Here is a 57,671-nt window from a genome sequence, read left to right as displayed (position 1 = left end):
TCGAATCGAGCAGGGTTATCTCTGCACCTCACCGGTGGTCCGCATCCGAAGACAGGACGATGACTATTTTCTCACTTATAAATCCAAAGGACTGATGAGCCGTGAGGAATATAATCTTCCGCTCACCGCAGAAGCTTATGAACACCTGAAACCCAAGGCAGATGGAATCCTCATCACAAAAGACCGCTACGTGATCCCGGAAAAAGGCGGACTTTTTATCGAACTGGATATCTTTCACGGAGAATATGAGGGCGTTCTTCTGGCTGAAGTGGAATTTCCCACAGAGGAAGCAGCCAATGCCTACACCGCGCCGGAATGGTTCGGTGAAGATGTGACTTATTCTACAAAATATCATAACAGCACTATGAGCCAGGGCTGGTAAATGCGATCGCTGTTTGCAGATGCTGCCAGCTCTCAATACCATTGCTGTCACTCCGTGGCCTGTATCTGAAATCACACTTGTATTTCTCATTTGCAGTGCTATAATTAGTGATGCAGGCAGATATAGTTCATTGGTAGAACATCAGCTTCCCAAGCTGAGGAGGCGGGTTCGATTCCCGTTATCTGCTTTCATTGCCAAAGAAGGCACGCGAGTCAGGCGTGTCTTTTTTTATAAATGATTTTAAGGAGGATTTTATTATGAAGATCGGATTTATCGGATGTGGAAATATGGGTTCTGCCATGATCGGCGGTATTCTCCGTCAGGGGATTTTTTCCAAAGAGGACATCATTGTTTCCAACCTTACCCCCGAGGGAAAAGCACGCAGTGAAAAAAATCTCGGCGTTGTCACCACTCTGGATAACAAGGAGGTCGTCAGATCTGCAAAAACTGTTGTTCTTGCCGTAAAGCCTCAGTTTTATGAGGAGGTTCTGGACGAAGTCCACGACAGCCTTACTGAAGAACACACCATTATCGGCATTGCCCCAGGCAAAACCCTTGCATGGCTGGAAGAAAAGGCCGGTCTTCCTCTGAAAGTTGTCCGTTTTATGCCTAATACCCCGGCGCAGGTCGGTGAGGGAATGACTGCTGTATGTGCCAATGAACGGGTTTCACAGGAGGAACTTGCTGAGATTCTTAAGATCACAGACAGCTTCGGATGTACGGAAGTGATCCCGGAACGTCTGATGGATGCGGCCGGTGCTGTAGGTGGCTGTGCACCGGCTTATGTGTTTATGTTCATCGAAGCTATGGCTGATGCCGCTGTCAGCCAGGGAATGCCTCGTAAACAGGCCTACAAGTTCGCTTCCCAGACTGTTCTTGGCAGTGCAAAAATGGTTCTGGAAACCGGACGTCATCCGGGAGACCTGAAAGACATGGTCTGCTCCCCTGCCGGAACTACCATCGAGGGTGTACGTACCCTGGAGAAGAATGGTTTCCGCAGTGCTGTGTTTGAAGCGCTTACTGCTGCTGCTGAGAAGGGTAAAAAATTATAATTTTTTGAAAGCATCTAACGGTCAGGCAGCCAAATATCCTCCGCCTGATCTGATCAGATTCAGCATTGTTACTGACATGAAAAAACTCCGTGTCATTCTGCCGTCATGCAGACTTCACGGAGTTTTTCTGTCTTATGTCAGCTATAGGATCTGATGGGATCTGCAATGCAGCTTCTATTTGCATGCAGGATCATCTCAGCTGTTTTTCTGTCTGCTCATGACTTTACAGAAGTTCGATCAGCGCATCAATATCCTCCATCTTCGTTCCCCAGCTTGTGGCAAAACGGATCACTGTATGATCTTCATCATATTTCTCCCAGAAATCAAACTGAACTTTTTTGCCCAGTTCTTCTTTCTTTTTATTTTCCAGAACTACAAACTGCTGGTTTGTGGGAGAATCCAGATATAACTGATAGCCTTTTTCCTGAAGGGCTTTTTTCAGTTTCATGGCTGTCTCGATGGCATTTTTGCTGATCTTTGTATACAGATCATCGGTAAACAGCGTATCAAACTGAATTCCCAGAAGACGTCCCTTTGCAAGAAGGGCACCCTGCTGTTTTACCATGGTCATGAAATGCTTCGGAGCTTTTTTCGTAAAAACGACTGCCTCTCCGCAAAGTGCGCCTACCTTGGTTCCACCGATATAGAATACATCGGTATATCTGGCGATATCTTCCAGTGTCACATCTGTCTCCGGGCTTACCAGGCCGTAGCCAAGTCTTGCTCCGTCCAGAAACAGTGGAAGATCGTATTTATGGCATACCTCGGAGATTTCTTCCAGTTCCTTCTTTGTATAAAGGGTTCCGTACTCGGTCGGATGGGAAATATAGACCATTCCCGGAAATACCATATGCTCATGGTTCGCATCCCCATAAAAGGTTTCCACATAGTCCGTGATGCTCTCTGCGCTGATCTTTCCATTTTTTTCCGGAAGTGTCAGCACTTTGTGGCCTGTGTATTCAATCGCACCTGCTTCATGACAGCCTACATGACCTGTCTGTGCCGCAAGGACTCCCTCATAACGGTTCAGGACAGATGCGATGATCGTTGCATTGGTCTGGGTTCCTCCCACCAGGAAATACACCTCTGCATCCGGACAGCTGCAGGCTTTCCGGATCTTTTCTTTGGCAGAATCGCAGTATTTATCCGTGCCGTAACCGGAAAGCTTCTCCATATTGGTTTCCAGAAGTTTCTGCAGGATCGCCGGATGAGCGCCCTCGCAGTAATCATTTACAAAATATAACATCTCACATGCTCTCCTCATCTGTATTTTTTGCAATCTTTTTTAAGTATAAATCCCGGAAAATGTTTCTGTCAACCGGCATTGCTCTGTATACTTCTGAAGCTTTTTCACTTTTCTTTTACTGCGTTCTTTGCATATTCCGTCTGCACCAGTTCTTCATACTCTGCACGTTCGCCTAGCTCTCCTGCATCTTCCAAGATATCCTGCAGAAGCTCAAAGCTGTCTTTCTTAAAGATCAGATTTTCTTTCCAGGTGTCCTGATCATAGTACCGCTTCACAATGGTAGTGATCGTGTCGATATCTGTTTCTTTAAACTGGGGTGCGATCACTTCTGCGATCTCCTCCGGCGTATGACTCTGCACATAGTCCATACCTTTCTGAAGTGCATTTGTGAATTTCTGGATGATCTCCGGGTTTTCTTTCATGTAACTTGTTTTTACACTGTAAGATGTGTAAGGCACATACCCGGATGCTTCCCCAAGCGATGCCACCACATGGCCTGCGCCTTCTTTTTCCAGAATTGTGGCAGATGGCTCAAACTCTACGGTATACGCCGCAGAATCATCCCCTGTAAAAGCCGCCGCCGTGGAACCGAAATCAATACTCTGGTCAATGGTCAGATCTTTCTGCGGGTCAATGCCGTTTTTCTTCAGGATATATTCAAATACCATTTCCGGCATGCCGCCTGCCATCACTGCTACCATGTAAATAATCATCTGATATCTGTTTTGCGGTAGTTTCTGCTGATAGATCCGGCAGATATTCTTTGGTAAGCTGCAAGATTTTTTCTTTTGACTTTACAATATGGTATGGCTTCAATGGATTATCTGTGGATTCAAGAATCCCAAGTTTCTTCATTAGCTCAATATATGGAAGAATACTCTGCTTTGTTTTCTTGAATCCAAGGTCAGTAATATGCTCTGACAGATATTTTGCAGAAGTAAACCCACGTTCATCCTCAGCAATCAGTTTCATCACAATCGCAATCATGGTATTTTCTCTTCGATTCATTTCATCAGCAGGACTGTAACTAATCAGATTAGACAAGCCGTATTTCAGTATAATTTCCGGCATCCCGTCTTCGTCCACTACGATTTTTTCAATCAGAAGTTCAATATCTCTTCGGTCAAGGTTGCCTCCTGCAATGATTTTATCTACCACCTCAAGAGCATTTTTTAGTTTATCCTTTACATCAGGCGTTTCTATGGCAGTTTCATTCAGTTCTTTTATCTGCATTTCCAGACCATGAATCTGAGCAAATAAGTCTTTCTGCATAGAATCATACGTTTCATTGATTAAGTCTTCATTTCCAGCAGCGACAGCCAGATCTTTTACTTTTTGGGTAAGCAGAACTTTCAGTTGACTTTTTCGCTCATTGATAGTTGTGTGCAGTTCCTGCCGTTTTTCCGCTATTGTTTTTTTCTCTGCTTCAAAATCCTTTAAATCATAGGTAGAAATAACTTCACAGAGAGCATTTCGACACATCTTGATATAAGTCAGAACATCTTCCATCAGATCATCTTCTTCAATTAAATGTGCCTTGGAGCAATAACGTCTGCCTTTGGTGTTATAAGTGGTACAGATGTAATATTTCCGTTCCTTGCTGGAAGTTTTGCGTTTAATTGGTGTAAGGCGGCTGCCACAGTCTTTACAGAACAGGCAACTGCCAAAAGGATTCGGAATCTCTGAGCCAAGCCACTGCCCCCGGCTTCCCCGATAATTGGTACGGTTACGTTTTTCCTTTAATTCCTGTACCAACGCAAAGGTAGCCTTATCAATAATTGCCGGGTGATGATTCTCAAAAATACATTGTTCTTCCTTTGGCACACGTTTATCTTTTCCATGAACCGTATTTCTTGCACGTTTTTTCAAACGAAAAGTACCAATGTAAAAATCATTATCCAGTATTTCTTTTATCATAGCATCAGACCATTTAGAAGCTACCTGTCTTTTAGACAGTCTGCCTTCTTCTATTTCACGTTCACGCTGTATCATAGAGGGAGTGGGTGCGCCCTGTTCGGTCAGATACGTGGCAATCTTGCGGTAGCCGGAACCGGAAAGATATAAGTCATAAATTTGTTTAATATATTCTGCTTCTTTTGGTACGATTTCCAGAACAGTCTTATCTTTTTCATTGCGGCGATAGCCAAACGGCGGTCTTGTAATCAGTGTTCCCTCTTTCTGTCTGGCTCCTATGGCACGCTTGATTTTTTTACTGGTGTCTTTGACATATCGTTCATTAAACCATGTCTTAATACCAATCGTATCGTCACTAGAATCCATAGAATCATAATTATCGTCAATCACAACTAGATGCTTGCCACGTTCCTGAAATTCATCCAGAAGCAGCAGAACCTTTGCATTATGTCTGCCAAGACGTGAAAAATCTTTGACATAGACAGTATCAATATCTTTGCCCAGATCAGCCATCATCTGTTGAAATCCCGGTCTGTCAAAGATATAGCCGGAAATGCCATCATCTTCATACCAGCAGTCAATAACCACACCATGATCTGCTGCGTATTGATTGATAATCAGTTTCTGATTTTCTATGGAAACATAATTCCTTTTATCATCGTCTCTTGAGAGACGAACATATCCTGCATTCATAGATATTTCCTTTCTGAAATGTAAATATAATTCTTAAGCACTATGTAATTATATTATATATATAAAACAAAAAAATGTATATAATAAAATATTAGAATAAAAAGATATGTAGTGCCAGCTACTATTGTTTGAGCGCGAAAGCATGTAGAACTTAAATAACAATTTCTGAATTTTTCTTTGCCCATGACGTAAAATCATAGTATAATATTATACAAATTATTTTAACCCCATATAAGAAAGGAATTCAAAAATCATGGCTGAAATGAAAATCCCAATAGATTTAGATAATAGAATAAGCAACGCCGTTGATTTCTTTTGGACTACGCGAACTGGACAAAAGAGTAAACAAGATAATTCTGCTGTTCATGATCAAGGTAACCGTGGTGCCGTAACAGGTGGTAAACAGCTAGACGGCTTCGTGGATTTAATATCAGAAATACTTATTATGAATGGTGTTCCAAAAACAAGTATTTTCACAAGTTCCAACCTGGAACTTCCAGGCTTCTATCGTCCCAACAAAAAATGGGATTTGCTTGTTGTTGATAATAACGAATTGGTTATCGCCATTGAATTCAAAAGTCAGGTCGGACCATCTTTTGGTAATAATTTCAATAATCGCACAGAAGAAGCTATGGGAAGTGCATTAGATATTTGGACAGCTTATCGAGAAGGTGTATTTGGATCTCAGAATGCACCTTGGCTTGGTTATTTTATGGTTCTTGAAGATTGTAAAAAATCAACTGATCCAGTAAATGTGCGTTCACCACATTTTCAAGTTTTAGATGAGTTTATTGACGCTTCTTACAAGGATAGGTATCAAATATTTTGCAATAAGCTTTTATTAGAAAGACAATATAGTGCTGCTTGCTTTATGACAACAAGTAAAGGCGAGAATACTAATTCTTATGCGTGCCCTAACTACAAATTGTCGTATATTGCTTTCATCAGATCAATGCTTGGTGCGGTATTGACTCATTTTTAGGCGGTGACATTTATGACGATTCAAAAATTATATCGTGGTGACGCAAGAAAACTATCAATGATTGCTGATAACAGTGTGCATTTGGTGCTAACGTCGCCACCGTACTTTAATTTAAAAAACTATCAATGCGGTAAAAATCAATTAGGTATGATAAATGATTACCAACGTTTTGTAGATGAATTAGAAAAAGTTTGGAAAGAGTGTTTTAGAATATTAGTTCCGGGCGGCAGAATTGTTTGTGTTGTTGGTGATGTGTGCCTTTCTCGAAAAAAATATGGACGCCATGTCGTTATGCCGTTACATTCAGATATTGCAGTTACTTGTCGCAAGGTTGGCTTTGACAATCTTAACCCCATTTTATGGCACAAAATTTCTAATGCTAAATTTGAAGCAAATACAAAGAGTTCAATCTTAGGTAAGCCATACGAACCTAACGCTATCATAAAAAATGATATGGAATATATCTTGATGGAGAGAAAGCCTGGCGGCTATCGCAAACCTACTACGCAGCAACGAGAAGAAAGTAAAATTGGTAAGGAAGATTTCCAAAATTGGTTCAGTCAAATATGGGAAATGCCTGGTGCTTCAACACGTAACGGACACCCTGCCCCTTTCCCACTTGAACTTGCAACCAGATTAGTTAAAATGTTTTCATTTGTCGGAGACATTGTTGTTGATCCCTTTTGTGGAAGCGGAACATCAATGGTTGCTGCTATGCAGAATAATAGAAATTCTATCGGGATTGAAACAGAACAATTATATTGCGAACAGATTATGAATCGTCTTGATCGCGAACGTTCAGTTGTATTTCCTGCCGAAATTTCATTTGTCGATTTAGGCAATCAGGATTAAAAAATGGGTACTACAAAAACATCTACCTTTCAATTATACTGATGATTTTACGTATAACATCAGATTGGAAAACGCCGGTTAAATCACACATTATCCCAGTGATTTTTAACCAATGCTTTGATTCCGTCATGAATATTGGTGTTTGAATCTCCATCCAGGAATGTGACAACCCGAAACCCAATATCCGTATATTTCTTACGTTCAGCTTCAAATTCTTCCTGTGAAGAAAAATCGGTACGCCAGAGATAATACGTTGGCTTCCGCAAGCTTATCACATCCTTTTTCTTTTAAATTTTCTATAACTATCATATAAAAAGTGGACAGTTTTCGTGTCTGTCCACTTAAAAATGATTTTATAGTTCACGATTTGAATGGTTTAACTGTCCTCGTTTTGCCAGTTCCAGTATTTCTGGTGGGATACTATTTATCAGCTTCTGGAGATTTTCATAATCAGCTCTGAGTCTGGCATCGTCCATTTTCTTTCGTATACTATTGGTGGTTGCTTCTTTTACCTGTCTGGTTAAATCTTGATTCTGTTTTTGCAATGTTGCCTTATCTGATTTTAAGGAACTGATTGTCTTATCATATTTCCGAACCTGCGTCTGAAAGTTCTCTATTGCAGGAAAAAATTTCTGCAATAGTTCCACAGCTTTATCTGTATTTTTACCAGCATTAAAAATATTTGTACTTTCCAACAGATCAGTGATTTGCTTAGCCTGTCGGGTAAGATGTGCTGCTTCTTTAAAAAGTCGTGGTGGGATATGTTCACGTCCGGTCATGCTGGCAGATTCTCCACGTTCCAGATCTGGATACTTTTCCGCCATATGTTTCCAAAACTCATCTTGCCACCAAGTCAGTTTTTTCTTATTTCCAAGAATCTCCTTTGCACAAAGTCTTCCGTCCTGAGTTATCGGGACAAAAGAAAGGTGCATATGTGGAGTTTTCTCATCCATATGCACCACAGCCGAAAGGATTGTCTTTGCATCCTGATACTTTTCTATAAATTCCAAAGCGGTTTGAAAATATGCTCTGATTTCACTCTTTTTCTTACCTTTGAAAAATTCTGGTGTAGCAGTAATCAAGACTTCAACAACGCGTACACTGTCTTTGCGTGTCCGGCATCCATATTCTTCAATCAGTCGATTCGATTCTGCCCGGTACTTTCCGTCTGGTTTAATCAAGTGATAATTCAGATTTTTTCGACTGTTATCTATGTCCGGATTACTGGCATATTTTTCTTTTTTTCGTTCATTGTGTGCTTCAATACTACTGATCTCAGGTCCTTTGTATTTTGCAAATCTCAAAATACCGTATTGTGCTTTCTGCATTTGTACATCTTCCTTTCCGAAAAACAGGCTAACTGTCATACTGTTTCGACAGCCAGCCTGAAAATATATAATGTGCAACTTATATTGAATTACTACGTACATACGTACCAGATTTAATTTGTCCATTCTTTCGGTACGTACGTACACTGAGAAGCATCCATAAAGCCATCTGTATAGGACGGCTTTGTAATAACCTCTACTCCTGTAAATCCCCATACTCGTCGCCCGGCAGAATTTTTTATTGTATTGCAATGTACCAGATTGTATTTAGTCTGAACGGCAACGATAGCATCTGAGAAACTTCGATTTTTTAATGCGACCATGGAATTTTCTTCACACCAGAGACAATAGCTCTCATATAGTTCCTTGGAACTTACACTTGCCTCTGCCTGAAAGCAAATATACCCCTCTGATTCTAAAAACTCTAGTACATTGTTATTGTCCCGTTTCACATTTTCACGATTTGCCCTGATGCGGGGACTTTCTGTAAATTTAAAATTCTGACGGACTAACCGTTGTAACCCTTCAAATGCCCAGAGAAAAATGCTTTCGGCTTCATTCTTCATTTTTTCTGCCAAATAGGGATCATCTACACGATCAACAGGTTTCTCCTTTGTTGTCAGCACTAATTGTCTTCGGTAAAATCCATCACTGCGGTCATACAATGCCTGTAAATTTCCATTGCTGAATGCAAGCAGTCTGGAAAAAAGCCAGCCCTGGTAACTTTGCTTTCCTTTACGTTCCAAGTCCATTTTCCCCTGAGCAGTAACAATGGACTTCACATAACTTGTCTGTTTCAGGGCTTCCATTCGCATATCATCATCTACGCACAACAAAATGTGCTCAAGGTCGGCTCTGGCAAAGCGGTTTTCAGAAATTTTTCCGATACTTCCGTCTTTCATATTTGAGCCTAACAAGCTGTTCAGAACAGCACCAATCTGTGATTTTCCCTCGCCACCATTACCTTTTATAATCATCATGCGTTGTCCCTTGTTGCTTGGAATCAGGCAATACCCAATAAACTCCTGCAAAGTTGGAATATCTTCCTGGTAGAGCAGTTGTTCTAAAAATGACAGCCATGTGACAGCTTCGGGCGCATCTGGATTATAGTTGACCGGAAGACGCATTCGCACAATATCCGGTTTTTCAGGTATAAATGAGCCATCTATATATAGCGTTCCATTTGCAAGATGGATTTTATTGGCTTCTGGTGGAAAATCTTCTACATAAGCTGCCAGTTTCATGACTTCCAGAATATTTGTTACTTTGCGTGGAACGTTGTTGATGGCATAATGTTTCAGACTTTCAAATATTTCCCCACGAAGGTGCAGATCATCTGTGATCCGCCCTTCTGGAGTAAAAAATGCATTGTTGGCAAAGAGTATTTTACGCGTATGGAGAAATTCCTCACAAAAGGCTGCTTCATTGATATTGGTTCCGTCAAACCAAACTGGATAGTTACTAAGCTGCTTCTTCTGCATATGCATCCTCCTCATCACGAGTCCCTAAAAGATATTTCAAATCTTCCAGATAGCCGGTTTCTTTCATGAATTTTACAACTTCAAAGCATTCCTCTTCATCTGCAAAGGTCAGATAATCTGCTAGATATTCAATATAACTCAGACTTTCACATGCTTCTTCAAATCGTTCGTCCATAGGTAAATCTGGTCGTTCTGGTGCATACAATGCTTTCCATTTTTCCAAACGATGAAGATATTCGCAAACCATTTTCTGACATTCACATAATTCTTTCTGTCTGTTCTTTGTTTCCATGTACTCTGGCTTTTTCAGAGCTGTTATTACTGGCGGATTATCTGGTGTAATACCAAAATCTACAGCAATTTTTTTGGCGGCTTCATAGTTATTCAGTTCGAATAGATTTGCAACAAACTGAATCACATCTCCGGTAGCACCACAACCAAAGCAGTAGTAATAAGTGGTATTCAGTTTCATACTTGGATGATGGTCATTATGAAATGGACAACAGATCATGTTGTTTCTTCCAATTTTCATGCCATAATATTCTGCAGCCTGTCCGACTGTTACAATTTCTTTTATTGTTTCAAATAATCTCATTCTATTTTCCTCCTGATTTAAGTTTGAATTTAAAGTTGTGCCGTTTTATCCAGTTCCTTTCCCGACAGGCAACCCTTCTCGGCGCTGTGTCGTCTCTTTGTGAGCGCTCTTTTCTGATCAGAAAATCGTGGCGGTTTATAAAGTTCCGGAACGGTCATTTAGTTTTCGAGGTTCTGTCTGATCGATCATGTTGACAGTTTAGTATGAAAAAATCGCACCCCTGATTTATTCACGTACAATGAAAATCAAGAATACGATTTGATAAAAAATTGCAAATTTGCACAGGCACAGATATAATGGAAGTAGTTTAGGAGGTGACGAAACAATGGGAAAATCTGATTTTATAGAAGATGAAACAAGTCTTGCATACCGATTGAGTAATTTGCGGAAAGACCATGATTTAAGCCAAAAACAGTTGGCTGATCAGCTTCATGTGACTCATTCACAAATCAGTCGTATTGAGAGCGGTGAAACAAAAAATCCTAATATAAGCATTGTAATAGATGCCGCCAGGTTTTTTCATGTTTCTACTGATTATCTGCTTGGAATCACTCAGATTACTTCACCCAAAAGTTATGATATATCGGAACTTGGACTGTCGGAAGAAGCGGTAACGAGACTGATTACCAGAAGAATAGATGTAGATATTTTAAACCGATTATTGGAACATGAACATTTTCCAAAATTATGTATTATGATTCGGAATTATTTTGATGATACCATTGCTGAGGGTATAATGGCACGAAATAAGGTCATTGATTTGGCTGTTGATCAACTGACTGATCTGATGACTGCAGAACCCTCAAAAAGAAAAGAGATTATAAAAGATAAGCAGTTTTTAAGCTCACAGAGATTAGGAGCAAATGAAGCAGATATTGAAAAAATCAAGATTCAATTTATGGCAATAGTACGTGATATTAAATCTGGTATGCAGAAAAAAGAACCAACAAAAGCGGTTGCTACAGCCGAAGCCGTACAGATGATCCGGAATGCATTGCCCGATAAGCCGGTTTCTGATATCACAAGTACTGACTTAGCAAATGCAGTAGCTTTTTATATGGGACAGACAACCGATCTGAATGACGAAGGACTTGCAATGGTACAGAATTTGGCAAAATATATCTGTGATAATAGTGTACCAGAGAATAGCTAACAGAAGTATGGATATACCTTTCTTCAAATGTGGCATCGTCTGAATAGCCGCATTGTCATGCTAATATTCAGACTTAGTTCTGTCCTTTCAGGTGACTCCATTATGGAGTATCTTTCAGCACAGAATGCCGGGAGTTGAAGATAATCAGAAGGATATAGAAGTTCTTCCCGGCAGCCACAATTTCATAAAGGTATAACACACTAGACTTTCCTGACGGAAAATCGTGTGCCAACAGGGATGCTACTCGCCCCTATTGGATGACCCAGAGTAATACTTAATGAGATAAATGATAATTTATAAAAAAGATAGCAATTACAAAGGAGGTATTTTGTATGCAATGCTCTTATGGTTCTATATGGCGTAAATGGGATTTTCACGTTCACACCCCATATTCCATTTTAAATAATAATTATGGATTTAATCCATTTGAATTGACTGAAAGTGATTTAGAAACAGAATTTGATGAATATGTAAAAAAACTTTTCACATTAGCTGTTGAAAATAATGTTGCTGCAATCGGAATTACAGATTATTTTATGTTAGAAGGATACAAACGCATAAAAGAAAAGTATCTTTCTTCTCCTTCTAAAATGCTCCAATGTTTTCCAGATGATGAGCTACGCCGTAAAATAGAAAAAATTTTTATTTTTCCTAATATTGAGCTACGTTTAGAAAATTTTGTTGGTCGAAATGCAAATTCGGTGAATTATCATGTTATTTTTTCTAATGATATAACAATACAAGATATCGAAGAAAATTTTTTACATCAATTGACTTTTAACTATGATAGTGGAAATACGCGATCATTAACCCTTTCAAATATAAAAGAATTAGGAAGTCAAATAAAGAACAATAATAATGATTCTGGTTCCGACTTATTAGTAGGCCTAAATCATGTAACTGTAAATTATGCTGATATACAAAAAGTACTTGAGAATAATCCTACATTTAGGAATAAATATCTTATTACTGTGCCTGTTGATGAAGATTTGTCCCAGATTAGTTGGAATGGACGTGATTATTCTACTAGAAGAAATATATATAAACAATGTCATTGTTTGCTTACATCTAATGAAAAAACAATAAAATGGGCATTGGCATCCGGCAGAGAAGATGCTCAAATTAAAGAATTTGGCTCAATTAAACCTTGTATATGGGGCTCAGATGCACATGAGTATCAGAAAATGTTTAAGCCTGCTGAGGACCGACATTGTTGGGTGAAATCTGAACTGACTTTTGAAGGACTACTGCAAGTTGTTTATGAACCATCCGAACGAGTTTGTATTCAAAATGAACAACCTGATATTGGAGATATTCACCAAATAATTGATTCGGTAAGATTTGAAAATGAAGCTTTTCAAGAAGCTCCTATATATTTTAATAGTTCATTAACATGCATAATTGGTGGAAAATCTACTGGAAAATCAATGTTACTACGTCAAATGGCAAGAGCCATTGATAATGATTATGCTCTACAACAAGAAGGACGTTTACCGCATAACACATTTCCCAGCGTTAAGACCACCGTCACATGGAAAGATGGTACAAGTAATGGAAGAAAAATAGTCTATATCCCTCAAACTTTTTTGAACAGTACTATTGATAATCCAGAAGAGATGACTGCTATCAATAAAATTATTTTTGATGTATTGTTACAAGAACCAGATATTAAAAAAGCTTATGAAAATTTAAAAGCAGATACTGACAAAATTCAAAAGAAAGTCCAATTATTAATTGATGAATTAATTGCTGATAAAACGAAATTGACGGATTTAAATGAATTGATAAAGAAAGACGGTTCTTCATCGACCTACAATTCAACTATTCAGCAATTAGAATCAGAGAGAGAGGTACTGGCACAAAAAGTAAATGTTACTCCGGAAGAAATTAATCGTTTTAACGAAGTGGAAAAAAATATTGAGTCTATTGTTTTAAAAAATGAAAAACTACACTATGAATTAGAAAATCAAAAAAAGATTTTTAAGGTATCTGTTGTAGTTCCTGGATATTTTTCTTGTCTAGATGGATTATCGATAGAACATGATTTTTCTAAGGATTTTCCAGTTACTGAAAATACTTTAAATTCTGCATTGACTGCTTTAAATCAAGAAATTTTGCCTAAATGGGAAACTATTATCAATTTAAATTGTAAGAATTTGCAATCATCCATTAGTCAAAATAATCATAATTTAAACTTATTAAAAGAAGAATATGAATCTTTAAAGGAAAAAGTTGCTCAAAGTGAACAGCTCGGAAAATTAACAACTCGCATTAATGCTGAACGTAAATTATTACAATCTGCAATCGAACGTGAGACACAAAAAGAAGATCTTCTCAAAAGTATTAATCAAATAAAAGAAAAAATTATTGCATCTCAATCAGATTATTTGGATATATATACTACTTTTGGTAAAATCATAAGATCCACAGGAACTTCAAGAAATACTTCTTTGATATTTGATGCCGAGATTGTTTGGAAACAAACAGAATTTATGGAATGTTTAGCTCGAATTTTTAACAACAAGAACTTTACACCTTTTAGAACTAAACATAACTATGATCTTACAGATTTAAAACCAGAGAACTATGGGAAGCAGTTCCTTTCAACTCTTTGGAATGCATGGGAAGAGCCAGAAAAATATGGTGGATTATCATTTAAAGCAGGAAACACACTAACCGATGTTTTATCTTATATTTTCAAAAATTGGTATAACATTCATTACATAGTAAAAAGCGGAAATGATTCTATTGAAAGTATGTCTCCTGGTAAAAAGGCGTTGGTTCTTCTTGAAATGTTAATCAGTCTTGAGGATAGCAAATGTCCAATATTAATTGATCAGCCAGAGGATGACTTAGATAATCGATCTATTTATAATGACCTCGTTCAATACATTAGACGAAAAAAGAAAGAACGTCAAATAATTATTGTTACTCATAATGCTAATGTTGTTTTAGGTGCTGACGCAGAAGAAATTATTATTGCAAATCAAGATGGGATTGGAACTGAAAATGCAGAAAAGAGATTTGAATATCGTAGTGGTGCGATAGAAAATGATGAGATATTAACCGATGATACTGGAGTTACATTAAAAGGTATTCTAAATCAAAATGGTATTCAAACTCAGATTTGCGATATTTTAGAGGGGGGACGTCCTGCTTTCAAGCTTCGCCAAAACAAATATGCAGGTATTCAACATGATTAATTAACCAACTATACAAAATAATCTGCTTTAAACATAAAATATAAATCATATCATATACTATGATTAAGGTAATTTCTGGTTGACTTTCTTAGTTATATCAGTCATTACTTTTCGTTATCTACTTCCAAAGACCGATTTTTTACTGTTTAAAAAGCAACTATTGCATATTTTTGACCGATATGAAAAGCAGAATTCAAATTTGAAGTTGAATAATCTTTTTGAATATATGGGATTTCCGAGTAACTGGAAAGAGATAACAAAATTTCGCAAAATATAAGTGGAGATATTAGCAAAAATATTTCCACTTATATTTAAAGCTATTCTATTTTCTGTGACTTCTTCGCACTATTCAATCCATCCACTGATTATTCCGGGACTCTCAGAGCCACCTGTCCGGACTTTGAGAGCCACCATGCCGGAGAATGGGAGCCATATATTCCGGTAATTCAGAGCCACCTTATTGGACTCTATTACATATATTTCCTTTATACTGTAAATACACACCTTTGGTGTGAATACAGATAAAGGAGGTCGTAAATTATGACCAAGTATCGTGAAATCCTACGCTTGAAAAGCTTAGGATTCAGTGAGAGGAACATCGCACAAAGTTGCGGTGTATCCAGAAACACAGTCGCCAAGGTTTTGAAAAAAGCAGCGGAAATCAATCTTTCATGGCCGCTGGATTTTGACATGACCGACAGTGCGCTAGAGGAGCTGATGTTTCCTAAAGATAAGTCGGCAACGAATAAACGTATGCCAAACTTTGACTACATCCGCAAAGAACTTCTGCGGAACGGCGTAAACAAAAAACTTCTCTGGGTAGAATACTGTGAGGAGTGCCGCATGAGCAGCGAAGAGCCTCTAATGTATTCTCAGTTCTGCTACTACATCCAGAAGGATGAAGAAAAACGCAGGGCTACCATGCATATCCCTAGAAAACCAGGTGAACAGATTGAAGTTGACTGGGCCGGTGACCCTGCTCACATCATTGATCCGGACACCGGAGAAATCACAAATGCATGGATATTTGTAGGTGTATTAACTTACAGTCAGTATGCTTTTGTAAAAGCATATATGAATGAGAAAACCGACAACTGGATCAAAGCTCATGTCCAGATGTTTGATTTCTTTGGCGGTGTCACACCTATGCTCGTTTCTGATAACTGCACAACCGCAGTGAATCATAAAAAGAGTGACTGGTACAACACTGCCTTAAACACAACTTATCATGAGATGGCAGAACATTACAATCTTGCCATCCTTCCGGCCAGAGTCCGGAAACCCAAAGATAAACCGAATGTAGAGGGATCGGTAGGAAAGATATCCACATGGATAACAGCAGCCCTTCGCAATGAACAGTTTTTCTCTCTTGCAGAATTGAATGCTTCAATCCGTGAAAAACTGGATGCCTACAACGCCCGTAAATTCCAGAAAAAGGAATGTAGCAGACTCAGTTTATTTCTTGGGGAAGAAATGCCATTACTGGCTCCGTTGCCTGCTACACCTTTTGAACTGGCTGAGTGGAAACAAGCCACCGTCCAGTTTAACTATCACATCGCAGTAGACAGAATGTTCTACTCCGTGCCTTATCAGTATATCAAAAATAAGGTTGATGTGCGTATAACAGATACAACGGTTGAAATATTTTATAATCACAATCGTATTGCCTCTCACAGACGACTCTATGGACGAAGCGGTCAGTATTCTACAGTGACAGAACATATGCCGCAGGAACACCAGAAATATCTGGAATGGAACGGTGACCGATTCCGTAAGTGGGCTGATTCGATTGGAATTAACACAAGTAAGGTTGTCGATGCAATACTTACCTCCGGCAGGATTGAACAGCAATCCTACAGAAGCTGCATGGGATTACTGAAACTGGCAGAAAAATATTCGCCAGAAAAACTGGAACAGGTCTGCGCTAAGGCGCTCTCTTATTCCGGTAAACCCAGCTATAAAAGTATCAAAAATCTATTGGCTGCAACAAAGGATGCACCTGATACCGAATCAGAATCATTTCAAGCAGTAAAACCACATGGCATAACCAGAGGAGCCAGATACTATGGAGGTAAAAAATCATGACAAATCAAAGTACAATCGATAAACTTATTGAAATGCGTCTGACTGCTATGGCAGATGCATTCCGCATCCAGATGGATGATCCTGCAATGAAGGAAGTTCCATTCGAAGATCGGTTCGGCATGCTTGTTGATGTCGAATACAGCAACCGCAAAAACAATCGTCTGAAAAGGCTGATCCGCCAGGCTGAGTTTGAACAGCCAGATGCCAGCATCGCAGCGATTGATTACCATTCTGGACGAAAGCTGAACAAAGCACTGATCAACCGTCTGGCAACCTGTGAATACATTACAGAATACCGAAACATCTTTATTACTGGAGCAACCGGAAGTGGTAAAACTTATATGGCCTGTGCCTTTGGCATGGAAGCATGCAAGCACTATTACTCAGTACGGTATGTACGGCTTCCTGATCTATTATTGGACTTACAGGCTGCCAGGGACAATGGAACTTTCTCAACTGTCCTGAAGAAATACACCAAGCCAATAGTACTGATCATTGATGAGTGGCTGCTTCTTAAACTGACAGAAGCTGAAGCCAGGAATCTTTTTGAACTGATACATAAACGACGAAAAAAATCTTCAACGATCTTTTGTTCTCAGTTCCGTGAAAGTGAATGGTACCAGCAAATCTGTGATGGTGAAAGTACTCTTGCCGATGCCATCATGGATCGTATATCGTATGATTCCTATAAGATCGATATTGAAAGTGTTGACCCATCTAAAGACCTCTCTATGAGAGAAGTATATGGACTGGATCCAGCAATGGCAAAGTAACTTAATAAACAAAATGGGGTGGCTCCGTTAGTCCGGACAGGTGGCTCTCGCCACACCGGACTGGCGGCTCTGCCGCACCGTAATATTCACATCCACCCAATTACATAAAATTACAATCGTCTCATAATTTACATTGATATATGTACGCCACCTTTTCGCCCGCCAAGAACTTTCTTTCCTTTCAGATCTTCCCACTTGAAATCCGGCATCTCTTCTCTTGCAACAAGAAAATTTCCCGCGCGTTGGGTCAGCTGGGCGAAGTTCACGGCCGGATCAGTTGCCCCTTCCTGACAGGCATAGATGGATGCTTCCGCTCCCATAAATCCAATATCCGCTTCCCCGGAGATCAGCGCAGTCAACACTTTATCTGCTCCGAATCCAGTTACCAGCGTAAGATCCAGACCTTCTTCTTCAAAATATCCTTCTTCGATTGCCACATACTGCGGCGCATAGAAAATCGAATGGGCTACTTCATTCAATGTAACTTTGGTAAGCTTCTCTTCTGTTCCATCCCTCTTTGCAGCAAATACTCCCGCCGGCAGTGCTGTCACAGCCAGGACAACAGCTGCCGCCAGTGAGATCCATTTTTTATTTTTCATGCAGATACTCCTTTAAGAAACTTCTGCTGTTAGGATATGCATAAAGGAATGAAAGGTTCAAAATTTCTTTTTATTATCGTCAAGTGGATATTCGCAATCCGCTTCGCTACTTGTTCAGTTTCTCAATAACACTGTCAAGCTCTTTTCTGGAAACTCCGGCAAACCCCATCAGAGCACGTAATGGCATGGAATCTGTCATAGCCATGGTCATCTCTTCGCTGACAGCCTCAGAAGCAGCTTCAGAACCAGCTTCCCCGGAAAGATACTTTTGGATCAGTTTTTTGGCTGCTTCTGCTGTTTCCGGATTTCGGAGCAAATCTCCAAGTGTGGTATTCATATGAACATGCATGGGAAGCCTCTGACTGCTGTTCAGATGAAGTGTCTCTGTGAGACGGATGTCTCTTGAAGAAGCTCCCACCAGTATCTCATAGTCTCCACTGGCAGCAAACCAGTCATGGAGTTCCGTATTGTACCATGCAAAGCTTCGTTTATTCAGTTCCATCGTAACTGTTTTTGTCTCACCTGGCTCCAGGAAAACCTTTTCAAAGCCCTTCAGCTCCTTTTCAGGACGGATGGCAGAGCCTGTCAGGTCTCTGATATAGAGCTGTACCACTTCTTTTCCGGCAGATTTTCCTGTATTTGTTACATCTGCGTAAACCATGACGGTGTCTTTTTCTGTAGGATTTTCCATGGATAACTTAAGATTACTGTAAGCAAATGTAGTATAAGAAAGACCATATCCAAATGGAAAAGCCACATCCATTTCTTTTGTATCATAGTAACGGTATCCTACAAATATTCCCTCACGATACTCCACCTTTTCTCCACCGCCAAAATTCAGATACGACGGATTGTCTGACAGCTTCAAAGGCATAGTCTCCGCAAGCTTGCCGCTTGGGTTTATTTTTCCATAGAGGATATTTGCTGCTGCAGCTCCGCCAGCCTGTCCACCAAGATATGTTTCCAGAAGTCCCTTAATCTCTCCAAGCCACGGCATTTCCACAGGAGAACCATTGTGAAGAACGATCACAGTATTGGGCTGTACTTTCAGGATTTCTGTTATAAGGCGGTTCTGACATTCTGGAAGTCTCATGTGGGAACGGTCATACCCTTCAGATTCAAAGCTTTCAGGAAGTCCTGCAAAGATCACGGCTTTGTCCGCCTCAGCAGCTGCTTTCACAGCCTCATCAGCAAGCGCCTTGTCATAAAAATCTCTGTCTGCCGGGAAGCCTTCTGCGTAAACTACCTGTGCATCACAGGGAACAGAATCCAGTACATTTGTTGTCTTAAAACAATTGATGTGTGAGCTGCCACCTCCCTGAAAACGGGGATTTCTGGCAAAGCCGCCAATAAATGCAGCTTTTTCAGAGGTTTTCAGCGGCAGGATGTGATTTTCATTTTTCAGAAGGACCATGGATTCTTCTGCAATATGCTGAGCCTCTTCATGATCCTTTTCCATGGTAAATTCCTGGGGCTTACGATGGTCTGCATATTCAAAAATAATACGGAGGATACGTTCTACAGCCTGATCCAGGATTTTCTCCTCCAACGCTCCATCTTTTACCGCCTTTACGATCATGGCGTCATTGTCTCCTCCGGAGGCCGGCATTTCAAGCTCAAGTCCTGCCTCAAGACCTTTTACACGGTCATTAACAGCTCCCCAGTCTGACATAACATAACCCTTAAATCCCCATTCTCCACGAAGCACATCTGTAAGAAGCCATTTGTTCTCGGACGCAAAAGTACCATTGATTTGATTATAGGAACACATAAAGGTGTACGGCTGTGCCTTTTTTACAGCTGTCTCAAAAGCCGGAAAATAAATTTCACGGAGTGTTCTCTCATCTACTTCTGAAGAACTGCTCATACGGCGATATTCCTGATTATTTGCCGCAAAATGCTTGATGGAGGTTCCCACATGCTGAGACTGTACGCCTTTTACAAAGGCGGCAGCGATCTCACCTGCAAGATATGGATCCTCAGAGTAATATTCAAAATTTCTTCCACAAAGAGGAGAACGTTTGATATTTACAGCAGGTCCCAGTACAACAGATACATCATTTGCCTGTGCCTCTCTTCCGATAGCTTTACCCATTTCTTCCATCAGCCCACGGTCAAAAGAGCAGGCACTTAAGACTGCAGGAGGAAAACAGACAGCCTTGATGCTGTCGTTTATTCCAAGATGGTCGCCTTTTTCATCCTGTTTGCGCAGCCCGTGAGGCCCGTCGCTGACCATCACCTTTGGAATTCCCAGATGTTCCACTTCTTTCAGATGCCAGAAATCAAGCCCTGAACACATGCCGGCTTTTTCCTCCAGCGTCATCTCACTTACGATTTTTTTTAGATCCCGTTCCATAAAAGCACCTCCAAATGTTTTTTCTTAATATGGACTATAACATCTTCTGATGGTAAAATATAATAAAATATTGCTAAAACTAATAAAATATTGCACTACAACCAGGAGATATCCACTATATGAAAAAAATTGACATCAGAGATATCCGTTCTGAAGAAATACTGGCAGTAAACCGAGGAGAGAACACCCTTTTTCAGCGGCGGGAAAATCTTTCAAAGCATACCTCCTATGCCAGAGAACGCATGCAGTATGATGCCATAAGAAGCGGCCAGGTGGAGCAGATCCTTTCTCTGCTGCAACAGAAGCCAGATGGAACCGAAGGGATCCTTTCAAAAGATCAGCTCCGTAACAGCAAAAATATGTTTATTGCCGGAATCACCCTTTTTACCAGGGCTGCTATTGACGGTGGTGTACCAGAGGAAACAGCCTATTCTTTAAGCGATGGATATATTCAGACAGTAGAAGAATGTACAAACAGCGTTTCCATAGAAAAGCTGTCCCAAAGGGCGGCAGCACGTTTTGCACAGGAAGTATACGATCCACGGAAGAGAATGGAAATGATACCGTATCTTGTCACATCACGAAACATATGTTAAAATATCCACCGAAACTGGTTCGAAAACCTCCCAGTATAAAAAACTAGGCAAAGTAAAAAAGAATTTCCGGCTGCACGTATACACAATCTGCAGTCTTTTTACGGATGCTTTTGTTTATTGGAGGTGATAAACAAAAGCATTTTTTTTGCTTTGACACAAGTTGGAAAGGAACAAAATGAACAAACGAAAAATCATCATTGACTGCGACCCGGGAATTGATGACAGCCTGGCCATCATGCTGTCTCTTACATCACCGGAAATCGAAGTACTTGGAATCACCATTGTCTGCGGAAATTCCCCCGTGGAAATGGGATTCGAAAACGCAAAAAAGATCCTGAAGCAGATGAACCGGCTAGATGTGCCGGTCTATATGGGGGAACCCAGACCTTTGAAGCGGGATTACGTAAACGCTCTGGATACTCATGGCGCTGACGGGCTCGGCGAAAGCTTTCTGCCCGAGGTCCCCGGATATCAGCAGGAAATCGGTGCTGTAGATTTTCTCTCCAAGGCGCTGATAAAAGAAAAAGTCTCCGTGATCGCCCTGGGTCCCATGACAAATCTTGCACGCCTGATCCAGAAAGCCCCGGCAGCTTTTGACCAGATCGAGGAACTGGTATCTATGGGCGGTTCTTTTAAAAGCCACGGAAACTGTTCCCCTGTTGCAGAGTATAACTACTGGTGCGATCCGGATGCTGCCGCACTGGTCTATGACACCCTTCACCAGAATGGAAAAATGATCCACATGATCGGTCTTGATGTGACAAGAAAGATCGTTCTCACTCCTACTCTTCTGGAATATATCTGTCGTCTGAATAAAGAGACCGGAGAATTTATCCGAAAGATCACGAAATTTTATTTTGACTTTCACTGGGAATGGGAGCATATCATTGGCTGTGTGATCAACGATCCACTGGCAGTGGCATACTTTCTGGATCCGGATATCTGCCAGGGTTTTGATTCCTATGTACAGATCGAAACCGAAGGAATCTCTCTTGGACAGTCCGTTGTGGATTTCATGGATTTTTACCGGAAAACACCAAATACAAAAGTACTGACCGAAGTAGACGTATATGCATTCTTCCAGCTGTTCCTCTCCAGGATCCTTGGTCTGGAACCGGAAAAACTGGATATTTTGCAGGATTTAATATAAGGAGTGACTGAATATGAAAACAGAAAAAATAAATGTACAGAAAATCTGCCTGATCGCGTTTGCCATCTGTATTAATTTTGTGGGCGGACAGATCGCTCTTTTCCTGAAGCTCCCCATCTATCTTGACAGTATCGGTACTGTGTTTATCGCTTCCATTCTTGGACCGTTTTATGGTATGCTTCCCAATCTGATCAGCGGCTTGTTAATGGGAATGACCGTAGATGTTTATTCTCTGTATTATGCTCCGGTGGGAATCGTTCTCGGTTTTGTGACCGGTCTTGTATACCGGAAATTTCAGCCGAAAAAATGGCAGATCTTTCCGGCGGCCATTGCGATCACCCTTCCGTCAACTCTGATCAGCTCCTGCATCACTGCATTTTTGTTCGGCGGGATCACCTCTTCCGGTTCCTCCATTCTTGTACAGCTTCTCGCAAAAACACCTCTTGGAATGGTCGGAAGCTGTTTTGCAGTCCAGTTTATCACCGATTACATTGACAGAATTCTCTGTCTTGCACTGGCAGCTGTCCTGATGGGAGCATTGCGAAAAAGTATGAAAGAGAGTTTTATCCGATGAAAATTTTAATTACAGGTACCAGCTCCGGGATCGGAAAGGGATGTGCAGAGTTTTTTCTGAAAAAAGGCCATGAAGTCTATGGCTTCGATAAAAATGCCGCCACGATCACTCAGCCCGGATATATCCATTTCTGCCTGGATATCCGGGATAAGGATTCCTACCCGGAACTCCCTCCTGTAGATATCCTGATCGACAATGCAGGAACCCAGGACGGAAATGACATTGACGTAAACTTAAAAGGAACCATTTCCATTACCGAACATTACGGAATCCATCCTGATATTTACTCTATTGTGATGATCGGCTCAGCAAGCGGACATACCGGCTCCGAATTCCCGGAATATGCAGCCAGCAAGGGTGGCGTTCTGGCCTATGCCAAAAATGTGGCAATGCGGATCGCGCCTTACCAGGCCACCTGCAACAGCCTGGATTTCGGCGGCGTCATGACAGAGCTGAACCGTCCGGTGATGGAGGACAAAAAACTCTGGGATCAGATCATGGATCTGACTCCGCTGAAGCGGTGGATGACTGTGGATGAAGCTGCAGAATGGATTTATTTTATGGCTGTAAAAAACCGCTTCTGTACAGGCCAGAATATTCTCATCGATGGCCTGGAAGCCGGAAACTGCAATTTTATCTGGCCGGATGAAACGTGAGATTTCTCTTAACACCGCCAGACGCTCCACAATATAAAAATCTCCTCTGCCGTCTATTCTGATCTGTGTTATAATAGACCTCATAATACTGGCGTTCCGGTCTATCACTATGCCAAGCAGGCAGATGCCATCTGTCCATAAACACAGGATACATTTCCGGAACGCTGTCAACAGGAGGAAATCGTTATGAATATTAAAGAAGAAATCCATTCATTATCAGAAGAAATGCTCACAAACCTTGGCAGACTGGTTGCCATCGACTCCCAGCTCGGCACACCTGCCGAAGGAAAGCCTTTCGGTGAAGGCCCTGCAAAAGCCCTGGAAGAAGGTCTCAAGATTGCCGATGAGCTTGGTTTTAAAACCGTAAACCTGGACAACTACTGTGGCTATGCAGAAATGGGTGAGGGCGATGAGATCGTTGGAATCGCCGGACATCTGGATATCGTGCCAGTGGGTGGTGACTGGACTTATGATCCATTTAAGCTTACCCGTGAAGGCGACCATGTATACGGACGTGGAACTACCGATGACAAAGGTCCGATTCTGGAAGCGCTCTACGCCATGAAGCTTCTCCGCGACCACGGTGTAAAACTGAACAAAAGAGTCCGCCTGATCATGGGCTGCAACGAAGAGACCGGTTCCAGATGTATGGCTCACTATAACCAGGTAGCCGAAGAGCTCTCCTGTGGTTTCACACCGGATGCCAATTTCCCATGTATCCACGGCGAAAAGGGACAGCTGGGTATGATGGCCTACTCCAAAAACACCAGGATCCTTTCCATGAACGGCGGTTTTGTTTCCAATGCAATGTGCGACACCTGCACAACTGTTATTCCCGCCGAAGATGATCTGAAAGAAAAGCTGGAAGCAGCACTTTCCCATACAAAGCTCCAGGAATACAAAGTAACTGAAGAAAATGGTGAGCTTACCATCTACGCCAAAGGTGTTCCGGCTCATGCCAGCACCCCGCACCTGGGAGTCAATGCTGCAGGTGTAACCTTTGAATGCCTGGCAGAGGCAGGATTTGAAGATGATTTTGTAAAATTCTATAACTCCCATATCGGCACTGCCTGTGACGGTTCCGGCATCGGTCTGAAATTTGCGGATGAATACGGAGATCTGACCCTGTGCAACGGAATCGTAAAAACAGAAAACGGCGTGATCTCCTGCACCATCGATATCCGTGTCCCGGTTACTCTTAAGGAAGCAGAGATCCGCAAAATGTGTGAGGACAAACTGGAGGATAAAAACGGACGTATTGAGATCAACAACGTTGTTGCCCCATTATTCTTCCCAAGAGAATCTCCACTGGTAAATGCCCTGTACAAAGCTTATACAGATGTAACCGGCGACACAGAGCACAAACCAATGGTCATCGGCGGCGGCACTTACGCAAAATCCCTCAAAAACATCATCGCCTTCGGACCTGAAAAAGAGGGAATCGACTACCGCATCCACGGAGCCGACGAATTTATCCTGGTTTCCGGTATGGAAGAAGCAGTCCTGATCTATATGGAAGCGATCAGAAATCTGCTTGCTATCTGAAAAATACTATAGAAAGATAGGAGAATTTTTATATGAAAGCACATAAATACTGGTCACTTGGAGCATTGCTCTGCATGACAGGTGCTTTTTACACAGGCTACAGAAAATTCATGAAAGCACACAAATATTTCTCTTTCGGCACACTGTTTTGTATGATCATGGCTATCTGGTCCGGTCACAAAATGATCACTCCCTCAAAAAGATCGCAGGAAAAAGAATGTCCTGCTGACAACAAATAACTGCAAATATGAAATTAAAATTGATCGCACTTGATATTGACGGTACACTTACCAACGATGAGAAAAAAATCACAGCAGATACCCTAAGCACACTTCTGAAATTTCAGGAACAGGGAATCCGGGTAATGCTGGCTTCTGCCAGACCTGTACCCGGACTTTATTCTGCTGCCAGTGAGCTGCGCCTTGGTGACCACCACGGCATCCTCATGGCCTACAACGGCGGAAAAGTCGTAGACGCCACAGACGGACAACTTCTTTCACAAACCCATATGGACCTTAATAAAACCCGGGAACTTCTCCGTTTTCTGGAAGCGCTTCCTGTCACTGTAATCCTGGACGACGGCGAACGCTTCTATGTGGAAGATGCTCATGGATATAAGGTGGAATACGAATGCTGGAACAATCAGATGGACTGCACAGAAGTCGATAACCTTGCAGATTTTCTGGATTTTTCCCCGGTAAAGCTTCTCCTATCTGTTGACCCGGATGAAATCCTGAACATTCAGGATATGATCCGCAGCCATCTTCCCGATGATCTCTGTGTTGTCCGCACGGCACCTTTTTATCTGGAAATCATTCCGGTTTCCATCAATAAGGGAAAAGCTCTTCTTGATGTGTGCAGCCGCCTTTGTATCGATCCGGCTGACACGGCAGCATTCGGTGATTCCGAAAATGACATCCCTATGCTCCGGGCTGCCGGCTGTGGTGTTGCCATGGGTAATGCGGAAGATGCGGTAAAGGCTGTCGCTGATAAGGTTACACTGTCCAATAATTCGGACGGTATCGCTCATGCACTTCGTGAACTGATAATGTAACAATTGTTTTCCTATTTCCATACTGGTATAATACGAAAAGACTTTTCAGTATCACGGAGGAAAAAATATCTATGGAACTTTTATTTCTGGCGCTGTTTGCAGCCAGTCTCATCGCATGTGTAGTCACCGGTGCTTCTGTTGTTTTTGCCCTGATATTCGGGTACATTCTGTTCTTTTCCTATGGACTGATCCATGGAAAAAGTGTAAAAGAGATGCTTCGTTTTTCCCGGAACGGAATTTTCACAGTAAAAAATGTTCTGCTGACTTTGTTACTGATCAGTATGCTCACAGCGATCTGGCGTGCCTGTGGTTCCATTGCCTATATCGTATATTATGCATCTGCCATCTGTACTCCTTCCGTGATGCTGCTGGCGTCTTTTCTTCTGTGCTGTCTGATCTCCTTCCTTACGGGAACCTCCTTTGGAAGCGCTGCCACCATCGGCGTAATCTGTATGACTATGGCCAACAGTATGGGTATTCCTCCCTTTCTTACCGGCGGCGCGATCCTGGCCGGGATTTTTTTCGGGGACCGGTGTTCTCCGGTTTCCACCAGTGCGCTTCTTGTCAGTGAACTGACAAAAACGGATCTTTTTTCCAATATCCGGAATATGACACGCAGTGCTCTGGTTCCCTTCATACTCAGTTGTGTTCTGTATGGAATTCTCGGCTTTTCCGTCCATACCAGCACGGCTGTCGATACCACCCGGAACCTGCTTGTGAATTACTATAATTTCACTCCTCTGATGCTGCTGCCGGTTATGATCGTGCTGGTACTTTCCCTTCTTCATGTGGATGTAAAAAAGACCATTGCCATCAGCGGACTGGTGGGAATGGCCATTGCGGTGAGTGTACAGCACTTTCCGGTGTCGGAACTTCCTGCTTTATGTTTCTCAGGATTTTCGCCTTCTGATGGGAAGATTGCGAAACTGATGAGCGGCGGCGGTTTTCTTTCCATGCTGCGGGTTTATCTGATCGTTGGAATTTCTTCCTGCTATTCCGGGATGGTTGAGGGAACCGGATTTCTGAACGGAATTGAAGCCCTGATGGAAAAACTGGGTTCCAGGATCACCCCTTATGGCACAACCTTACTGACTTCCATTGTCACTTCCGCCATCTCCTGCAACCAGACTCTTGCCATCATGCTCACCAGCCAGCTGTGCGGGGAAAACAATCCGGAAAAATCTTCTTTTGCCCTGGATCTGGAAAATACGGTGGTGGTCATAGCGCCCATGATCCCCTGGTCCATTGCAGGAGCCGTGCCGCTGGCTGCCATTGGTGCGCCAAACATCAGTATCGCAGTTGCCTTTTATCTGTATCTGCTGCCGCTGTGGGGACTGGCTGTGCATCTGTTCAGGTAGGGTCTGTTTTTACCGTCAGATCCTTCACCCAACGATACTTCTTATAATTCAGATACACAGCCGGGATCTTCACAAATTCATCCAGACTGATGATAAAGTAAACCGCAAGCACCGGAAGCTTCAGCACAAATGCGGCGATAAGGCCCAGTGGAACCATAATACACCACATGGAAATACAGTCACAGTACAGCCCGAACTTACTGTCTCCGCCTGCACAGAAAATTCCGCTGATGGTTACTCCGTTTACCGAACGTCCGATCATATAATAAGCACAGATCAGGAGCATTCCCTTAAGATATCCTTCCGCTGTAACGCTTAGGTTGGCCGCACGGAGAATCAGCGGACTGAATGCCAGAAGCACCAGTCCGGACATGATTCCGCCACCGTTTCCAAGTCCCATACAGAAACATCCGGCCAGGTTTTTGACAATGCTGGCAATGGAATTGGCGGCTACCGCATCACTTCCCAGATGTCCCATAATTACGGAATACATGGAAAATCCGGTTCCCCAGACGATCTCATTGCAGATCACCGGTGTTGTATATTTCCAGAAATCTCTCCTGAGAACGGGATCGTCTCTGCGGAGATATTTTGCCCGGAGTTTTACCTGATCTTTTCCCACAGTTTCCAGAACGCACCATGTAACTTCAATGATACGAGCCGTTACTGTTGCCAGTGCGGCTCCGGCAATCTCCATTCTTGGCATTCCGAATAATCCATAGATCAGCACTGCATTGATAAAAATATTTACTACCACACTTGTGGCGCTGATCATGCTGCTTTTTGCCGCTCTGCCGCTGTTTTTCAGGATGCAGAGATACATCTGTGAAATTCCGGTAAGCAGATAGGATACCGCGATCACACGAAGATACAGGGAACCGCCCCGGATCAGTACCGGATCATTGGTAAAGATCCTCATCAGCATTCCCGGGATCAGCAGCGCGGACAGAGTAAAGATCAGGGAGATTGCAGTCGTAACTTTCATCACAAAGGCAAAGATCCTCTCCACTGCCGGAATATCTCCCTTTCCCCAGTACTGGGCTGCGATAAGAGAAAGGCCGATGGTCATTGCTTCCAGAAGAAGGTTATGGATAAATGTTATCTGCCCTGCCAGAGATACTGCGGAAAGAGAATCCTGTGAGATCACTCCCAGCATCAGGGCATCGGATGCACTGACCAGAGCCAGCATAAACTGCTGAAAAGCGATGGGCATCACCAGGCTTATAAGCTTTCTGGTGAATGCCGGGTCTTTTTTATTTTTCATTTATTTTTGCCCATGCCTCCTCATCGAATTTCCGTTCTTTAAAGTAATATGGCTTGTCCGCATCCGTGATCTCGCGGATCACGCGGCAGGGATTTCCGGCTGCACATACATTGTCCGGAATGTCCTTTGTCACTACGCTTCCCGCGCCGATCACAACGTTATTTCCAATCTTTACACCCGGAAGAACGCAGCAGCTTCCGCCGATCCACACATTGTCCCCGATGGTGACAGGAATCCCGTACTCAAAAGCGGAATTACGGCTTTCCGGATGGATAGGATGTCCGGCTGTGTAAATACCTACATTGGGGCCAAACATTACGTTATCCCCGATGGTGATTTTTCCCACATCCAGCATCACGCAGTGGGTGTTGGCATAAAAATTCTCTCCGACTTCGATATGGCTTCCGTACTCACAGTGAAACGGCGGCTCAAAATATACGTTTTTCTTATGCTTCAGTCCTGTGCGTTCCAGATATTCCATACCCTTTTCCGGGTCAAAAGGCATGGCCTCATTGTACTTCCGGACGGCCTTTTTTGTTTCTTTCTGCTGCGCCACTACTGCATCATCGGAGATGTATGCCATTTCGTGATCTCTTCTGTAAATATTGTCCATTGTAAATCCCTCTCTTATAAATACACTTTGTTTTCTTCAAAAAAATGCCCGGTGTCTCCTGACGCACTGTGAGTGATTCCGGAGAGGACGGCGGCCATGCTCCACTATATCTGCCTTACAGTTTACGCGGACATTGACCGAAGCATCTTTTCGTTTTATAATTATATTGTATATTTTTAAGTTATTCTATCGGTTTTCTATCTAACTTTATAACAATCCTGCGAGGTATGAATATGATCTATATAGACTTAAAGGATGACCTTTCTGAAAAAATGGTCTACGATTATCCTGACTGTCCGGCCTACACCATCCATGAAATGCTTTCCCACTATCCCAATTATTCCGCTATCAGCCACTGGCATGATGACATTGAATTTCTGATGATCCAGTCCGGCCAGATGCAATATAATGTCAACGGAAAAATCCTCACTCTGGAACAGGGACAGGGGATTTTTGTAAATTCCAGGCAGATGCATTACGGATTTTCTGAAAGTCACAGGGAATGTGAATTTTTTTGCATCCTCATCCACCCCATGCTTCTGTGCACATTACCTGCCTATGAAAAAAACTTCGTCCTTCCTCTGATCCGGAACAACGAAGTTCCCTTTTTTATCTTTGATCCCGGGATTTCCTGGCAGGCACAGATTCTGAAACAAATGGCCGACATCTATGTGCACCGTAAGAGTAAAACTGCTCCTTTACGGATCCTATCCTCTTTTTCCCTGATCTGGGCTCTGCTTCTTGAACATCTGCCCTCTGCCTCCCGGACCGAAGACCATACCAATACAGATCTTACCGCCATCCGGAACATGACCGGTTTTATCCAGCAGAACTACACTTCCAGGATTTCCCTTAAGGAAATTGCGGCTGCCGGTTCCGTAGGTATCAGCAAATGCTGCAAACTCTTTTCCAGATATTTCAGCCAGAGTCCAAATCTCTATCTGAATCAGTACCGCCTGAATAAAAGTGCTCAGCTTCTCCGGGAAACCGATATGACTATAACAGAAATCGCTCTTTCCACCGGCTTTGGCAGTGCCAGTTATTATGCGGAATCTTTTCGAAAATGGGCAGGCATGAGTCCCGGGAAATTTCGCAAAACCTGATAACTGCCCCAGGCAGATCACACTGTCTTCCGGAATTTTGCCGGTGACACCCCGAACTGTTCCCGGAACAGATGATAAAAATGGCTCACATTAGAAAATCCACAACACTCACAGATGTCCAGGATCTCCCTGTCTGTCTGCGCCAGAAGATAGACCGCGTATTTCAGACGTTCCTGGTTGATATACTGAGTAGGAGTTTTCCCGCTGATCTGCTTCATCAGCCTGCAGAGATGGCTCGGAGAACAGGGCGCCAGCTCACACATTCTTTCATAGCCTTCCTGAAGATTTTCGATCTTGGACATATTTAAGAGAAGTTCTGACAGCCAGGACGGCATCTGATTCCAGGGATCCTTTTCATCGTAAATGAAAAAATAATCCTCCAGAAGAAGCGCAATGATACACTGTGCATGATATCTTGCATGCCTGGGATGGCTTTCGTTTACCAGATTTCCGGCAGTATCCATGGCATCCAGGACTTTGCGGAAATTTTCCCCTTCCAGATGAACATAGGCCGGCATCTCGCTGTTTATCAGTTTATCCATCTTTTCTTCCTGTTCCAGAAACAGAGAAACATTTCGAAGCACCTGGGTGGAAAAGCCCAGATTCCGGACACAGAAATTCTCTGAATGAAAAAAGCTGTAACTGTGCATATCATTGGGGCGTATAAAAAACAGGTCTCCTTTTTTCACCGTCTGCACGGAATCATTGATCAAATGATAGGCCGTACCCTCTGAAATAATAAAAAGTTCATAATGATTATGGGTATGTAGCGGCACATGCTTGTAAATATCCGAGATCGTATAGGAAAGTCCGGACTCTTTGCGCAGTGGATATTGTTCTTTTCCAAATACCGGTATTGCCATTTTTTCTACTCCTCCCCGTTTTCTGATATCAATATACTACAAAAATCTGACAGCTGTAAACAAGAAACACGGTGGAAATTATGATATTCTTTTACCGCATTGAAGAAGATTTCTCTGATGCAGAAACTTGATCTTTATTTTTTCAGGGAGGACTTATTATCATGTCATCATCCAAAGCTCGATTTTTTAATCCGGCTGTTGTAGGCCTGATCATGCTCAGCTTTTTTCTGGGTACCAGTGAATATACAGTGATCGGTATCCTGCCGGAAATTGCTGACGGATTCGGGATTTCACTGACACAGGCCGGAAGTATTGTATCTCTGTTTGCTTTCGCCTATGGCCTGGGCACTCCGTTTCTGGCTGCCTATGTGGGAAAATACAACCGTTTCCGTATTACCATGCTTGGAATTTCACTGTTTGCACTCTGCAACCTGATCTGTGCCATTGCTACCAATTACATGGTATTTCTGGTATTCCGTATTCTTACGGCTGTCGTTTCCGGTACTGTGGTTTCCATCTCCATGACTTATGCGGAAGATGTTGCTTCCATCCCGGAGCATATCCCAGGTGTGATCGCAGGTGTTTTTTCGGGCTTCAGTATCGCTTCGGTCATCGGTGTGCCTATCGCTTCCACCATCACTCATGTTTTTGGATGGCGTGCGGCTTTTATCACGATCTTTGTGGCGACTCTGGCTCTGCTGGCGCTTCTGTTTATGAAACTGCCACGTCAGAACCGTCTGAAAGCAGGAAGTATCCTGGAACAGTTTAAGCTTTTTCTGGATAAAAGGATCTCCATCGGCTGTGCCATTGTTTTTCTGGCCGGTGCTTCCACTTACTGTTTTTATACATACCTGACACCGATCTTCCAGCAGGAACTTCACATTCCGGATTCCATGTTAAGCCTTGCACTTCTGATCTTCGGTATTGCAGCTATCACCAGCAACGTAAGTTCCGGTCAGGTGGCAAACAAAACCGGCATCCGCATGCTGCCTCTGATCTATGTGATCCAGACTGTATGTCTGCTGCTTCTTCCCATTGCCACCCACAATCTGGTAAGCGGAGGACTGGTACTTTTTATCCTGGGTGTTGTGATGTATCTTCTGAATTCACCGCTGCAAATGCATTTCCTGAAGATCGCCACCAGGGATCACCCTGCCTGTGTAAACCTGGCTTCTTCTCTGATCTCGGTTTTCTTTAACTTCGGTATTGCAGCCGGTTCTGCCATGGGTGGTGTGATCGTAAAATATGCCGGACTTCGGTTTGTGGGAATCGGCGGTGCCATTCCCGGTATCGGAGCGATCATCTGTGCGGTGATCCTGCTTCAGATCATGAAACCGGGTGCGGATATCCGGTAAATCAAACAATACTGTCCATTTACCGGGACTATAGCATTTCCATAAATTACTGCTATAAAAAATACAGTCAGGAATATATCAGAATCTACCTCCGATACTCCTGGCTGTATTTTTATCTGCATCTTGCCTTGTATCACTCTTTTTATTTTCCTGTAATTTTCATCATTCGTCGTTTTTACAGTCCAATAAAAAGGACTTTATATCTTTCTTATTTCATCTCGATCATAAACAGTCTGGCTGCTTTTTCCTGCGGCATCTTCACTACAAGATTTCCATTTTCGATCTTATATTCGCACATCTCTTCTTTCGGATAGATCACGGATACTTTGCTGATCTTTTCTGCGTCTTCCAGCGGGATCACCGCTTCTGTTGTTCCCGGTGTCCATACAGAAAGATAGGTATTCTTCTCTGCTTTTACTCCGTAAGCGAGAACTTCCGACTTCAGAGTACCGAAGCCCAGCGGGAAGAACGGCACACCGTCACGGACTTCCTCACGGATTTCCTTATACAGGGCGATTCCCTCTTTCATACGGTTCATGGAATTCTCGCCAAGCTTCCATACCATACCGCTGATATACGGGCGAAGGAGCATACCGTTTACCACATTGTAGATCACATGCTCTTCTTCATCCTCATACGGATATACCCACATGCCACCCTGCTCAGGGGCAACCGCACTTGCCACATTGGCTGCAATATTGGCATTGTAGAGATAATCGGTCTGGTCACTGGTTGACTGAAGGCTTAAGACTTTCAGCATACCATAGTCCATACGCTGTCCGCCGGAACCGCAGTTCTCCACAACAAGATCCGGATAATCACGGAAGATCTCCTCATACCACTGATGGAGACATTCATAATGCTCACGGATGGCATCTGCACAGCTGTCGCTGTTCAATTCACTTCCGTATCCCATCGTTACGTTATAGTCCACCTTAAAGTACTCTACGCCATAATCACGGATCAGCCTGTCCACTACATCACGGCAGTATTTCCGTACTTCCGGATTGCGGAAATCCAGCATGTAACGTTTGTTGTCAATGTGGCGTTTTCCATGGCGGCAGACAAACCAGTCATCCGGAAGTTTATTTGCAAGCTCACAGGCAACTCCCATAACTTCGATTTCCAGCCAGAGTCCCATTTTCAGGCCTTTGCTGTGTGCGTAATCGCAGACTTCTTTCAGGCCTCCAGGGAATCTTCCGGATGCTTCCTTCCATTCACCGACACGGTCCCACCAGAATCCGTCGTCATACCATCCTGCATCCAGACAGTAATATTCACATCCCAGCTCTGCCGCCTTGTCAATGATGGAAAGCTCCCGCTCTGTTGTGGGATCTCCCATCAGGCAGTTCATGTAATCATTAAATACCACGTTCAGTTTCTCATCGTCCGGATTTGCTCTGCGTACTTTTCTACGATATCTGGTCAGCGCTGCTACTGCCGGATTCAGACCTCCTTTTACAACGGCTGCCCCTGCCGGAACAGTTGTGAAGCATTCTCCCGGTTTCAGATTCTTATACCATCCATGCTCCTGCTCTGTGGCACCGCTTATAGTAAGATACAGATTCCCACCCTGGGCGGAACCATATTCTATCAGCCACTGTCCGGAACTTTCAACCTGGAAAATATAAGTTTCCCCTGTTTCTCTGTCTTCGGCAATTCCCATTGGAAGATACTCGCAGGTAGACCAGCTTCCCTTTCCACTGTAACAATAACGGTTCAGTCCATATCCCTGATGATTAAATCCGTCTACGACCATTCCGTTTAAGTTCAGTGTCTCTGCATCATATTTCTGCCACTGTGCCTCACAGCACCAGCTGTTAAACGGTACATAGATATCTGTTTTTTTGTAATAAGGTTTGTCACCGCCTCTGGAAATTCCCTGATATATAAAAGAAGAAACGTAAGTCAGGCCCTGATCTTCACTTCCCTCGTTGGTGATCTCTGTCCAGGTCTGCACTGCCGGAACTCCGTCAAACAGGCGCATATGATATACGGCTTTCAGCTTTTCCGGAGAAACCATTACGATCTCCAGTTCTTTTCCACCGTCCTGCTCTTTCAGTTCATGTTTCTCATAAACAAAGTCTACAGAGGACTGATTGATGTTGTTTTTGTAAGCATGCATATTCAGGCTTCCGGTGCCGCTTCTGTGGATCTCAACAGCCGGATAATAAATATCTTCCTTCGGCTCCATGGCTGCTTTTTTTACTTCCTGTGAAGAAAAATCTGCCAGCTCTACCACGCCGTTTTCACGGATACGGAACTGGATATCCAGGCCGTTTTCATGTAATTCGATTATTTTCATATTCCCGTTTTTGTAGCTCATACAAAATATCCTCCCGTTTTTGTAATCTTGATTTCAGTATATCATCGGATTTTCCGCAAGGTGACAGGTATCATCCCCTGAATGAAAAAATGCAATATATTGTCGCATTTATTTTTACGTGATATACTGTTCACAGACCACAAAACGGACATTACAGCAACTGTGGATTGCGAATATACGAGTCAAATGGATATTCGTGATCTCACCACATGCTCAGGAGGTTTTTCATGCCAGATATTTTTCAGGATTCTTCCAGATATTTTCATATTTCCGCCTTTTATGCCCTTTCCCTGCCGTATTATCATATGGAACATCACACACATTCCAGCTATGAGATCATGTACATTACTTCCGGTTCCTGCCGGGTTTTCTGCATGGATGAGGAACAGGACATGGAATTTCCGCTGAAATCCGGGCAGTTTATCTTTATACGCCCGGGTATCCCGCACAGGCTTGAGATCCCGGACGGTTTTCCATGCTCGATCCTGAATCTGGAATTTTCCCTCACCTCCGAAAAAAGCCCGGTTTCTCTGGACCTTCTTCTGAAAAAAGATCCCGGATTTTCCCGGTTCTGGAATTTTATTGCCTCCTCCCGGGGATTCTGCTCCGGCACGGATTCCCGGAATTTCGGATACAGCCTGAAAGACCTTCTCACCTTTTTACAGCGCAGTTCCGATCAGATAAAGGAGGAAGAATTTCTCTTCTTTCTTCTGTTTGGCCGTATGCTCACAGAACTTGCTTTCTGCGCCCGCTCCAGCCGGAACACCCAGGGAAGTGTTTATCTGAAAAAAGCGCTCCGGTATATTGATGAACATTATCTGGAAGACATCGATATTCCTGCCATTGCCGCATATGCAGGGATCAATAAATCCTACCTCCAGGCACTTTTTACAGAAAAAAACGGCTGTACCATCAACACTTATATCAACCGCAAGCGTATGGAGCAGGCCGCCTTTCTTCTGTGCAACAGCACTCTTCACATTACGGATATTGCCTTTTCTTCCGGATATAACAGCCGGCAGCATTTTGCACATACCTTCGAAAAATTTTATCACATGAGTCCTTCCCGGTACCGGAGCCTGCATACCCGTCCTCTTCGCTCGGATACCGAAAAGAAACGCTATCATATGGCGGACGGACGGAAGCTGGAAAGTGAACCTTTTCCGCAGGAATAAAACTTACCATCTCAGATCCATCTTCAGGCTGATACCTGCAATACACGTCTGATCAACCTGAAAAAAGCCGGCCAGGCACGAAGATCTTATCTCTTCGATAACCTGGCCGGCTTTTATATTTATGTCAAGCGGATATTCGCAATCCGCTTCGCTACGTAGCTCTACACCAAATAACTGCTCCGCAGTTGATTTGGTTAACTTTCTATGGAAGCAGATTCTGCATGCTCTTCAAACTGATCGCCAGTGTAGAAGTATTGTGAAGAAGTGCAGATGTAGTCGGCTGCAGGATTCCTGCAACGCCACAGGCGATAAGACCTGCATTAAAGGTAATGATGAAACGGTAATTACGTCTGATGCGCTTCATCAGTGCGTTACTGATCTCTTTCAGAACAACAAGTTCCTGAAGGTCATCTGCACCTACGGTAATGTCTGCGATCTCACGGGCAATCTCAGCGCCATCGCTGATGGCAATACCGACATTGGCTGCGGAAAGTGCCGGAGAATCATTGATTCCGTCACCTACCATGATCACCCTTCTTCCGGCTGCCTTCTCTTTTTCAATGAAGTTGGCCTTATCCTCCGGAAGTACCTCGGAATAATATTCATCCACACCTACACGTCTGGCAATAGCTGCTGCTGTACGCTCGCTGTCTCCTGTCATCATAACGATCTTGGAGATTCCTGCCGCGCGCAGTGCTTCTACAGAAGCTTTTGCCTCCTCACGAAGTGGATCTTCAATACAGATCACAGCTGCAAGACGTCCGTCAATAGCCAGATACAGGTGAGAATATTCTTCCGGAATGCTGTCGAATTTCTCCTGGCCATCCTCCGGGATCACACATTTCTCATCTTCAAAAACAAAGTGATAACTTCCGATCACGGCTTTATGTTCTTCTATGGTAGTGGAAATTCCATGTGCCACTACATATTCAACCTTGGAATGCATCTCTTCATGTGCCAGATGTTTCTTTCTGGCTGCACTGACAACGGCCTTGGCCATGGAGTGCGGGAAATGTTCTTCCATACATGCGGCAATACGCAGCATCTCGTCCGGATTGTTGTTATCAAAGGAAACCACATCCACAACCGTTGGTTTTGCTTTTGTCAGAGTTCCGGTCTTATCAAATACGATGGTATCTGCATCAGCCATTGCTTCCAGATATTTACCACCTTTAACCGTAACTTTATGTGTACCTGCCTCACGGATCGCGGACAGTACGGAGATTGGCATTGCAAGCTTCAGTGCACAGGAGAAATCTACCATCAGGATCGCAAGGGCCTTGGTTGCATTTCTGGTGAGCAGATATGTAAGGGCTGTTCCTCCAAGAGTATACGGAACCAGCTTATCTGCCAGATGCTCTGCCTTGCCTTCCAGGGAAGATTTCAGCTTCTCAGATTCCTCGATCATGGTGACGATCTTGTCATAACGGCTGGAACCACCTACCGTCTTCACCCGGATAGTGATCTCACCTTCCTCCACAACGGTACCTGCATAGGCAACGCTGCCTTCTTTCTTACATACAGGTACAGACTCACCGGTAAGAGACGCCTGGTTCACCATAGCTTCTCCATCCGTAACGCTTCCGTCAAACGGAATCACAGTACCCATACGAACAACAACTTCATCTCCCGGCTGAACTTCTTTGGATTCTACAAGAATTTCCTGATCTTCTCTCTTCAGCCACACCTTGCCAACATTCAGTGACATGGTTCTTGCAAGATCACCGACCGATTTCTTATGTGTCCACTCTTCCAGAATTTCTCCGATTCCAAGCAGGAACATAATGGAACCTGCAGTACCGAAATCCTGACGCAGTACGGATACACCGATCGCAGTGGCATCCAGAACCGGTACTTCGATCTTGCGGTGAAGAAGTGTATCAATGCCCTTCCAGATATATTTCAGGGAAGTTGCTGTCGTATAAATTGCGTTCAACGGATATGGCAGGAAAAGCTTTCTTCCAAAATGATAGATCACCTTGGAGATCAGTTTCTCCTGATATTCTGCATTCAGTGCTCTTCCGGAGCTCTGCAGTACCTGCTGGGGAGCTTCCACATCCTGATAATGGAATGCTCTGATACCGCAGATAACAGCCTCACGGCTGCCCTGATAATTCACAACCGCATCACAGGTTCTCTCATATACCTTGGCGGAAGCCACTCCGTCAAGATTTTCGAGATAATACAGCAAAGTATCCGCCTGCTCGTAACTCATTCTCTTCTGGGCAAGATGAATACGAAGTCGTCCTCTTGTCTCATGTTTAATATAAAATTTCACGGGAAATCGCCTCTTTACTCAGCTGTCTCTTCAGTTGCTGCTTCTTTTGTCTCTTCTGCTGCCTCCTTGAATGCATCCTCATCTGCAGTCTCTTCTGCATTCTCTGCAACATCTTCTACAGCCTCTTCTGCTGCAGCTCTCTCCTCATTGATTCCCTTAGCCTCAGCGTAGATATCCTCCGCGTTCTCCTGAAGGCTTGTAGCTGTTTTCATGATGCAGTCCTTAGCTCTTAAAACGGCTGCTGTGCATCCTGTGTAAAGCTTCTTCGCATCCTTGCTTGTAAGGATCTTGATTCCTGCTGTTCCAAAAAGAACACCTGCTGCAAAAAGTCCTGATTTTTTGAATTTAAAATCTACCATAATAATTTTTCCTCCTAAATATATAATTTTTATCATTTTACTGATTTCCGGTGGACAATTTCCCATGCCTGCCCCGGTATTTTCATCATTATAAAATACTTGTAAAAAAATGTCCAGTGTTTTTTTTGTGAATTTAACACAATTCGCTGAATTTTCAGTTAATTTCCCCTAACAGTTAAGTTTTACTAATAGTTTCGTTTTTCTAATTTTTAGTCTGTACAAACCCTTTATTTCCTATTATATAGGGAATATCTCCTTGCTGTGTTTATCCCACTTCATGTACCGGAAGCACTGCAAGTGTGCGGATATTCTGCTCATGGATCTCCCCGCATGCCCGAAGTCCCGCACGGATCACCTCATTAAGCTTCTGCCCGGACAGGTGGCAGATGGTATCATCATCCAGCTCCACTGTGCAGGCCCCTTTGGTACTGCAGGCTACCCGGTACATATTTTTGCGGCTGATGGCTCCGATGGACTCCAGCGTATTGATCATACGGTATACCGTTGCCACACCGATCTTCGGGTCCAGTGCGGAAGCCCTGTAATAAATTTCCTTACAGCAGGAGCACTCCCCTTCCAGAATGATATCAAGCAGGATCCTCCTCTGTCTGGTAATTCTTAAGCCCCGTTCTTTCAGCTTCTCTATAATAAGATCTTTCTGCATCTGTGTATGGCGGTAACATCCTGTTCTCTTTTCTTCTTTCTCAGCTTTTGCGTTCTGCATTCTGATCCCTCCTTTATTATTGAGAAAACTTTTCTTTTATCTAATAAGTTAGTATACTCCAACTGTGGTTAGCTGTAAATAACTTGTTTTGGATTTTTTTATAATATTGAGGATTTCGCCGGAATGCAGTATAATAATTCGTGAATCTATCCATATGAAACCGTCGTTTTGACAAAATGACGAAAAATCCCCTTTCGTTTTTTCGTCAGAATGACAAGAAACTGCCGGAAACTTTGTACGATTCAGCTCTAGCTCTTTTCCTCCATTTTCGATATACTGTTAACCAGCAAAGGAAATTACGTAAAAAACAATATATTAATTTTGGAGGGAAACAACAATGGCAAGTTTATCATTATCTCACATTAATAAAACTTATCCAAACGGCTTCCAGGCAGTTAAAGATTTCAACCTTGAAATCGAAGACAAAGAGTTTATCATCTTCGTAGGACCGTCTGGATGTGGAAAGTCCACAACACTTCGTATGATCGCAGGTCTTGAGGAGATCAGCGGTGGTACACTTAAGATCGGTGACAAAGTCATGAACGATGTTGAGCCTAAGGACCGTGATATCGCAATGGTATTCCAGAACTACGCTCTGTATCCTCATATGACTGTTTATGATAACATGGCATTCGGACTTAAACTTCGTAAAGTTCCGAAGGATCAGATTGACAAAGCTGTTCGTGAAGCAGCAAGAATCCTTGACCTTGACAAACTTCTTGATCGTAAACCGAAGGCTCTTTCCGGTGGTCAGAGACAGCGAGTTGCTATGGGACGTGCTATCGTTCGTAATCCTAAGGTATTCCTTATGGATGAGCCTCTTTCCAACCTGGATGCTAAACTTCGTGTACAGATGCGTATCGAGATTTCCAAGATCCATCAGAGACTTGGTGCTACAATCATCTATGTAACACATGACCAGACAGAGGCTATGACACTTGGTACCAGAATCGTCGTTATGAAAGACGGTGTTGTTCAGCAGGTTGATACACCACAGAACCTGTATCAGAAACCAGGCAACCTCTTCGTTGCAGGATTCATGGGATCTCCGCAGATGAACTTCCTTGATGCTGTTATCTCCGAAAAAGGCGGTAACATGATCGCTACAATCGGTAACGAGCATGAGGTTATTGTTCCTGCAGCTAAAGCTAAAGTTCTCAAAGACAAAGGCTATGTTGGAAAGAAAGTTGTTCTTGGTATCCGTCCTGAGGATATCCATGATTCTCAGATGTTCCTTGAGACATCCCCAAGCAAACCGATGAACTCCGTAGTTAAAGTTTACGAGCTTCTTGGTGCCGAAGTATTCCTGTACTTCGATGTTGACGGAACTCAGATCACAGCACGAGTTGATCCTCGTACAACAGCTAAGACCGGTGATCCGATCAGATTCGCATTCGATATGGAGAAAGCTCACTTCTTCGACAAAGAGACAGAGCTTACCATCACAAACTAATTCTTACCGAATTACAAAAAATGAATTTAACCCCGGGGGATATATTTTCCCGGGGTTTCTTTTTTCCTCTGCACAATTTTCACTTCATCTACAGAAAGGACTCAGTTTTATGAAAATACAGCAAACACTTCAAAAATGCCTGGATGACTGGAACCGGATCAGCGGACTGGATTTTTGTATTCTGGACAAAAATAATCAGGTTTTTGCTTCCACCGGAGACAGAAAGCTGCCATCTGCCGAAAAGCTTATCCAGTTCCGTGAAGATCCTGCTTTATGTATTTCCAACCGTTCCTGCAGCATCTACAAATTAAACGGCGCATCCGGAGATATGCTTCTGACGGTATGGGGTTCCACAGACTCCGCTTCCACCATCGGAGAACTTGCGGTCTGCCAGGTCGAAAGTCTTCTTACTGCCTATGCGGAAAAAACGGACAAAAACTCCTTTATGCAGAACCTTCTTCTGGACCGCTATTCTCAGGTGGAAGCTTTCAACAAAGCTGCCCGCCTCCACATTGCACCTTCTGTCCGCCGTGCAGTCTTTCTTGTGGAAACCAAGCAGCATAAAGACGAAAACGCTCTGGCAACCATCCGGAATATCTTTTCGGCCCGGACACGTGACTTTATCACTGCCCTGGATGATTCCGGCATTATTGTTGTCCGTGAACTTCAGAGTACAGAGAGCTACGAGGAACTTAACGGTATTGCCTGCATGCTTGTGGATATGCTGAATACGGAGGCTATGACTTCTGCCTGGGTTTCCTACAGCAATGTTGCTGACGATATCATGCAGCTTTCTGATGCCTATAAAGAAGCACGTACTGCCCTGGAAGTCGGAAAAATCTTTTACGCGGACAAAAATGTCTTCGGTTACAACCGCCTTGGTATTGGCCGTCTGATCTATCAGCTTCCGACTCAGGTATGTGACATGTTCGTAGGTGAAATTTTCGGAGAGGAATCTCTGGATTCTATTGATGATGAAACGCTGAATATCATCCGCACTTTCTTTGAAAACAACCTGAATCTTTCCGAGACATCCAGACAGCTTTATGTGCACAGAAATACTCTGGTGTACCGCTTTGAAAAGCTTCAGAAACGATTCGGGCTGGATATCCGTACCTTCGAAGATGCGCTGGCCTTTAAGCTTGCCATGATGGTATCGGATTACATTACCTACTCCCGGAATCACGGAAAATAAATATCTCAGAAAAATAGAACACACTACAAAAAAAATCCCGGAAATACCTGACGGATATTTCCGGGATTTTATTGCAGAGATATTTTTATTTCAGCAACATCAGGTGTTCCGGCGGAAGATACAGATATTTCGGAAGACCCCTGTTCGGATCCTCTCTGAAACTGTTTTTCGGCCGCATCCACCACAAACCGGCCGCTGCCTCCTCACCTTTCCTGCGAATCATATACTGATGTTCAAAAGTTGTTTCGATATACTCGTCCACCTGTACTTCCAGACAATTCTCTCCCGGCTTATCTTCCGGCCTGATCCAGTGTCCGCGAATTCCCACGTGAGTAATATCTTCTGCCACTTTTTCTGCTGTATGAAGTTTTATTTTCCAGTCCGTGGCATAAATTTCATGTTCTCCCAGCTGCTGGACCGCTGAAAAGTTCTTACATCCGGTAAGTTTTGCCGCTTCCAGCATTCTTGGATTCTCAAACAGCCGTTTCGTTTCATCAGTTACAAGGATCCGTCCCCCGTCCACAACAGAAAGCTCTTTACAGAATTTATAGGCCTCATCTCTGCTGTGAGTTACAAGGATCATATCGCCTGGATAATCCTGAAGAAAATCCTGCATTTCCCTCTGAAGCACATCTTTCAGATATCCATCCAGTGCGGAAAACGGCTCATCCAGAAGAATGGCTTCCGGTTCCCCGATCATCATTCTGGCCAGTGCCACTCGCTGCTGCTGCCCGCCGGAAAGCTGGGATGGAAGACGTTTTTCCAGGCCCTCCAGATGATATCGCCGGATCAGATCCGACACTTTTTCCTGTGCAAAAGATTTTTCTCCACGGTAACCACAGCGGATATTCTGCTCTACCGTCATAGTCGGAAATAATGCATAATTCTGGAAGAGGTAGCCAATCTGCCGCTTCTGTGGCTTCAGATTGATTCCTGCTTCTGAATCAAAGACTGTTTTTCCGTTAATTACGATTTTTCCCCGATCCGGAGTTTCAATTCCTGCTATACACCGCAGTGTCATGCTCTTTCCGCTGCCGGATGCTCCAAGAAGCCCGATGGCTGCCGAGCTGCCCTCAAATTGTACTTTCAGGGAAAAATCCCGGAAATTCTTTTCGATATTTACACTGACTGCCATCAGATCCACCTTCTTGTCTTCATTCCTCTTCCGGATACAATGTTGATCAGTGCTACAATCACAAAGGAAATCAGCACAATCACAACGACCCAGAAGCCTGCAGTTCCATAGTTTCCGGCTGCGGTCTCTGCAGCTATGGCCACCGAAACCGTTCTTGTTTTTCCAAGGATATTTCCGGCAAGCATAGAGGTTGCTCCATACTCACCGATGGCACGTGCAAAAGCCAGTACCGTTCCGGAAGCAATTCCAGGTCCTGCCGCAGGCATAACCACCTTCCAGAAAATCCGGTTATCGCTCATCCCCAATGTCTGGCCCGCGTAAATCAGATTCACGTCCACCTGTTCAAACGCAGCACGTGCATTGCGGTACATCAGTGGAAACGCAATCACTGCAGCCGCGATCACACACCCCTTCCAGTTCTGTACGATCTTAATATCAAAATTGTCCAGAAGAAAACTTCCAAGGGGTCTTTTCAGGCTGAAAATCAGAAGCAGAAAAAATCCTGCCACTGTAGGCGGAAGTACCAGGGGAAGGGTAAAGATACCGTCCAGTACTGCTCTTGCTCCCGGTTTCAGTTTCATGATCTTACGGGCGCAGAATACCCCCAGAAAAAAGGCGATCACGGTAGCCACCAGACCTGTTTTTAAGGAAATCCAAAGAGGACTCCAGTTTATTTCTTTCAAAAATTCTGTCATCGTTCATTCCTGCACCGGCGTTTATGGCATTTCCAGAAATTACTGCCGGTTTTCTGCATAATGATTATTTGGAGGTACTGCCTGTAGAGTCTGTGCTGTCCTCAGCCTCAGTGCTGTCTGCGGAATCTTCTGCATCTTCTTTGGAATCTTCAGCCTTATATGCTGTGAATCCATAGTCCTCAAATACCTTGATTGCAGCGTCAGATTCTACATAATCCAGGAATGCCTCTGCTGCCTTGGTGTCATCCTCAGATGCTTCTTTATCCTCAATAAGTCCTACCGGATAAAGAACCGGAGTCTGAAGGCTGTCTGCCGGTGCCTCTGCAATAATCTCTACTTTATCCGCAACAGATGCAGCATCTGTCGCATATACTACACCAACTTCATTACTTCCCTCACTGACTGCAGCAAGTACATCTGTTACGTTCTTGCACTCGTTGATCTCCATCTCGTTTACATCATCCATGATTCCAAGGTTGTTGAAAATCTCACGGGAGTACTGTCCAACCGGAACATCCTCACCTGCAAGCGCCATATTCTCGGCATCTGTGATGTTCTCAAATCCTGTTACCTTTGTCTCTCCGTCCTTTGGTTTAATCAGAACAACTTTATTCTCAAGAAGGTCAACAACGGTGTCCTCTTTTGTCAGTTTCTCCTCTGTGAGGGCATCCATCTGTTTATCTGCTGCTGAAAAGAAAAGATCGCAGCGTGCGCCTTCCTCAATCTGTGTCTGCAGTGTACCTGAGCTGTCTGCGCTGTAGTAGATTGTCACATTCGGATAAAGTTCATTGAAATCTTTCTGGATCTCTTCCATGGAATTGCTGAGGCTGGCTGCGATAAAAGCGTAAACCTCACCTTTCAGATTCTCATCACCTTTCACCTCTGTATCTGCCGCAAAGACATTTCCGGTCAGAAGGCCTGTTGTCAGGATTCCTGCTGTAAGAGCCGCTAAGATTTTTTTCTTCATCTTTTTGTTTCTCTCCTTTTTTGTTTCGTTCAGTTTCATTCAGTTTTGAATGGTTTCATTTAATTTTACCCAAATGAATGTTTCTTGTCAAGCGTAAGGCCATTGCTGTTTTTTCATACACATGCTATCATAAAATATACCGAGCAGTTTTCACTGCAACATCAGGATCTTAAAAGATAAGGAGATTTTTTTATGAAACTCAGTGCACGAAATCAGTTAAAAGGAAAAGTTATCAATATCAACAAAGGAGCCGTAAATTCCATTGTTTCCATCGATATTGGCGGAGGAAATATTATCACAGCAACCATTTCCTGTGCCGCTGTGGAAGAACTGGGACTGAAAGTTGGATCTGACGCTTACGCTGTCATCAAAGCAACCAGTGTTATGGTGGGAATCGATGAATAAATTCTACACAGCCCAGGAAGTCGCCGATAAATTAAAGATCAAAAAAACAACCGTATACGAACTGATCAAACGCGGGGAGCTTTCCTCTTCCAAAATCGGTAAACAGCTGCGAGTCAGTGAAGATCAGCTGTCCCTGTATCTGAACGGAGCGGCGAAAAACAGTGTCTCCGCCCAGCACCTTGATTATCAACCGGAAAGTTCCCTTCTGAAAAGAGATTATCTGCTTCACTCCAGCGGACTGATCATCAGCGGACAGGCATCTCCGGCGCTGGATCTTCTTCTGAATCAGCTGCCTTCCACACCTGGGAACCTTCCTGTGCTGCAATCACATATGAATACCTACAATGGCCTGTATTCCCTCTATTTTGAAAAAGTCCATATTGCCTGTGCCGCAGCAGCTCCTGAGGATGTCCGCAGTCTGGTACCCGGACTTTCTCTTACAGCCCTTCTCTTCTGCCAGTATCCCATGGGCTTTTATGTAAAAAAGGGGAATCCACGGAATATTCATGACTTTCCGGATCTTACAAGAGCGGATATCATTTTTGCAAACCGCGAAAAAGGAAGCAGCCGCAGGGTTCTTCTTGACCGCACCCTGAAATCTTCCGGTATTTCTCCGGAATCCATATCCGGTTACCGTAATGAGCTTGTTTCCGACTATTCCACAGCTGCCGCGGTTGCCGGTGGGCAGGCAGATGTTGCACTTGGAGAAAGTTATGCTGTAAGAAGTTTCCCGGAACTTACGTTTCTCCCCCTTACACAGGAGACACTTTATCTGATCATGCATTCCGAAAATCTGGATACTCCCGGTTTTCAGGCAGTGACCGAAACGATCTCTTCAGAGAATTTTCGCCGCACACTGGCACTCCAGACCGGATATGATACCACTCATACAGGAGAAATTTTTTCTATCTGAGAGTCTGTTATTTATGCACAAAAAAGTCCTGAGCATTGATCTATGCCAGAATCCCGGACATCTTCTTTGTCCGGTAAATAAGGCACTTATCAAAGTTCAGGACTTTTTATGCTTTTATACAGTTAGTTCAATTTTTTCACAGATATTCCGAATCAGGCGGTTGTAACCGGTTATATTTTTCAGCCATTCCAGCACAATGGACACTGCCAGAGAAATTCCCAGCAGTACCAGAACATTTACCACAAAATGACCAAAGGAATAAATAAAATCACTCCAGAAATAATGTCTTATAAATGTATGTATCAGAAAAATATTCATGGAATGTTTTCCAAGGAATAACAGTACCTGGCGGATTCCCGGGATCACTGTGATAAACTCGCTGCAAAATGCGATCACAATAATCGGAAAAATCCCCCAGCGGATCTCATTATATACAGATCCCGGTAATTTCCCATATACTTTGTACAGAACAAATAATATCAGCACCTCCAACAAAAATTTCATGATCTTCTTCGGTCCCCGGTTCCACACCTGCAGCCACCGGTCAGCCAGCTCATACTTTGCTGCACACATTCCCATAAGAAATACAGGAATAAAAGAATATACATTGGTTTCTCCCATGATCTTCAGTGATAGCATATGGGGAACTGCCACAACCAGCGCAAGGATCATCGGAAGACAGTCTTCATTTTTCATGACCAGTGGAACCAGGATCACAAAGATCACCGCAGCGCTCATATACCACCAGGTTCCATTCATGGTTACTGTACCAAACAGGCTATGAAGCCCCAGAAAATCAAGCCCCATAGCTGCCAGACCTTCGATTCTGCTTCCGCCTGAAAAATATACTTTTGATACGTATCCGAACATGCCCTGAAAAATAACCGCAGATAAGATCCAGATGATCCAGAACCCGGACATGGTTTTGACCAGCCGGCCGGCAGTCCATCTCACAGGCGCAGAGCGCTTCTTACGATAACTTAAATATAGTCCGTATCCGGAAATAAAAGCATAGATCGGCACACAAATCTTAAATACACTGCACATATAGATCATGGTATCATCCGCAAATGGCGCAAAAGATACCGTAAATCCCTCAAAGCGCTTTCTTGAAAGATACTGATGATGAAACAGCATCATCACTATGGCAATCCCTTTCATCGCCTGGGAAGTGTATTTATCAAATCGGACTGTTTTTTCCTTTTCCAAAATTTTCTCCTTTATATTACATGTTTTCCATGATTTTTTTGTATACCCGCCTGCAGCAGTTACGGTCATTAAATGCAAATGTATCCTCCATTCGCTTCAGATATTTCTCTTTTATCTGACAGTCAGAAGCCATATATTCAATGATCCGTTCTACCGTTCCTTCCAGTGTATCTTCCACCTCTCCAAATCCGTCCCTCTCATAATCAAAATATCCCTCTGTGTAGGAATGGGAACCGTTGAAAAAGCTCTCTCTGTCAAACTGTGTATACACGATCGGCTTCCTTAAATACGCAAAGTCAAATGCAACCGAAGAATAATCCGTGACCATCAGATCTGTCTGCGCAAAAATCTCTCTGTAGGAACTGGAGCTATCCAGAAATTTCACCCTGGGATCTCTTCGGAACAGATGCAGTCCATCAACAGTATTCGGATGTGGCATAAAGCAGATAGTGTAACCATATTTTTCAGAAGCTTTCAGAAGCTTTTCACTGTTCAGAAGATCATTATAAAAGCAAAAATATTCACTGTGGACGAATTCTTCTCCAAGCTTCCACACACCTCTGTCATCGGTTCCGGAGGAAAGACTTTTTCGCCAGGTAGGCATAATCGTCACGTATTTCCGTTCCGCATGGACCAGCCTGTCAAATCTTGGCATACCAGTAAGCCATACATTCTTTGCCGGATAATAATAATCATAATTGAATATGGAATCATACTCCTGCTTCGTATTTACCACAAACCCAAACAGATTCCGGTTATATTTATTCAGCCACTGAGACTGATTATCTTTCGTCACTCCATGCTGCAAAAATACCAGTTTCTTATTGTACATCAGATCCCGGTAAAGATACTCGAAACTTCCAAATGGATTCACTACGGTCTTATTTGCCTGAGAAGAAAGAGAAAGATCATTCAGAAGAAACAGGATTTTGTGATTCCAGGAAAAAGGCTCCACAATTTTTCCAAGTTTCACCAGTTCCCGGCTCTCCGGTGTATTTTTACTGATAACAAAATATGGTTTCACCCCGGAAACCGGATTTTCACAGACATAGCGGAACATAACCTCTCCGTTATCATCTCCCCGGTTGACTCGATCCGAGAACAGCCAGATCTGTTTTTTCTTCCTTGCACGTTTCCATGCACAGAGCCAGCGTACAAAAAAGGCTTTTTTTCCGGGAAGTCCCTGTAACAGTAAAGCACGGTCACGTTTCCATCCAAGTATCAGGGTCCTGCCTATTCGATAAGGTTTTACACAGATCTCATATTGCTCCTGGATTTGATCTTCGTTCTGTTCTTCCAGTGAAGAAATGGATCTTTTTTTTCCGGCAGGCAGCAACAGCATTCCCCTTACATGCAGAAAAAGAGGAACCTCTTTGGCAAATGGTGTATATTTTCCGTAAGAAACATTATACATCTTCCTGATATGACCCTGCTCTTTTTCCGCCCAGCAAACAGAATCGTGAATTCCCCCATAAGGAATATCCACCAGATACAGCTTCTCTGTCGCTGTTTCCTTCCTGCACCACCCGAATCGATCCAGTGTATATCTCCAGACTGCTTTATATCTTCGTTCTCCGGTTATCATGCAGAACTCCCGGTTCCTCATCCATGGTTCCACAACCGAAAACTCACAGTGTATTCCCTCATCTGTAAGCTGGAAAATCCTGACATTCAGCTCATCCTGTTCTGAATCCATAACAGCCTCTGTCTGTCTGGGATATCTTTTATTTATATCCGGAAAATATTTATGAAGCAGATAAAGTTTATTTTCTCTTCCTATGTGATGGCTGAATATGATAAGTTCCGGAAATTCCAGATGTTTCAGAAATTCATCAATATTTCTTTCATAGGAAATCAGCTCCACATGTTCCGGATTCCGGAATATCACTTCTGCCAGTTTTGTATAATAATACAGAAGCACATAATCACCATTCTTCACAAACCGGATTTTTCCCTGCTTTCTGTATTCTTCAAGCCTTTTCAAAAAACGCTCGTAAAACATCCCTGTCTGCTTAGTATCCTGTATAAGATTCTCCCATTCATCCCTGATAAAATGCTCCGCAGGAATCTGCACCCGGGCATTTTCCCCGGAAATTACCGAAATTTTCCCGCAGGATACCGCATTTCTGTATACCATTTCCATGATATCCAGATACCAGGTATCCTTTCTGATTTCTTTTGTCCATTTCAGTTTTTCTGTAACAAATGTATATGCCGGATACATCTGATGCAACAGACAGGCATGATCGTCCAGTGTTGCATCTTTTCCAAAAGAGTCACAGTAATTATTATGCTCTTTTACCGGCAAACTGTCTTTTCCGTCAATTTTTATCACAGCTACATCACTGCCTTCTTCCTGAAAGCAGCGCTGCAGTTCCCGGAATGCCTCTTTTGAAAAACCATTTCCGCCTCTTACAAATGTAATATAAGTTCCGGTAATCTGACTGTAAAGTTCACTGACAATATCCTGACACTCTGATCCGTCAATATAGATCAGTTTCGGATCTTTCAGCATTTCCCGAAAACGCTTATCTTTCATTTGAAATGGACCAAATTTCTCATCCATCGCCTGTGCCTGAAGAGTTTTCTCCTTTTCTCCAAGAAGCTGCAGTTCTTTCAGATCACTCTGGCTGAACTGATCTGCATTCCCTTCCACACGTACCGCCAGGATCTGTATGGTATCTGCCAGTGGATTCTGTTTTATATTTCTGTATGTTCTGTATAATCCTGATGTATTTTTAGCAAAAACAACAACTGAAAAATCATCTTCTCTGGTCATATTTCTCCCATCTTATCCATTCCCGGTACAGACAACTCTTTCTACCGCTTATTTATCCAGGCATCTGCGTAGAGAACTGATCTGCTCAAAAATTTATATCTTTTCTTCTTTTTTTCAGCTTACTGGGAATGTGCGCTCTGACAATCGCTTCGTAAATACGTTTGCTGTTATTGTGATCCCGGTACGGAAGAAGAGTATCTCTTCGCTTTGCATATTCCGGTTTCTCCTGGAAGTTGTTTTTCACATAGGATTCTATGGTATCCAGAAGCTCCTCTTCTGTCCATGCCAGATCCCCGAAAACATCTTTTCTGTAATCTACATAACTTCCGTGGGCCTTCTCGTAAGTTTCCAGATCAAAAGGATAAAAAACTACCGGTTTCCCCTGATAATAAACTTCCCAGGAAACAGAAGAATAATCTGTGATCAGCATATGACAGCTCATCAGAAGCTGGTTTAACGGCACAGTTCCAAAGGGGATCAGCCGGATGTGTCTGTCCTCCGTATAAAAGTTTCCGAGACGCTCCCGAAACTTGGCATGAATATAAAAATTCAGCGTGATATTCTCTCTTTCCAGGATCGTCCTCAGCCGTTCATCCTGCAAAAGTGTTTCATATCTCTGATAATATTCACTTTTACGGAATGCTTCTTCACTGATATCTTCCAGCCAGTTTCTCCACGTAGGCATCAGAAGGATCTCTTTATGTGCAGGGTCCGACCGGTCTTCCAGAACATCCCATCTGGAAAAGCCGGTTACAATCACTTCTTCCTTATCATAACCAAAATATTTCTCTATGATCTTCTGCTCCGGTTCTGAAGTTACCACAAACAACGCCATCTGGTTTCCACAGTTTTTGCGATAGGTTTTATGGCACTGTTTAAATGCGGTGACACCATGCTGCAAAAAAATAATATTTTTTCTGGCCTGATACTGAAGCTTATAAACACTGATCGGAGAATCCCAGATATAAAAATGCCGGATCGCATCTGTGGAAATAAGATACTGAGCCGCACTGAGATAGATCATGTATTTAAATGACATGAACTGGATCACATTCGGTTCATATTCCTTTACAGCCTGATAATCCGGACTATTTTTATCTATTACATAAAGGATCTTTTTTCGTTGTTCTTCCGGTACCTGTTCCATACAGTACCGGAAGAAATAAAAACCGTTGTCCTGTGCCATCGTGCAGTATTTCTCGCCTACAAGCCACAATTTCTTATGGTCCCAGTAGGGCTTCAGGATAAAATAACACAAAAGAGCCAGAAATTCTTTCATAAGGAACAGATAGCTGTCGTATTTTCGGTCATATTTCCGGTATTGAAGATTAAACTGCCGCTTCCCGTTGACAAAGGGATAGATCATATTTCCGCCATTTGTTCTTGTCCATCTTGGAAAAAAGATCAGTTTCAGTTTCAGAAATATACTTAATCCACCCAGGATCGCATCATAAGTTTCCCCACTGCCGCTGTCAACAACAGCCACAACATCCCAGAATGCCCGCTCCATAGGATAGGCATTTACATTGATCTCCGCCCGATAGACAGTTCTGTTTCCTCTGGATCTCGTGTGTAGTATAAACGGATAGCTGACATCCATGATCTCATTTCGCAGTTTCAGTTTCAAAGACCGGATCTGTCCCTTTTCCTCCGGCAGTTCAAAACAGATCTTTATGGTTCCTTTTTTCAGGGAAAATCTTTTGGTTTTTACTTTGATCTCAGCCGAAGCTTCCTTGAAATCCTGCATATTTCCACCTGTATCGCTTATTGCTCTGACCAGTCTCCATTATCATCCCAGATAATGTCTCCGTTTCCGCCATCGCTGCCGCTGTCATCGATCACTTCGTCTCCGTTTCCGCTGTTATCACCGTCATCTACATAACCGCCATCATCGCTGTTATCGGAATCGCCGCTGTCTCCATTGTCATAATTATCATTGCCGTCATCACCGTCACCATTGTCATAATTTCCGTTATCACTGCTGTCATCACTTCCATCGTCTCCGCCGTCGTAACTTCCATTATCACTGTTATCGTAATCACTGCTGTTATCACTGTTATCTGTGCTGCTGTCAGAAGAAGAATCGGTTGCATCAGAAGAATCCGTTGTACTGTCTGTAGAATCTGTGCTATCTGTATTCTCACTGTTATCCGTTTCCACATTTCCCTGTGTGCTCTTCTCGCTCTTCTCGCTGAGACTCATATAAGTCAGATATGCAGATCCGTTGTCGATCATCAGCTTCGCACTCTCCATATCTCCCAGTTCCACACTGTAGATCTCATATGCGTTTCCGTCTCCATCCACGATCTTCATATCATAAATAGCATCTGTGGCGGATTCCGGTGTGTAATACATCTGTACCTGTTCTGCTGCCTTGATCGTAGACTCTGCCGGAACCAGATTCTTACCCCATTCTGATCCACCGGCTGCACGGAGATAGATCTCTCGCACTTCACCCTTGGTGCTGTTTGAGAGATAAACAAATTTCGCGGTACTTGTCTTCACACCAATAAGCTTCGGTGCCGGTGTTGAAGTCGGCAGCGGACTGGCTGTTGCCGGTGTTGAAGTCGGTGCGGCTGTCGGAACCGGTGTCGGTGTTACTTCCACGGTGTCTTTTGATGAGCTTCCGCATCCGGCTGCGCTCAGTGCTGCAGTTGCTGCCAGTGCGATCATAATTTTCTTATATTTCATAATAATTACCTCCAGAATTACTGTTTATACATATTTGTTTTATGCAAGTAACGTTTTTCCGATAAAATATCCGAGAACCAGGATTCCAAGAATGATTCTGTACCATCCAAATGCCTTGAAATCATGTTTCTTGATATATCCCATCAGGAATTTGATCGCCAGGATAGATACCACAAAAGATACCAGTACACCTACGATCAGGATGATCAACTCTGTAGAGCTGAAGGCAAAACCGAATTTCACAAGCTTCAGAAAACTTGCGCCAAACATAACCGGAATTGCCAGGAAAAAGGTAAACTCAGCCGCAACAGTACGGGAAGTTCCGGCGAGGATTCCTCCGATAATGGTAGATCCGGAGCGGGAAGTTCCCGGGATTACGGAAAGCACCTGGAAACAGCCAATGATCAGCGCCGTTTTAAAGGTAAGATCCTCCAGGCTGGTACAGGCTGGTCTGCGACGTTTATTGTAATTCTCGATCACAATAAACAGAACACCATATACGATCAGTGTGATCGCAACTACAACATAATTATAAAATTTCTCTTCAATGATATCATTAAATGGAAGTGCGATGATGATCGTCGGCAGACATGCTACCAGGATCTTGAACCACAGGATCCATTTCTCCTTGTCACAGTATTTCTCCACAAATGTAAGGATTGCTCTGGATACTGCCGGCTGTTTACGCAGTGCCATCTGTGTTTTTTTCGGGATTTTTCTTATGTAAAAAGGCCACAGCTTACTCCAGTACAATACGACAACTGCCATGATCGCACCAAGCTGGATGACAACCAGGAAGAATTCCATAAATGCATCAGATACATTCAGCTTGATAAATTCATCTACCAGGATCATGTGGCCGGTACTGCTGATGGGAAGCCACTCTGTAATTCCCTCCACGATACCAAGAAGGATAACCTTCAGCAATTCTATAAAGCTCATACAAACTCCTTTCGTAATTTACGTCCAACGCAAGATAAGGACAGAGCCGGCATGTAAACAACGGCCCCGTCCTTATCAGTATATTACATATTTTGCAATTCGTAAACTTTGAAATTTCCATTTCACAAAATTTACGCTTTTTTTACATTTTCATGACCTTTAGCGATTATCAATCTTCGCGATGTCTACCAGAGTCAGATTGTTCAGGTCTGTGTTCTCAAGACTTGTAACCAGCGCCTCTGCAGTGTCAAGGCTTGTAAGTACGTTAACGCCTGTCTCGATAGCATTACGACGGATGACGAAACCATCTTTCTGATGCTCAACGCCCTGTGGCGGTGTATCGATGACAACATCGATCTTGTGGCCAAGGATCAGGTCCATCAGGTTCGGAGACGGCTGCTCCAGCTTGTTGGTACGTGTTACCTTGATTCCGTTCTCAGTCAGGACATTTGCAGTACCTCTTGTTGCAAAGATACGGTATCCCTGAGCTTCAAATCTCTTGGCGATCGGAATAATATCCTTTTTATCCTCATCTTTCACAGTGATGATCATCTGTTTGTGTTTCGGAAGGCGGATTCCTGCTCCGATGAATGCTTTGTAAAGAGCCTCGTTGAAGGTCTTTGCAATACCAAGGCACTCACCTGTGGATTTCATCTCAGGTCCAAGGCTGATATCTGCGCCTCTGATCTTCTCGAAGGAGAATACAGGCATCTTGATTGCGAAATACTCTGCCTCTTTCTGAAGTCCCGGTGTGTAGCCAAGCTCTTTGATCTTGTATCCAAGGATGACTCTTGTTGCAAGAGGAACGATTGGGATTCCTGTTACCTTGCTGATATACGGTACTGTACGGCTGGAACGTGGGTTAACCTCGATAACATATACATCCTCGCCTACAACGATAAACTGGATATTGATCATACCGATCACATGAAGTGCCTGTGCAAGACGACGTGTGTACTCGGCAATGGTATCTTTTGCTTTCTGGCTGATGGTCTGTGCCGGATATACGGAAATACTGTCTCCGGAGTGGATACCTGCACGCTCGATGTGCTCCATGATTCCAGGGATCAGGATGTCCTCACCGTCGCATACCGCATCGACCTCGATTTCTTTACCCATGAGATATTTATCAACAAGGATCGGATGCTCCTGTGCGATCTGGTTGATGATTCCGATGTACTCTTCCACATCCTCATCGCTGACAGCAATACGCATTCCCTGTCCTCCAAGTACGTAGGACGGGCGGACAAGTACCGGATATCCCAGCTCGTTGGCAGCTTTTTTCGCCTCTTCTGCTGTGAATACGGTGTGTCCCTTCGGTCTCGGGATCTGGCATTTCTCAAGGATGGCATCAAAGAGCTCTCTGTCCTCTGCGGCATCTACGTTCTCAGCAGATGTTCCAAGGATCTTCACGCCCATCTTGATCAGTGCTTCGGTAAGCTTGATGGCTGTCTGTCCACCGAACTGAACAACGGCTCCGTCCGGTTTCTCGATATTTACAACATTCTCAACATCTTCCGGTGTCAGTGGCTCGAAATACAGTTTGTCCGCGATATCAAAGTCTGTACTTACTGTCTCCGGGTTGTTGTTGATGATGATAGTCTCGTATCCTTCTTTTGCAAATGCCCATGTACAGTGTACGGAGCAGAAGTCGAACTCGATACCCTGTCCGATACGGATCGGTCCGGAACCAAGTACCAGGATCTTCTTTTTATCTTTGGTCTCGATTGCTTCGTTCTCTGTCTGATCATCGCCATATACAGAATAATAGTATGGTGTCTCTGCCGCAAACTCTGCCGCACAGGTATCTACCATCTTATATGCTGCACGGATGCCGTACTCTTTACGCAGCTCTTTGATCTCGGCTTCTGTCTTGCCTGTGAGATCTGCGATGATGTAGTCCGGGAACTCCATTCGTTTTGCTTCCAGAAGAAGGTCTTTGTCCAGTTTCTGGGTCTTCAGAGCCTGCTCCATCTCAACAAGGATTGCCAGCTTGTCGATGAACCAGATATCGATCTTGGTGATCTCGTGAAGTTTCTCCTGGGAAATATTTCGTCTCAGGGCTTCTGCGATCTTCCAGATACGGCGGTCATCCACGATATTCAGCTCGTCCAGAAGTTCCTCATCAGAAAGATGGGAGAAATCGTAGGACATCAGACTGTCTACGTGCTGCTCCAGGGAACGGATGGCTTTCATTAAAGCCCCCTCAAAGTTATGGCAGATACTCATAACCTCACCGGTAGCTTTCATCTGTGTAGTCAGTGTACGTTTTGCTGTGATAAATTTATCAAATGGCAGACGCGGGATCTTAACGACACAGTAGTCCAGCATCGGCTCGAAGCTTGCGTATGTTTTGCCTGTGATGGCATTCGGGATCTCATCCAGTGTGTAGCCCAGTGCGATCTTGGCCGCAACCTTGGCGATCGGATAACCGGTAGCCTTACTTGCAAGTGCGGAAGAACGGCTTACACGAGGGTTAACCTCGATGACACAGTACTCAAAACTCTCCGGATGAAGAGCGTACTGTACGTTACATCCACCTGTGATACCAAGTTCTGTGATGATGTTAAGCGCAGATGTACGAAGCATCTGGTACTCTTTATCTCCAAGTGTCTGGGAAGGAGCAACTACGATGGAGTCACCGGTATGGACACCAACCGGGTCAATGTTCTCCATGTTGCAGACTGTGATGCAGTTTCCTGCGCTGTCTCGCATTACCTCGTACTCGATTTCTTTCCATCCGGCGATACATCTCTCTACAAGAACCTCGCCTACACGGGAAAGACGGAGACCATTCTCAAGGATCTCACGAAGCTCCGGCTCGTTGTGTGCGATACCACCGCCGCTTCCACCAAGTGTGTATGCAGGACGGAGAACAACCGGATATCCGATGGTCTGTGTAAACTCCACACCATCTTCTACGGTTGTAACGACCTTGGATGCTGCAACCGGCTCGCCGATCTTTTCCATGGTATCTTTGAACTCCTGACGGTCCTCAGCCTTACGGATGGTAGCTGCTGTGGTACCGATCAGTCGTACATTGTGCTCTTTCAGGAAGCCTTTCTCCTCAAGCTCCATGGCAAGGTTCAGTCCTGCCTGGCCACCCAGTGTAGGAAGTACACTGTCCGGTTTTTCTTTGAGGATCAGCTGCTCTACGACCTCAACAGTCAGAGGCTCGATGTAAACTCTGTCTGCGATGTCTTTATCTGTCATGATGGTAGCAGGATTGGAGTTTAAAAGTACAACCTCCATGCCCTCTTCCTTCAGAGAGCGGCATGCCTGGGTTCCTGCATAGTCAAACTCTGCTGCCTGGCCGATTACGATCGGACCTGAGCCGATCACAAGTACTTTTTTTATGTCCTTATTCCTTGGCATTATTTCTCTCCTCCCATCATCTTCATGAATCTGTCAAACAGGTAACTGGAATCCTGTGGTCCCGGGCATGCTTCTGGATGGAACTGTACGGTAAAGATGTTCTTTCCATTATATGCCATACCCTCGTTTGTTCCGTCGTTGACGTTTACAAATGCAGGATGTGCGATGTTTTTCTCCTCAAGGCCTTCTGCGTCTACTACGTAGCCATGGTTCTGGGAAGAAATA

The 57,671-nt window shown here is 43.4% G+C and carries 48 protein-coding genes, 1 tRNA gene, 1 pseudogene and 1 riboswitch (2 of these 51 cut by a window edge); of the genes and pseudogenes, 24 read left to right on the top strand and 26 right to left on the bottom strand.

Annotated features, from left to right (window positions below):
- The 3 genes from AC04Q6_RS12240 to proC form a co-directional block, all read left to right on the top strand.
- On the top strand, positions 1–382 hold the 3' portion of the coding sequence (locus tag AC04Q6_RS12240) for a CYTH domain-containing protein (RefSeq protein ID WP_021977808.1). 71 nt of this gene lie to the left of the window's left edge; only the last 382 of its 453 coding nucleotides appear in the window; the start codon falls outside the window, past its left edge; its stop codon occupies positions 380–382.
- A 116-nt stretch (positions 383–498) separates the two neighbouring features.
- A tRNA-Gly gene (locus AC04Q6_RS12235) sits at positions 499–569 on the top strand.
- Positions 570–639: 70 nt separating this feature from the next.
- The gene (proC, locus tag AC04Q6_RS12230; RefSeq protein ID WP_118070969.1) at positions 640–1,434 is read left to right on the top strand and encodes a pyrroline-5-carboxylate reductase; all 795 of its coding nucleotides are present in this window, start codon (positions 640–642) and stop codon (positions 1,432–1,434) included.
- Between the two features lie 223 nt (positions 1,435–1,657).
- Here the strand turns inward: proC and AC04Q6_RS12225 are convergent, their stop codons facing one another.
- The 3 genes and pseudogenes from AC04Q6_RS12225 to AC04Q6_RS12215 all read right to left on the bottom strand — a co-directional run bounded on the left by AC04Q6_RS12225 (position 1,658) and on the right by AC04Q6_RS12215 (position 5,287).
- Positions 1,658–2,680 (bottom strand): threonine aldolase family protein, encoded by a 1,023-nt coding sequence (locus tag AC04Q6_RS12225; RefSeq protein ID WP_021977806.1) that lies wholly within the window; start codon positions 2,678–2,680, stop codon positions 1,658–1,660.
- 104 nt (positions 2,681–2,784) lie between these two features.
- Positions 2,785–3,363, bottom strand: a pseudogene (locus AC04Q6_RS12220) (ABC transporter substrate-binding protein); the annotation flags it as partial.
- Positions 3,338–5,287: a recombinase family protein gene (locus AC04Q6_RS12215; protein ID WP_476389706.1), complete on the bottom strand. Its 1,950-nt coding sequence runs from the start codon at positions 5,285–5,287 to the stop codon at positions 3,338–3,340. The gene AC04Q6_RS12215 and the pseudogene AC04Q6_RS12220, both read right to left, overlap by 26 nt.
- Positions 5,288–5,540: 253 nt before the next feature.
- Here AC04Q6_RS12215 and AC04Q6_RS12210 point away from each other — a divergent pair, with 253 nt between their 5' ends.
- Together AC04Q6_RS12210 and AC04Q6_RS12205 are read left to right on the top strand one after the other, a co-directional pair.
- Positions 5,541–6,269 (top strand): PaeR7I family type II restriction endonuclease, encoded by a 729-nt coding sequence (locus tag AC04Q6_RS12210; RefSeq protein WP_476389705.1) that lies wholly within the window; start codon positions 5,541–5,543, stop codon positions 6,267–6,269.
- Positions 6,270–6,281: 12 nt separating this feature from the next.
- Positions 6,282–7,121: a DNA methyltransferase gene (locus AC04Q6_RS12205; protein WP_476389704.1), complete on the top strand. Its 840-nt coding sequence runs from the start codon at positions 6,282–6,284 to the stop codon at positions 7,119–7,121.
- Positions 7,122–7,204: 83 nt separating this feature from the next.
- Here the strand turns inward: AC04Q6_RS12205 and AC04Q6_RS12200 are convergent, their stop codons facing one another.
- The 4 genes from AC04Q6_RS12200 to AC04Q6_RS12185 all read right to left on the bottom strand — a co-directional run bounded on the left by AC04Q6_RS12200 (position 7,205) and on the right by AC04Q6_RS12185 (position 10,525).
- Entirely contained in the window at positions 7,205–7,396 is a 192-nt protein-coding gene (locus AC04Q6_RS12200) for a hypothetical protein (protein WP_476389703.1), read from the bottom strand.
- 78 nt (positions 7,397–7,474) lie between these two features.
- Complete coding sequence (gene mobV / locus AC04Q6_RS12195) at positions 7,475–8,449, bottom strand: MobV family relaxase (protein ID WP_476389702.1); 975 nt, start codon at positions 8,447–8,449, stop codon at positions 7,475–7,477.
- Between the two features lie 113 nt (positions 8,450–8,562).
- Positions 8,563–9,930 carry a phage/plasmid primase, P4 family gene (locus AC04Q6_RS12190; RefSeq protein WP_476389701.1) on the bottom strand — a complete coding sequence of 456 codons (1,368 nt, stop codon included), beginning with the start codon at positions 9,928–9,930 and terminating at the stop codon, positions 8,563–8,565.
- A complete protein-coding gene (locus AC04Q6_RS12185) occupies positions 9,911–10,525 on the bottom strand; it encodes a CHC2 zinc finger domain-containing protein (RefSeq protein WP_476389700.1) in 615 nt (204 codons plus the stop codon). Before AC04Q6_RS12185 ends, AC04Q6_RS12190 begins: the two co-directional genes overlap by 20 nt.
- Positions 10,526–10,850: 325 nt before the next feature.
- On the opposite strand from AC04Q6_RS12185, the gene AC04Q6_RS12180 reads away from it, so the two are divergent.
- From AC04Q6_RS12180 to istB, 4 genes are all read left to right on the top strand, one after another.
- Positions 10,851–11,678: a helix-turn-helix domain-containing protein gene (locus AC04Q6_RS12180; protein WP_476389699.1), complete on the top strand. Its 828-nt coding sequence runs from the start codon at positions 10,851–10,853 to the stop codon at positions 11,676–11,678.
- A 332-nt stretch (positions 11,679–12,010) separates the two neighbouring features.
- On the top strand, positions 12,011–14,881 hold the full coding sequence (locus AC04Q6_RS12175) for a TrlF family AAA-like ATPase (protein ID WP_476389698.1): 2,871 nt from the start codon (positions 12,011–12,013) through the stop codon (positions 14,879–14,881).
- 540 nt (positions 14,882–15,421) lie between these two features.
- The gene (istA, locus tag AC04Q6_RS12170) at positions 15,422–16,966 is read left to right on the top strand and encodes an IS21 family transposase (RefSeq protein ID WP_118071978.1); all 1,545 of its coding nucleotides are present in this window, start codon (positions 15,422–15,424) and stop codon (positions 16,964–16,966) included.
- Entirely contained in the window at positions 16,963–17,739 is a 777-nt protein-coding gene (gene istB / locus AC04Q6_RS12165) for an IS21-like element helper ATPase IstB (RefSeq protein WP_055057938.1), read from the top strand. Before istA ends, istB begins: the two co-directional genes overlap by 4 nt.
- 128 nt (positions 17,740–17,867) lie before the next feature.
- Here the strand turns inward: istB and AC04Q6_RS12160 are convergent, their stop codons facing one another.
- Complete coding sequence (locus tag AC04Q6_RS12160) at positions 17,868–18,338, bottom strand: ABC transporter substrate-binding protein (RefSeq protein WP_476389697.1); 471 nt, start codon at positions 18,336–18,338, stop codon at positions 17,868–17,870.
- A 106-nt stretch (positions 18,339–18,444) separates the two neighbouring features.
- On the bottom strand, positions 18,445–20,694 hold the full coding sequence (locus AC04Q6_RS12155; RefSeq protein ID WP_118070970.1) for a glycoside hydrolase family 3 C-terminal domain-containing protein: 2,250 nt from the start codon (positions 20,692–20,694) through the stop codon (positions 18,445–18,447).
- 119 nt (positions 20,695–20,813) lie between these two features.
- On the opposite strand from AC04Q6_RS12155, the gene AC04Q6_RS12150 reads away from it, so the two are divergent.
- The 8 genes from AC04Q6_RS12150 (at position 20,814) to AC04Q6_RS12115 (ending at position 27,627) form a co-directional block, all read left to right on the top strand.
- On the top strand, positions 20,814–21,290 hold the full coding sequence (locus tag AC04Q6_RS12150; protein ID WP_242996926.1) for a hypothetical protein: 477 nt from the start codon (positions 20,814–20,816) through the stop codon (positions 21,288–21,290).
- 8 nt (positions 21,291–21,298) lie between these two features.
- Positions 21,299–21,343, top strand: a riboswitch (PreQ1 riboswitch).
- Between the two features lie 122 nt (positions 21,344–21,465).
- Complete coding sequence (locus AC04Q6_RS12145) at positions 21,466–22,440, top strand: nucleoside hydrolase (protein ID WP_118070971.1); 975 nt, start codon at positions 21,466–21,468, stop codon at positions 22,438–22,440.
- Between the two features lie 13 nt (positions 22,441–22,453).
- Positions 22,454–23,014, top strand: a complete 561-nt coding sequence (locus tag AC04Q6_RS12140; protein WP_021977801.1) for an ECF transporter S component — start codon at positions 22,454–22,456, stop codon at positions 23,012–23,014.
- Positions 23,011–23,670, top strand: coding sequence for an SDR family NAD(P)-dependent oxidoreductase (locus tag AC04Q6_RS12135; RefSeq protein WP_118070972.1), 660 nt, complete (start codon positions 23,011–23,013; stop codon positions 23,668–23,670). Before AC04Q6_RS12140 ends, AC04Q6_RS12135 begins: the two co-directional genes overlap by 4 nt.
- A gap of 186 nt (positions 23,671–23,856) precedes the next feature.
- Positions 23,857–25,215 carry a M20 family metallopeptidase gene (locus AC04Q6_RS12130; RefSeq protein WP_118061989.1) on the top strand — a complete coding sequence of 453 codons (1,359 nt, stop codon included), beginning with the start codon at positions 23,857–23,859 and terminating at the stop codon, positions 25,213–25,215.
- Between the two features lie 32 nt (positions 25,216–25,247).
- Positions 25,248–25,454 carry a DUF6219 family protein gene (locus tag AC04Q6_RS12125; protein WP_118070973.1) on the top strand — a complete coding sequence of 69 codons (207 nt, stop codon included), beginning with the start codon at positions 25,248–25,250 and terminating at the stop codon, positions 25,452–25,454.
- Between the two features lie 8 nt (positions 25,455–25,462).
- The gene (locus tag AC04Q6_RS12120; RefSeq protein WP_118070974.1) at positions 25,463–26,269 is read left to right on the top strand and encodes a Cof-type HAD-IIB family hydrolase; all 807 of its coding nucleotides are present in this window, start codon (positions 25,463–25,465) and stop codon (positions 26,267–26,269) included.
- Positions 26,270–26,340: 71 nt separating this feature from the next.
- Positions 26,341–27,627 carry a Na+/H+ antiporter NhaC family protein gene (locus AC04Q6_RS12115; RefSeq protein ID WP_476389696.1) on the top strand — a complete coding sequence of 429 codons (1,287 nt, stop codon included), beginning with the start codon at positions 26,341–26,343 and terminating at the stop codon, positions 27,625–27,627.
- Here the strand turns inward: AC04Q6_RS12115 and AC04Q6_RS12110 are convergent.
- Both AC04Q6_RS12110 and AC04Q6_RS12105 read right to left on the bottom strand, forming a co-directional pair.
- Complete coding sequence (locus AC04Q6_RS12110) at positions 27,620–28,891, bottom strand: MATE family efflux transporter (RefSeq protein ID WP_118070975.1); 1,272 nt, start codon at positions 28,889–28,891, stop codon at positions 27,620–27,622. The two genes, AC04Q6_RS12115 and AC04Q6_RS12110, sit on opposite strands and share 8 nt — an antisense overlap.
- A complete protein-coding gene (locus tag AC04Q6_RS12105) occupies positions 28,881–29,504 on the bottom strand; it encodes a sugar O-acetyltransferase (protein WP_118061993.1) in 624 nt (207 codons plus the stop codon). The genes AC04Q6_RS12110 and AC04Q6_RS12105 overlap by 11 nt, the downstream gene beginning before the upstream one ends.
- Positions 29,505–29,737: 233 nt before the next feature.
- Here AC04Q6_RS12105 and AC04Q6_RS12100 point away from each other — a divergent pair, with 233 nt between their 5' ends.
- On the top strand, positions 29,738–30,607 hold the full coding sequence (locus AC04Q6_RS12100; protein WP_178087486.1) for an AraC family transcriptional regulator: 870 nt from the start codon (positions 29,738–29,740) through the stop codon (positions 30,605–30,607).
- Between the two features lie 17 nt (positions 30,608–30,624).
- Here AC04Q6_RS12100 and AC04Q6_RS12095 read toward each other — a convergent pair whose 3' ends face one another.
- On the bottom strand, positions 30,625–31,470 hold the full coding sequence (locus AC04Q6_RS12095) for an AraC family transcriptional regulator (RefSeq protein WP_118061995.1): 846 nt from the start codon (positions 31,468–31,470) through the stop codon (positions 30,625–30,627).
- A 161-nt stretch (positions 31,471–31,631) separates the two neighbouring features.
- On the opposite strand from AC04Q6_RS12095, the gene AC04Q6_RS12090 reads away from it, so the two are divergent.
- Entirely contained in the window at positions 31,632–32,825 is a 1,194-nt protein-coding gene (locus AC04Q6_RS12090) for an MFS transporter (RefSeq protein WP_118061996.1), read from the top strand.
- A gap of 208 nt (positions 32,826–33,033) precedes the next feature.
- On the opposite strand, the gene AC04Q6_RS12085 is transcribed toward AC04Q6_RS12090, so the two are convergent.
- A complete protein-coding gene (locus tag AC04Q6_RS12085) occupies positions 33,034–35,151 on the bottom strand; it encodes a glycoside hydrolase family 36 protein (protein WP_118070977.1) in 2,118 nt (705 codons plus the stop codon).
- 227 nt (positions 35,152–35,378) lie between these two features.
- Between AC04Q6_RS12085 and AC04Q6_RS12080 the strand changes: the two genes are divergently transcribed.
- Positions 35,379–36,326, top strand: coding sequence for an AraC family transcriptional regulator (locus AC04Q6_RS12080; RefSeq protein ID WP_021976224.1), 948 nt, complete (start codon positions 35,379–35,381; stop codon positions 36,324–36,326).
- A 202-nt stretch (positions 36,327–36,528) separates the two neighbouring features.
- Here the strand turns inward: AC04Q6_RS12080 and AC04Q6_RS12075 are convergent, their stop codons facing one another.
- From AC04Q6_RS12075 to AC04Q6_RS12065, 3 genes are all read right to left on the bottom strand, one after another.
- Positions 36,529–38,604, bottom strand: coding sequence for a heavy metal translocating P-type ATPase (locus AC04Q6_RS12075; RefSeq protein ID WP_118061998.1), 2,076 nt, complete (start codon positions 38,602–38,604; stop codon positions 36,529–36,531).
- Between the two features lie 14 nt (positions 38,605–38,618).
- A complete protein-coding gene (locus tag AC04Q6_RS12070; protein WP_021976234.1) occupies positions 38,619–38,963 on the bottom strand; it encodes a DUF6110 family protein in 345 nt (114 codons plus the stop codon).
- A gap of 265 nt (positions 38,964–39,228) precedes the next feature.
- A complete protein-coding gene (locus AC04Q6_RS12065; RefSeq protein WP_021976235.1) occupies positions 39,229–39,687 on the bottom strand; it encodes a transcriptional repressor in 459 nt (152 codons plus the stop codon).
- A 337-nt stretch (positions 39,688–40,024) separates the two neighbouring features.
- Between AC04Q6_RS12065 and AC04Q6_RS12060 the strand changes: the two genes are divergently transcribed.
- Both AC04Q6_RS12060 and AC04Q6_RS12055 read left to right on the top strand, forming a co-directional pair.
- Positions 40,025–41,140 carry an ABC transporter ATP-binding protein gene (locus AC04Q6_RS12060; protein WP_118061999.1) on the top strand — a complete coding sequence of 372 codons (1,116 nt, stop codon included), beginning with the start codon at positions 40,025–40,027 and terminating at the stop codon, positions 41,138–41,140.
- 109 nt (positions 41,141–41,249) lie between these two features.
- Entirely contained in the window at positions 41,250–42,335 is a 1,086-nt protein-coding gene (locus tag AC04Q6_RS12055) for a PucR family transcriptional regulator (RefSeq protein ID WP_119247771.1), read from the top strand.
- Positions 42,336–42,420: 85 nt separating this feature from the next.
- Here AC04Q6_RS12055 and AC04Q6_RS12050 read toward each other — a convergent pair whose 3' ends face one another.
- From AC04Q6_RS12050 to modA, 3 genes are all read right to left on the bottom strand, one after another.
- Positions 42,421–43,470, bottom strand: a complete 1,050-nt coding sequence (locus AC04Q6_RS12050) for an ATP-binding cassette domain-containing protein (RefSeq protein ID WP_476389695.1) — start codon at positions 43,468–43,470, stop codon at positions 42,421–42,423.
- Positions 43,470–44,165: a molybdate ABC transporter permease subunit gene (gene modB, locus AC04Q6_RS12045; RefSeq protein ID WP_119247769.1), complete on the bottom strand. Its 696-nt coding sequence runs from the start codon at positions 44,163–44,165 to the stop codon at positions 43,470–43,472. The genes AC04Q6_RS12050 and modB overlap by 1 nt, the downstream gene beginning before the upstream one ends.
- Positions 44,166–44,229: 64 nt before the next feature.
- Positions 44,230–45,132, bottom strand: coding sequence for a molybdate ABC transporter substrate-binding protein (gene modA / locus AC04Q6_RS12040; protein ID WP_119247787.1), 903 nt, complete (start codon positions 45,130–45,132; stop codon positions 44,230–44,232).
- A gap of 192 nt (positions 45,133–45,324) precedes the next feature.
- On the opposite strand from modA, the gene AC04Q6_RS12035 reads away from it, so the two are divergent.
- The gene (locus tag AC04Q6_RS12035) at positions 45,325–45,537 is read left to right on the top strand and encodes a TOBE domain-containing protein (RefSeq protein WP_118062004.1); all 213 of its coding nucleotides are present in this window, start codon (positions 45,325–45,327) and stop codon (positions 45,535–45,537) included.
- Entirely contained in the window at positions 45,530–46,450 is a 921-nt protein-coding gene (locus tag AC04Q6_RS12030) for a substrate-binding domain-containing protein (RefSeq protein ID WP_119247768.1), read from the top strand. Before AC04Q6_RS12035 ends, AC04Q6_RS12030 begins: the two co-directional genes overlap by 8 nt.
- Positions 46,451–46,564: 114 nt before the next feature.
- On the opposite strand, the gene AC04Q6_RS12025 is transcribed toward AC04Q6_RS12030, so the two are convergent.
- The 7 genes from AC04Q6_RS12025 to AC04Q6_RS11995 all read right to left on the bottom strand — a co-directional run.
- Entirely contained in the window at positions 46,565–47,659 is a 1,095-nt protein-coding gene (locus tag AC04Q6_RS12025) for an acyltransferase family protein (protein WP_181989037.1), read from the bottom strand.
- A 16-nt stretch (positions 47,660–47,675) separates the two neighbouring features.
- The gene (locus AC04Q6_RS12020; protein WP_476389694.1) at positions 47,676–50,438 is read right to left on the bottom strand and encodes a CDP-glycerol glycerophosphotransferase family protein; all 2,763 of its coding nucleotides are present in this window, start codon (positions 50,436–50,438) and stop codon (positions 47,676–47,678) included.
- An 85-nt stretch (positions 50,439–50,523) separates the two neighbouring features.
- Positions 50,524–52,185: a CDP-glycerol glycerophosphotransferase family protein gene (locus AC04Q6_RS12015; protein ID WP_021976701.1), complete on the bottom strand. Its 1,662-nt coding sequence runs from the start codon at positions 52,183–52,185 to the stop codon at positions 50,524–50,526.
- 17 nt (positions 52,186–52,202) lie between these two features.
- On the bottom strand, positions 52,203–53,129 hold the full coding sequence (locus AC04Q6_RS12010; protein WP_178703918.1) for an SPOR domain-containing protein: 927 nt from the start codon (positions 53,127–53,129) through the stop codon (positions 52,203–52,205).
- A 39-nt stretch (positions 53,130–53,168) separates the two neighbouring features.
- Positions 53,169–54,071: an undecaprenyl-diphosphate phosphatase gene (locus AC04Q6_RS12005; RefSeq protein ID WP_119247766.1), complete on the bottom strand. Its 903-nt coding sequence runs from the start codon at positions 54,069–54,071 to the stop codon at positions 53,169–53,171.
- A gap of 159 nt (positions 54,072–54,230) precedes the next feature.
- Entirely contained in the window at positions 54,231–57,446 is a 3,216-nt protein-coding gene (carB, locus tag AC04Q6_RS12000; protein WP_119247765.1) for a carbamoyl-phosphate synthase large subunit, read from the bottom strand.
- Positions 57,446–57,671, bottom strand: the final stretch of a protein-coding gene (locus AC04Q6_RS11995) for a carbamoyl phosphate synthase small subunit (RefSeq protein WP_118062010.1). The gene runs 851 nt beyond the window's last position; 226 of the gene's 1,077 nt are visible here — the last part of the coding sequence; its start codon lies off the right edge, out of view; it ends in the stop codon at positions 57,446–57,448. The genes carB and AC04Q6_RS11995 overlap by 1 nt, the downstream gene beginning before the upstream one ends.

Source organism: Blautia sp. HA9023, from assembly GCF_056504095.1.
This window is presented reverse-complemented; position numbering and strand designations above follow the sequence as displayed.

Bases quoted from the DNA above. Each gene is read 5' to 3' on its own strand.
- proC (WP_118070969.1), top strand. From the start codon at position 640: ATGAAGATCGGATTTATCGGATGTGGAAATATGGGTTCTGCCATGATC.
- AC04Q6_RS12225 (WP_021977806.1), bottom strand. From the start codon at position 2,680: ATGTTATATTTTGTAAATGATTACTGCGAGGGCGCTCATCCGGCGATC.
- AC04Q6_RS12215 (WP_476389706.1), bottom strand. From the start codon at position 5,287: ATGAATGCAGGATATGTTCGTCTCTCAAGAGACGATGATAAAAGGAAT.
- AC04Q6_RS12210 (WP_476389705.1), top strand. From the start codon at position 5,541: ATGGCTGAAATGAAAATCCCAATAGATTTAGATAATAGAATAAGCAAC.
- AC04Q6_RS12205 (WP_476389704.1), top strand. From the start codon at position 6,282: ATGACGATTCAAAAATTATATCGTGGTGACGCAAGAAAACTATCAATG.
- mobV (WP_476389702.1), bottom strand. From the start codon at position 8,449: ATGCAGAAAGCACAATACGGTATTTTGAGATTTGCAAAATACAAAGGA.
- AC04Q6_RS12190 (WP_476389701.1), bottom strand. From the start codon at position 9,930: ATGCAGAAGAAGCAGCTTAGTAACTATCCAGTTTGGTTTGACGGAACC.
- AC04Q6_RS12185 (WP_476389700.1), bottom strand. From the start codon at position 10,525: ATGAGATTATTTGAAACAATAAAAGAAATTGTAACAGTCGGACAGGCT.
- AC04Q6_RS12180 (WP_476389699.1), top strand. From the start codon at position 10,851: ATGGGAAAATCTGATTTTATAGAAGATGAAACAAGTCTTGCATACCGA.
- AC04Q6_RS12175 (WP_476389698.1), top strand. From the start codon at position 12,011: ATGCAATGCTCTTATGGTTCTATATGGCGTAAATGGGATTTTCACGTT.
- istA (WP_118071978.1), top strand. From the start codon at position 15,422: ATGACCAAGTATCGTGAAATCCTACGCTTGAAAAGCTTAGGATTCAGT.
- istB (WP_055057938.1), top strand. From the start codon at position 16,963: ATGACAAATCAAAGTACAATCGATAAACTTATTGAAATGCGTCTGACT.
- AC04Q6_RS12160 (WP_476389697.1), bottom strand. From the start codon at position 18,338: ATGAAAAATAAAAAATGGATCTCACTGGCGGCAGCTGTTGTCCTGGCT.
- AC04Q6_RS12155 (WP_118070970.1), bottom strand. From the start codon at position 20,694: ATGGAACGGGATCTAAAAAAAATCGTAAGTGAGATGACGCTGGAGGAA.
- AC04Q6_RS12150 (WP_242996926.1), top strand. From the start codon at position 20,814: ATGAAAAAAATTGACATCAGAGATATCCGTTCTGAAGAAATACTGGCA.
- AC04Q6_RS12145 (WP_118070971.1), top strand. From the start codon at position 21,466: ATGAACAAACGAAAAATCATCATTGACTGCGACCCGGGAATTGATGAC.
- AC04Q6_RS12140 (WP_021977801.1), top strand. From the start codon at position 22,454: ATGAAAACAGAAAAAATAAATGTACAGAAAATCTGCCTGATCGCGTTT.
- AC04Q6_RS12135 (WP_118070972.1), top strand. From the start codon at position 23,011: ATGAAAATTTTAATTACAGGTACCAGCTCCGGGATCGGAAAGGGATGT.
- AC04Q6_RS12130 (WP_118061989.1), top strand. From the start codon at position 23,857: ATGAATATTAAAGAAGAAATCCATTCATTATCAGAAGAAATGCTCACA.
- AC04Q6_RS12125 (WP_118070973.1), top strand. From the start codon at position 25,248: ATGAAAGCACATAAATACTGGTCACTTGGAGCATTGCTCTGCATGACA.
- AC04Q6_RS12120 (WP_118070974.1), top strand. From the start codon at position 25,463: ATGAAATTAAAATTGATCGCACTTGATATTGACGGTACACTTACCAAC.
- AC04Q6_RS12115 (WP_476389696.1), top strand. From the start codon at position 26,341: ATGGAACTTTTATTTCTGGCGCTGTTTGCAGCCAGTCTCATCGCATGT.
- AC04Q6_RS12110 (WP_118070975.1), bottom strand. From the start codon at position 28,891: ATGAAAAATAAAAAAGACCCGGCATTCACCAGAAAGCTTATAAGCCTG.
- AC04Q6_RS12105 (WP_118061993.1), bottom strand. From the start codon at position 29,504: ATGGACAATATTTACAGAAGAGATCACGAAATGGCATACATCTCCGAT.
- AC04Q6_RS12100 (WP_178087486.1), top strand. From the start codon at position 29,738: ATGATCTATATAGACTTAAAGGATGACCTTTCTGAAAAAATGGTCTAC.
- AC04Q6_RS12095 (WP_118061995.1), bottom strand. From the start codon at position 31,470: ATGGCAATACCGGTATTTGGAAAAGAACAATATCCACTGCGCAAAGAG.
- AC04Q6_RS12090 (WP_118061996.1), top strand. From the start codon at position 31,632: ATGTCATCATCCAAAGCTCGATTTTTTAATCCGGCTGTTGTAGGCCTG.
- AC04Q6_RS12085 (WP_118070977.1), bottom strand. From the start codon at position 35,151: ATGAGCTACAAAAACGGGAATATGAAAATAATCGAATTACATGAAAAC.
- AC04Q6_RS12080 (WP_021976224.1), top strand. From the start codon at position 35,379: ATGCCAGATATTTTTCAGGATTCTTCCAGATATTTTCATATTTCCGCC.
- AC04Q6_RS12070 (WP_021976234.1), bottom strand. From the start codon at position 38,963: ATGGTAGATTTTAAATTCAAAAAATCAGGACTTTTTGCAGCAGGTGTT.
- AC04Q6_RS12065 (WP_021976235.1), bottom strand. From the start codon at position 39,687: ATGCAGAACGCAAAAGCTGAGAAAGAAGAAAAGAGAACAGGATGTTAC.
- AC04Q6_RS12060 (WP_118061999.1), top strand. From the start codon at position 40,025: ATGGCAAGTTTATCATTATCTCACATTAATAAAACTTATCCAAACGGC.
- AC04Q6_RS12055 (WP_119247771.1), top strand. From the start codon at position 41,250: ATGAAAATACAGCAAACACTTCAAAAATGCCTGGATGACTGGAACCGG.
- AC04Q6_RS12050 (WP_476389695.1), bottom strand. From the start codon at position 43,470: ATGGCAGTCAGTGTAAATATCGAAAAGAATTTCCGGGATTTTTCCCTG.
- modB (WP_119247769.1), bottom strand. From the start codon at position 44,165: ATGACAGAATTTTTGAAAGAAATAAACTGGAGTCCTCTTTGGATTTCC.
- modA (WP_119247787.1), bottom strand. From the start codon at position 45,132: ATGAAGAAAAAAATCTTAGCGGCTCTTACAGCAGGAATCCTGACAACA.
- AC04Q6_RS12035 (WP_118062004.1), top strand. From the start codon at position 45,325: ATGAAACTCAGTGCACGAAATCAGTTAAAAGGAAAAGTTATCAATATC.
- AC04Q6_RS12030 (WP_119247768.1), top strand. From the start codon at position 45,530: ATGAATAAATTCTACACAGCCCAGGAAGTCGCCGATAAATTAAAGATC.
- AC04Q6_RS12020 (WP_476389694.1), bottom strand. From the start codon at position 50,438: ATGACCAGAGAAGATGATTTTTCAGTTGTTGTTTTTGCTAAAAATACA.
- AC04Q6_RS12015 (WP_021976701.1), bottom strand. From the start codon at position 52,185: ATGCAGGATTTCAAGGAAGCTTCGGCTGAGATCAAAGTAAAAACCAAA.
- AC04Q6_RS12010 (WP_178703918.1), bottom strand. From the start codon at position 53,129: ATGAAATATAAGAAAATTATGATCGCACTGGCAGCAACTGCAGCACTG.
- AC04Q6_RS12005 (WP_119247766.1), bottom strand. From the start codon at position 54,071: ATGAGCTTTATAGAATTGCTGAAGGTTATCCTTCTTGGTATCGTGGAG.
- carB (WP_119247765.1), bottom strand. From the start codon at position 57,446: ATGCCAAGGAATAAGGACATAAAAAAAGTACTTGTGATCGGCTCAGGT.